This is a genomic window from Clostridia bacterium (assembly GCA_034926675.1).
Classification (GTDB): Bacteria; Bacillota; DTU025; order DTU025; family DTU025; genus JAYFQW01.
Genome location: JAYFQW010000016.1, coordinates 1 through 57671, shown reverse-complemented (window position 1 = coordinate 57671; position 57671 = coordinate 1). Strand labels below are relative to the sequence as shown.

The window sequence follows — 57671 nt, the reverse complement described above, 5'->3', positions numbered from 1 at the left end:
ACCAGATCAGGCATGTAGTCAGCAAGTATCATCGCAAGGTCACTGACAATCCGCGAGGCGCAGTATTCCGCATTCAGTGTGAATGTGGACGGATAGGGATTTGAACCTCGGCCTGTGCATTTAGATGTATACGGCTCGCTCGGCAACCAGCGCCAGTTCTCGATGATGTCGGCCAGTCCGCCGTCGGGGTAGCCCAGGAACACCAGATTCTCTTCGTCCACGCCCAGCGTAGCCAATGCAGCGACAGCTTCGTTACGGCGGTGGCGCCCAAGGGCCAGGAAATCATCGGGCGACGGGTGAGCTGTGCCAAACAGCCTGCCAGCAGCAGCAGGATATCCGTCTCCCATGGTCATGAACACTACCTTTACCCGTGCGCCTTGCTGAGAAGCCGAGTATATCAACCCTCCTGCCCCCAGTGTCTCATCATCGGGATGCGGGGCTATCACTAGCAGGCGCGATGGGGATGCGAGCGAGGCAATCGCGTGAACTGGCGGAGCGAATAGAGCAAGTACGACGAGTATAGCCGCTAACCGGGCCATTGCTGTCGAAACTGGGCCAAGATGCCGGGCGAATGGGATGGTTCTGCGGATTTCCATACCGAACCCTCTTCCGTTTGCGCTTCCAGGGGCGAGCATTGACATTGCCATACCACACCAATTACTCTATTGGACGTTCGACTGCCGATTCCTCTTCATCCATGGCTAGGCGATTCGACCGTCCCTTCTTGCAGTCCTCTCAGAATGATGTATAATGCGTTAGTGATGACAGTAAACCGGGAGTTTAACAGCGGTAAATTTCCCGACTGAAAGTTTACTATCGCTAAACTTCAGACACGATTGAGGGGCAATACTGATGAACATCGGTCGAAAGATCAAAAACCTCCGGCTGAAGAAGGGGCTTACCCAAGAAGAGCTGGGCGAACGTACGGATCTTACTAAGGGCCATATCTCCCAAATAGAGCGTGACCTTAGCTCCCCATCAATTGAAACCTTCTTCAATATCCTTGAAGTCCTGGGTTGTGCACCGAGAGAGTTCTTTGACGAGGAAAAGCGCGAACAGAAGGTCGTGTATACCGAGAACGATCGGACCGAATTCGTGGATGAAGAACGAGGCTACACTATTCAATGGCTTGTCCCGGAATCGAACGAAAACGAGATGGAACCGATTCTGCTCACTATTGACCCGGGCGGAAGGTTCAAGCAGTTTGAGCCCTCTCTTGCCGACACTTTTGCCTACGTGCTGAGCGGAAGCGTCAGGGTCCACCTTGGAACCGGTGTTTACTGCGCCAAGGCAGGGGAGACCATTTACTACCAGGCATCAGAAGAGCATCAGATCTCGAACGATAGCGATGGCCCATCCCAACTGCTCCTAGTCGCCACTGATTCCTACCTGTGAGGTAGACAGCAGGGCGTTTCTCGCATTGCCATTTTGTGAGGAGGAGACGAGGATAGCTGCAGATGTAGTTGTTCGTTTTGAGCACATCACCAAGCAATATGATGACGACCCTGCTGTGCTGGATGATGTTAGCTTCGAACTGGAAAGGGGCAGATTCTACACCCTGCTCGGCCCTTCTGGCTGCGGAAAGACTACGATTATCCGTTTGATTGCAGGATTTATCCAACCCACAGCAGGCCACATCTACCTTGATGGGCAAGAGATCAGCAGGATTTCGCCGAGCAAGCGCAAGGTGAACACTGTGTTCCAAGACTACGCGTTGTTTCCCCATTTGAACGTATTCGAGAATGTGGCCTTCGGCTTACTGGTCAAGAGGATGAAGAAGCCCGCAGTTGAAGCTAACGTACGGGAAGCCCTACGCTTTGTCGATCTAGAAGGCCTGGAGAACAGGGGGATCGCGGGGCTATCCGGCGGTCAGCAACAGCGCGTAGCTATCGCCCGGGCAATCGTGAATGAACCAGAGGTGCTTCTCTTGGATGAGCCGTTGTCGGCCCTTGACTCCAAACTTCGCACAGAAATGCAGTATGAACTCAGGGAGTTGCAGCGCCGTCTTGGAATCACATTCGTCTTTGTCACTCATGACCAGGAAGAGGCGCTTGCACTGTCTGATGAGGTTTTCGTCCTTAACAATGGTGCGATTGAGCAAAGTGGGACTCCGAAGGACATTTATGACGAACCGGTGAACCGCTTTGTGGCCGACTTTATTGGGGAATCCAACATCGTTACTGGAACCATGATCAGGGATTGTCTGGTGGAGTTTGTTGGTTATCAGTTTGAGTGCGTAGACAGGGGTTTTCGCCCTAACGAACCAGCTGAGATCGTCATTCGCCCTGAAGATTTGGAGATCACAGCGAAAGGCCAGGGCAAGCTGCAAGTTCGCGTAGATTCCCAGTTGTTCCGAGGCGTCCACTACGAAATCTGCTGCTATGATGAGGACGGGAACGAATGGCTTGTCCATTCAACTAAGACGGCCATGGTAGGCGATGAGATCGGGCTAGACTTTAGACCCGATGACATACATGTTATGCGGCTGGGCGAGACCGAAGGCGAATTCGACAGGCGTTTGGAAGCATATGAAGAGGCGCGCGATGCACAATAGGACGCGCAACATCTATCTCATTCCCTATGGATTGTGGATCGTTTCGTTTGTCATCGCTCCGATCCTGCTCATTGCGTATTACTCCTTGTTCAACATTGATGGGGCGTTGAGCCTGGAGAACTACAGGAGGTTCTTCACAGGGGTTTACCTGGGTATGACGCTCAGGTCATTTTGGTATGCCTTCCTGATTACGGCATTCTCTCTGCTCATTGCCTATCCGACGGCGTACCTGCTCACCAAGACAAAGCATAAACAGCTCTGGCTTCTGTTGATCATCATGCCGTCCTGGATGAACCTGCTTCTCAAGACATATGCCTTCATTGGCATGTTTGGGGCCTATGGCCCCGTCAATTCCCTGCTCAACACTGTGGGAATTGGAGCGAGGCAGATTCTGTTCACCGACTTCAGCTTCATTTTCGTGGCTGTATACATTTTCATCCCGTTCATGATTCTACCCATATTCAACGCACTTGACGAACTGAACCCATCGTTGGCTGCAGCAGCCCGAGATCTTGGGGCGTCGCCATGGGTCACGTTCCGCCGAGTGGTCTTCCCCTTAACGATTAACGGGGTCAAATCGGGATGTCGGGCCGTGTTTATCCCGGCACTGTCGCTGTTCATGATCACTCGCCTCATTGCCGGAAACCGCGTGATTACCCTTGGAACCGCTATTGAACAGCACTTCCTTGTTACGCAGGACTGGGGCATGGGTTCGACCATTGCTGTCTTCTTGATCATTGCCATGGGGTTGATCATGGCGCTGACAGAGAGTAGGAGGGCGGGTAAGTAGCATGAGAAGAACAGGGAGAGCCTCCACAGCCTACCTTGTCGTCGTCTTTTTCATCTTGTACGCCCCGATCCTCTACCTAGCGTACTACTCCTTCAATAGCGGAGGTTCCATGCGCAGTTTCGAGGGGTTTACCCTTGAATGGTATCGCGAGGTGTTTCGGGACACACGTCTCGTCATTATTCTCCTGGACACGCTGGCCATTGCCCTCCTGTCTGCTGCCATATCCACGATCATTGGAGTTGCAGGCGCGCTTGCCATCGTGCATGTCAGAGAGAGACGGTTTCGAAGTGCCCTGTTGACCCTGAACAACGTGCTGATCGTGAGCCCTGACGTCATTATCGGGGCGTCTTTTCTGATTCTGTTTGCCGCGATAGGAATCAAACTCGGGTTCGTCTCGGTTTTGGTGTCTCATATCGCCTTCAGCGTGCCCATTGTCGTGCTGATGGTTCTGCCCAAACTGCAGGAGATGAGTCCGACACTGATTGACGCTGCTCGAGATCTGGGAGCGAGCAGGCTGGATGTGCTGACCAGAGTGGTGATTCCATACATTGCTCCAGGGATTCTCGCCGGCTTTTTCATGGCCCTGACCTATTCGCTCGATGATTTCGCCGTGACGTTCTTCGTCACTGGAAATGGCTTTTCCACGCTATCTGTGGAAATCTACTCGCGAGCAAGGCAAGGAATCTCCTTGACCATCAATGCGCTGTCGACGCTGGTCTTCCTGGTCACTTTGGCCTTGGCCATCGGTTACTACATTATGAACATGCAGAGGACTAAGCCGAGCAGAGCGGAGGCCGGGGAATGAGGAAAGTTGCGCGCATGTTCGCCACGGCGTTCATCGTGGCGTTTGCCTTGGTCTGTCTCACGTCGTATCTGAACTCGTCCAACGGCTATTCGGGTGGGAATACCCTCACCATCTATAACTGGGGAGATTACATCGACCCCGACCTAGTCGAGAAGTTCCAGCAACAGACAGGAATCAAGGTAATCTATCAGACCTTTGATTCCAACGAAGCGATGCTGACGAAGATTGCCCACGGGGGGACTACATTCGACGTGGTGATCCCATCTGACTATGCGATCAACAAGATGAAGCAGGAAGGGCTGCTAGTTCCCCTTGATCACTCCAAGATTCCAAACTTGAAACGCATCGACCAGCGTTTTCTGGATCTACCCTTTGACGAGGGTAATGAGTACTCTGTCCCCTACTTCTGGGGGACGTTCGGGATCATCTATAACCCCGAAATGGTTGAAGGGAGAGAGTTCACAGGCTGGGATGATCTGTGGGATGAAGGACTGAGGGGCGAGATCCTGCTTATGGACAGTGCCCGTGAAGTGATGGGCATGGGCCTGAACAGCCTCCACTATTCCCTGAATGACACGGATATCAACCATCTTCAGGAAGCACAGCGGAAACTGAGTGAGCTTACCCCGAACGTGAAGGCGATTGTCGGGGACGAGGTCAAAATGCTGCTTGCAAATGAAGAAGCTGCAATCGGAGTCGTCTGGTCGGGTGATGCTGCGATAATCATGAGCGAAAACGATAAACTCGATTATGTAATACCCAGGGAAGGGTCGCTCTTGTGGTTCGACAACATGGTAATTCCAACAACGGCCAGGAACGTGGAGGGGGCGCACCTATTCATCAACTTCATGCTTGATCCGGAGAATGCTGCCCAAAACACTGAATACGTCGGGTATTCCACACCCAATGAAAGAGCTCTCGAGTATCTGCCAGAGGAGATTACGAGCGACAGACGATTCTACCCTGGCCCCGATATCACCGAGAAGCTGGAGGTGTGCGTGAACCTCGGAAGACGGATGCTTAGCTACTACAATGAGCTTTTCCTTGAGTTCAAGATGCATAGGAAGTCATCATGAAAAGGGAGACGGCGTTCGGGAAAGAGCCTACGAGAGAGAGCCTACGGGAGGCCCGAGCAGACGTCGGTCCGCGTGACGGCCCGGGAGATGGCGCGGGAGACGGCCCGGGTGAGTGGTCGCGGGCGGTGGTGCCGGGATTCTCATTTTTGAGCGAAACGGCGGGTGGAGATTCTCATCCGTGAGGATTTTCCGGCGGTTCGTGCTCATAAATGGGAAACTCCGCCTGGACCCCAAGGCGCGCGCCGTCGGGGCGCGACTGAATGCCGTCAGTGGATCACCAGTGCAGGGATGCCCATGGCGGGCACAACGCGCGTATCTGGGCGTAAAGGAAAGGCGGCGCGACGGTGCCGCCTACCTCACATGCTCTTGTGCTTGTTCGCGTGAGTGATCGCGGGCGGCGATGCCGAGATTCTCATTTTTGAGTGAAGCGGCGGGTGGAGATTCTCATCCGTGAGGATTTTCCGGCGGTTCGTGCTCAAAAATGGGAAACTCCGCTCGGCCCCCAAGGCGCGCGCCGTCGGGGCGCGACCGAGAACAATCCCCTGAGCAGACGGCCTCGGAAGGCGCCAATGAAAGCAGCCGGCCCGGAGGCTTCATCCGCTTCGAAGCACACCGGGCCAGCTCATCCCCTGAGACTGCGCGTGTGGACTGCGCGTGTGGACTGCGTTAGGACTCGCGCGCGAAATCGTGCCGCAGTCTCGGTACGCGCAGTCTCGGCGCATGCAGTCTCAGTGCATACTGGCTTAGTACATACCGGACTTGGTCTCGGCCATGCTGATGAAGATGTTCTTCTTCTGCGTATAGTACGCCAGCATCATCTTGTGCGTCTCCCTGCCTATGCCGGACTTCTTATACCCGCCGAACGGGGCGTGGGCAGGCAGGTTGTTGTAATCGTTGATCCACATCCGCCCGGTCTCGACGGCTCTGGCAACGCGAAGCGCACGGTTGATGTCCCGAGTCCACACGGCGCCGCCCAGTCCGTATTCGTTATCGTTGGCCATCTTGATGACCTCGTCTTCATCGTGGAACTTGATGAAGCACACTACAGGCCCGAATATCTCTTCCTGCGCGACTCTCATGTTGTTCGTGACGTCGGCAAGGATGGTAGGCTTCATGAAAGCCCCCTTGGCCAGTTCGCCCTGGACGAGCCTCTCGCCGCCGCAGGCCACGCGGGCCCCTTCCTTCTTGCCGACATCGATATACGACAGTATCTTCTTGAGCTGAGTCTCGTTGATCTGCGAGCCCATGATCGTGTCCTTCTCCCACGGCAGGCCCACCTTCACCTTATTGAACGCAGCTACGCACTCCGCGAGGAACTTATCGTATATGTCTTCATGGACGAAGACCCTGGAGCCTGCGCAGCACACCTGCCCCTGGTTGAACAGGATGCCGATCTGCACGCCTTCAATGGCCCTTTCCCACGGGCAGTCGGCGAAGAAGATGTTAGCCGACTTGCCGCCAAGCTCGAGGGTTGCCGGAATGAGTTTGTCGGCTGCGGCCCGCGCAATGCTGTATCCAACGTCAGTGGAGCCGGTGAACGCCAGTTTCCGGAAGCCCTGGTGGCTGAGCATGTACTCGCCGGTGGTGGAACCGTGACCGGTGATCACGTTGACGACGCCCGGTGGGACTGCTTCCTGAAGCAACTTGGCGAATTCGAGCGTTGAGAGCGGGGTCGCTGAAGATGGCTTGATCACCACGGCGCATCCCGCTGCGAGCGCCGGCGCGATCTTCCAGGCCGCCATGAGGAATGGGAAGTTCCACGGGACTATCTGGCCTATGACTCCGAGTGGCTCGCTGAGAATGATGCTCATGTGATCCTTGTCGATCATCACCGCTGTGCCTTCCTCGGCCCTGATGACGCCGGCAAAGTAACGGAAATGGTCGGACGCCAGAGGCACATCCACCGACATCGTCTCGCGTATCGGCTTGCCGTTGTCGATGGTCTCCACCATGGCCAGTTTCTCCGCGTTTGCATCGATGAGATCGGCGATTTTCAGCAGGATCGTAGACCGCTCCACGGGACTTGTGTTCTTCCAGCTTTCAAAGGCCTTCCACGCCGCCTGAACGGCGAGGTCCACGTCCTGCTTGCCCGCGTCTGCACACGTGGCAAGCAGCTCTCCGTTCGCTGGGCAATACGTGTCAAACGTCTTGCCCTCCTTACCGTCTACCCACTTCCCGTCGATGAACAGCTTGTAGTGCCTGTCCATAGGCTTCTGCATGGTTAGATCCTCCCTTTCGCATTGGTAGCCTTCGAGTCGGCTGACAGAATAGAGAATGATGCAAATAACATGCCATCGTCACGCTCTGCGCCCCAAGCTCCTTCGCCCGCGGTGTGCCGGGATTCCCGCTTGCTCATCTGTACCGTTAGCGCCACTCTGGTGTTAGCACGATGGTACACTTGTGGTACTGTTATGTTACACTGTGACTGGCGGTCAAGTTCACATCGTTGGGGCAGCAGGCCATGACGTTCAATGTGGAAAGGACGGCGGCTTTCGCATGGCTTCCGAGATCACACACCAACCACATATTGCTGAGGCGTGGCAGCGTTTTGTGAAGACAGGGGATGTTGACGAGGCGGCGCTTCGTCCTGAGGTTGCTGCCTCATGGAGGAGATCGAAGGAGGCCATGGTCGATCCCAGGGATGCACTGGGCCGCCTGTCGCTGGATCACTCAGGTGTTGACGCACTGCGCGAGAGCCACAGCGACTTGATCGAGGTGGCGCGCCACTTCATGTCCGGCCTGTACAGATTCGTCGCCGGATCAGGCTTCATCGTGATTCTGGCCGACGAGCAAGGGCGGGTAATGGAGGTGCTTGGCGATGAAGACGCCCTGCAGCGCGCTGGTCTCGTCAACCTCGTGCCCGGGTCGAGCTGGGCCGAACACCACGTTGGCACCAATGGAATCGGCACCGCCCTGGCATCGATGACCCCTTTGCAGATTTCAGGTTACGAGCACTACTGCGAGCGCTTTCACACCTGGACGTGCTCTGCGGCGCCGATCCTCGGCGAGCAGGGGCAGATAATCGGGGCGTTGCAGATGTCGGGCCCCTCTACTTGCACACACGCCCACACGCTGGGAATGATAGTGGCAGCAGCGGAAGCCGTCCGGGCGCAGGTGCGCATCAATGCCAAGATACGCCAGCTCACGTTGCTCAACGACAACCTCAATAAGATGTTCTTGATCACGTCAGACGGAATACTACTTGTAGATGACCGTGGCATTACGCAGCGCGCTAACCCGGCAGCCGAAGGAATCCTGGGGGCGCCGATGGCTTCAACCGAACCAGATGGGCCATACACAAAACCCATCTATGAACTGGTGAACAAGCCGCACTACTTCACTCAGATGCTGGGAATGGGCAAAGCTTTCGATGATATCGATATGGCGCTGAAGACCCGTGGCGGACCCGTGCATTGCTTAGTGGCTGCCAAGCCCATTCGCGACGATGAAGGCAACATCAGCGGCGGCGTCATATCGCTCAACCCGTCCAAGCGGATAACCAAGCTGATCAGCAGGTATAGTGGGTCGTACGCGACCTTCAGGTTCGAAGACATCTTAGGGCGCGACGAGAAGCTGCGCCGGGCGGTAGAACTCGCTTCCATCGCTGCCCAGAGCGACAGCAATGTACTGATATGCGGAGAGAGCGGCACTGGAAAGGAAATGATCGCTCAGGCGATACATAACCGAAGTCGCCGTGTGGACAGGCCGTTCGTTCCAGTCAACTGCGGAGCCATCCCCCGCGAACTCGTTGGAAGTGAGCTGTTCGGCTATGAAGAAGGAGCTTTCACGGGCGCCGCGCGCGGTGGGCGCCCAGGCAAGTTCGAGCTGGCCTCAGGCGGCACCCTATTTCTTGACGAAATCGGCGACATGCCCCTTGAGCAACAGGTGGCTTTGCATCGGGTCCTGCAGGACAAGCACGTCATCCGAATTGGCGGCAGCGCTGTCACCCAGACAGACGTGCGGGTGATCAGCGCCACCAACAAAGACTTGCTGCAGGCGGTAGCCAGAGGCAGTTTCAGGCAGGACCTCTACTACAGGCTCAACGTTATCCAGATACAGTTGCCCCCGCTGCGTGAACGGCCAGACGACATACCGTTGCTGTTCGACTACTTCCTGGCCAAGACAGGCAGCAGGCTCGGCACGGAAGTGAACGAGGTGGATCCGCGCGTCATAGAATGCCTGATGGGCTACGACTGGCCAGGCAACGTGCGCGAACTGCAGAATGTAGTTGAGCGCATGGTGAGCATTGCGACAGATGGAAGGATCGGGCTGCAGTACGTACCGGAAGAGATCTTGAGCCCTCACCAATTGGCGCGGGCGGTTGCTCCAGTGGTTGCGCCAGCAGCTGGGCAGGTGATTGCGCCCGCGGTTGCGCCGGCAACTGGGCCGGTGGTTGCGCCAGCGGCTGGACCGGAGGCGCGGTTCGCAGACTTTGAAGACGAAAGGCGTCGTATGCGCCGGATGCTCCAGCGGCGCGAGCAGGAGCGCCTGCTGGCCCTCATGCAGGAATACGGAGGCAACATCAGCCGTGTCGCCCAGGAGCTCGGAGTTTCGCGCAATACGGTTTACCGAAGGATTCACAGGTTCTCAACGTGCGACCAGACGGGACAGGCCACTCGGTGACCGCCAGGATGAGGCACGCGCCGCGGCGCACTGATTATCTGCGAAGTGGTCTATGCCGAGTTAGCGTGCCAGTTTACAGCTGCGCACGGGCTGGATGCTTTTCTTGAGGCTACGGGAATACGGCTGGCGCCGTCTGGTCCGGAATCACTGCAGGTTGCGGGCGACGCTTGGAAAGCGCATCTCTCTCGGCGCGACGGCCGGCTCCAATGCAGATCGTGCGGTTGTCTGACTCGCGTGAACTGCCCGGAATGCGGCAGCGCTACGGTAGAACCCTTTTCCGCAAGAGCACATCTCGGGATTCGTTGAGTACGGGCATAAGATGAGACTTCAGTTTTGAGCGGATGCTCTCAATCCTCCAGCACCGAAATAGTCTCTACGAAGGCCTGTTCGCTTAGGTTGCTGCCTGTGGCTCGCTCGATCATCTCATTCCATGGCCACTTCGCTCCGGGCTCAAACACCGCCTGGATCAGCCATTGGCCAGCTGCGCGCATGTTTGTGAACGACTTGGTTCCGAAGCGCCGAGCGATGGTGGACTGAAGCTGTGTCGACAGCAGTCCGCCGAGCATGTAGTTTTGGTAGTAGGCTGGGTAGAGGGCAATGTGTATCTTTGCGGCCCAATCGGGCTCGTTGCGTCCGGCCGGCGGCTGAACCATCTGGTAGCGGCGCACCAACTCCCACCACAGGACGTTCAGGTCACGGCGCGGGTTCTCGTAAAGGGCGCGTTCGAAGCTGACCATCACCACGCACCAACGGATGAATATGAGAGACTCGAGGGCAGATACCCGCGCTGCGGCAGCCTCCAGCTCTCGGGCATGGCGCTCATCAACACCTGCGATCTCGGTGAGCCAACGTGCGTCGAATACCTGGTTCCCCATGACCATCGCCACCGCCTCTGTTGTGAGGGAGTGGGCATGCTCGCGCAGCAGGTAGGGCAGCTTGCGATCGATGTACTTGAAGTACACGCCATGGCCCAATTCGTGCAGGAGCGTGGCCATCCATTCGTGATTGTCGCGCAGGTTGCAGATTGTGCGAATGTCGCCCTCACGGTCGATGTCGTTGCAGTACGCATGCTGATACTTCCCGGGGCGCTCGTACAGATCGCTTCGAGACAGAATATCGTCCACGTCCATTCCGATGCCTGCGTAGAACCTGCGAGCGAGTTCAGGAAAGTCTAGTCCCTCAAAGACGGGATCCAGGTTCACACTGCCATCCACCGGAGCGCGCTGGAAGAATGGGTCTGAGTAGTGCCACGGGCCCACCTCGTGTGCTGAAACGCCGAATCTTTCGGCCAGTGACCTATCTAGCTTGGCCTTTTCTACCTGAAACAGGGCGTCGGTCTTTGAAGCCAGAGAGTCAACCAGGGTGAACAGGTCAGCCTCGTCCAGTTCATCCAGGGCGAGGGACATAGAATAGAAGTTAGAGTATCCCATTCTCCTGGCGGCGCGGTTGCGCGCCTCGACCAGTTCAATCACCTTAGGGCCCGATTGCCGCCCGATCTGCTTAGAGGCCTCCCAGGCCCTGCGGCGCCTGGACGTATCGCGCTCCTGGGCAAGCACCTGGTTGATGTCGTTTTCGGATGCCGTCTGCCCGTCGAGGTTGGCCCTGAAGTGCACGAAGATCTCGGTAATCTCGCTTTCAAGGTCGGCCTGCTGGGTGATCTCCTCAACAGTCATCTGGTTTCGGGCGTACATTCTGGCGAGCACCGAGATCTCCCGGGCAAGCAGTGGATCCTGCGTCCCGGCAGACTCAGCCTGCCTCAGCGTCTGGTAGTCATCGGGATCTGAAAGCAGTTGGCCCAGACGCTTTCTGCCTTCCGTGGCCGCGCGGCGCTGGTCGGCGTCGCCGGTGGTGTCGGCGCGCCAACTAGCCTCGTTGATCTTGCGAGTGAGGCTGCTGATGGACGCGACACGGTTCGAGATCAACTCGCGGATATCCATCGCCAAGAAAAGCACCTCCATAACTGAGAGTACCACTCAAGTATTCGGCACTGCTCCTGCGAACCCTGTGGGGACATTCTGTGCCTTGTGCCTCGGCTGCATTTCTTCTGTTCTATGCAGTGGCGCTGCAGCAGAGAGGGAATGGAGAAGGGGTTGAAGAATGCCATCCTACGTTGAATTGAGTAAGCGAACTGCCGCTTGGGGAGGAGGCAAGCTGCGCGATGATTCGTAGGGCCAGGGCTGTTCCTGTTGCCGCTGGTCTTGCCAGTAAAGGCCTGGGCCGTGGAGTTTTGCATTCCGGGTATAGTGGGGTCGGAAATATCCTTCAAGCCAAAGGAGGTGTTGGACAATATGTCGTTGGGAGATCCAGGCGTTGTGCCAACCGATGAGCAAGTGCTACTGCATAAGGAACTATTCGCCCTGCTATCCTATGCGCTGGAAGAATGATCTCCGCAGTCGCAGCCGGTGTTCAGAATCCTTGGTGGCATGTGGCGATGCGAGGTGTTTTTGAGTCGCGCGGAGGCCTTCAAATGGCAACGAGTCCTTCCTTGCTTTGGCTCAGATGACGTATGGTCAGAACGAAAAATGGTAGGCGGGGTTATCGGGACATGGGGTAGCTAGAACAATGGAGAACACGGCGAAATGGGATTTGGGGCAGTGTAAGCGTCGCCACGTGCCCACGTTCTTGTGATGCTCAGGAGCCTTATGGGAGGTGATGCGCCCTCTTGAGCCGATGGGTTCTGCAGACTTGGTCCGGCGCCTTGGAGTAGATCCTTGATGCCTGTCCAGAGATACGTGATATGAAGAGTCGACAACTGAATTCGTCTGGTGATTCCGGAAATACTTTGGCATATGTTCTGTTTTCGGCGCAACTGAAATGCAGATCCCGGAAACCCAGAAGCTGAGTCCCTAGGGGTTCTGAACACAGATTACCAGCAGGTACAGGAGAGATTGGGCCATGGACGGCCGATATTCCGGTCGGGGATTTCGTTGAGTGGAGGATCTCTATGAGATGATTCTGGAGCTAGCCAGGGTGAATAAGAGCTTCGCCGGCAAGCAGATTCTGCATGATGTATCCTTTGCAGTTAACAGCGGTAAGATCATGGGACTTGTCGGGCAGAACGGAGCAGGAAAGACAACGATAATGCGTATTCTGATCGGCGTCTTTGCATGCGATTCGGGGGATGTGCTTCTGGACGGAATTCCCATCAGGCGAGGTGAGCATAGGTTCGGCTATCTTCCGGAAGAACGCGGCATGTATCCGAGAACCACCGTCATTGATCAATTAGTGTATTTTGGTGAACTCAAGGGCTTAACACCCCTGGAGGCTAGGGCAACTGTCCGTGAATGGTTGAGACGTTTGAATCTTGCCAACTCTGAACGCCAGAATCTTGGCACAATGTCTCGGGGGAATCAGCAGAAGATCCACATTATCCAGGCAGTCTTGGGTGATCCGGATATTCTGGTCCTGGACGAGCCCTTTAGTGGTCTGGACCCGATTAACACCAAGACTCTGAAAGACGTAGTTCATGAGTTTTCCGAGAAGGACCGTATTGTGGTCATTTCGAGTCACGAGATGGGGTTGGTAGAGGAATTCTGCGATGCCGTAACCTTCATTCAGGACGGCAGAATCACGGTAAGTGCTGAAATTGAAGCGGTAAAAGGGAGATTCCGGGTTGAGAATAGGCTGCGCTTGATTCTTGCTCATGAATCGCGTGATGAAACCAGAGCAATACTGTCGCAGATATCTGACATTGATGTGAGCGAGGATAGGCAGTCTATCATTGTTGATCTCAAGAACGGGAAGACGCCGGAGTGTCTCCTAGATGAGCTGCTTTCGCGGAACTTACAGATTGAGCTCTTTGGTAGTTATCAGCCAAACCTGGAGGAAGTTTTCATCAGCCTAGCAGATAACCCATGAACCTGTGAACTCGCTCGACTGTCTGGCTGTCGCGCTGATCCTCGACACGACTCTTTTAGCTCTTCAAGGACCAGCTGGAAGCCACTCTATTGTACTAGGAGGGGGACGATGAAAGGGTTTAGGACGGTATTCCGTTTTGAACTGCGAAATCTGCTGAGCAAGAGGGGCATCTGGGTCGCAACGATTCTTGTTGTGACCATGGTCTTCTTCCTTGCGTGCATTCCGAGGTTCATGGACACGGCTGCTTCTTCACAGAGGAATGGTGAAGGTCAAGAGTCTACTGACACGTCCGTTATCGATAGGCTTCAGGAGAGTAGAAACCTAGACAGGAAGGGCGCAGAGGGTGCTCTTCACGACAAAACGGATGTAGGCACGGCTGTTGGCATGATTCTGATGAACATCATGCTTATTGCTATTACGGGCTATTCCGTCCTAATCATCAATGCAATGGCGGAGGAGAAGACTTTTCAGACAGTGGAGCTTCTGGTAACCAGTACGAGTCCAAAGAGCTTGATTCTCGGTAAGGTCCTGGCGTCTGCTACATTGGCCGTCATTCAACTCGCGATAGTCGTCCTGGCTGGGGTTCTTGGGGTCTGGGCAAATGGGTCGCGTTCTCCCATTTCTCTTGCAGAGGCAACAGGAATAGCTCCACAGGGATTCGCATGTTTCTTTGCCTTTGCGATTCCTGGCCTCTTGTTCTACGTTTTTATGCTTGCGGCCGAGGCATCCCTAATGACCAACGTGGACGGACGTGCAAACGCATTCGGCATTGGGTATACTACATTCATCGTTTCGTATACCATATGTGCCTGTGCCCGGGTGTTTCCGGAGAAGACCGGAAGCAAGGTGCTGCGTGTTATGTCCATCCTTCCGTGTTCGTCTCCTTTCGCCATGGTTCTGCGCTATTTCACTACGACTGTCTCCATAGGGGATCTGTCTGTGAGTCTCGTACTCCTCGTCGCCGCAACGATTCTTGTGATTAAGCTATCAATACAGATCTATCGTCTGGGAATCCTAAACTATGGCAACAAGATCAGCGTGTTCAAAGCAATTGGTCTCGCGATTCGGAAGAACTAACGCTGTCCCTGCTCACGGTAGCGGAACACTCATGGGTCGCAGAGGACACAGTCCAGGCGGCGATGGCTCAGGGCGTCCAGTCCAGTGAAGTCCTGCGCAGGTTGGCTCTGGGCTCCATCGAATTCCGTGAGGTGCGGGAGATGGGGAACACGCTCGAGGACGTGTTCCTTTCAGCCATCGAGGAGGAAGAGGAGGCGAATCACGGATGAACACCGGCCCATTTCGGACGCTTGTGCGCAAGGACATCGCGGAAGCCCTTCGCACGGGCGGACTGCACATTGCCATGAGCCTCCTGGGCGCCCTGGGATTTGCACTGATTCCCGTGATGACTCTACCTCGCACGCTTCATACGCAGGGCGCAGAGACCGCCGCCTACAGAGCTGCACTCAGCACAGCAGCCAATGCGCAGATGCCACTGCTCGTGCTATGGATCATGGTGTTCGCCGGAGCCTACATCGTGTCGAACCTCATGATTCGCGAGAAGACCCGAAAGACAATGATCCCGATCCTGTGCTCGGGAGTCACTCCTAGGGCGGTGTGGGCTGCCAAGGTGTCGGCGGTGTTCGCCGTGACATATGTGGTCGTTCTCGCGGCCCTTGGCCTGTACGTCGGCGGGATGTCGGTAATCGGGCGGGGCCTGAGCTTGCCCACACTGAAATGGACCATTGCCAGCCTAGTGGTCGCGCCTCTGGTCTCATTGGCGTCCTTCGGAGTAGTGGGCATCATTATCATGCTATACACACATGCGTGGTACGTAGCTGTCCTTTTCTCGATGTCTCCCCTCGTCTTGTCTTCAGTATGGTACAAGATACTGGGTGCCCAACACCATGCTCGTCTGTTCACTATGTCGAGTATGGTATGCCTCGCCGTCGTCGCCGCATGTTGGGCCTTGGCTGGACTGGCGCCTCGGGAGCGCGCGAGCGGAGTCCTGGAATGGGATTAGATTAGCTGAAGCGCAGCTCTGCACCGGTTGATGCGGCCTGCAGCGCTTGAGCCGCGTATCGAGAGTACGGTCAGCATATGGCGTTGAACCGGCAGCGGAGAGGGAATATGGTAGGCGTTGGCGAGTATCTTCCTGCTGAACTGACCGTTGAGACTGCTGTTGGAAGAGAAGGTGGTTGTGCGATGACCCGAAGGGCCGGCGCGGTTTTCGCTGTAACGCTGGTCCTCACGTGCGCACTGGTGTCGATTCTGTCGGACGCTGTTCGGGTTGCGTATTCTCACAAGCACGGTGCAACGAAGCCTGAGGCGCGGGCGGAGTTCGAACGGCTGCTGTACAGATATGGCGATTTCTGGGATGAGCCGCATCCTGAGACTCTGTCGTTCAACAGATGGGACTTGGGAATCGTGCCTTCACTTATTCCGAAAGATGAAGCTCGGCAGGATGTGGATTTTCTCTTCAGAGTGCTGAAGTACGGATACGGGGCGTATCAGTTCTTCGGCGGGGATGAGGCGTTCCTTGCGGCTAAGGAAAGCATCCTTGCAGAGACCGAAGATTTCCCGGGTGAGGATGTTAATCCCGGTCAGCTTGCCGAATTGCTTCAGCGACAGCTCGGTTTCATACAGGACGGTCACTTTTCCATCGGCGACAAGAAGATGTGCCTCAGGTACAGGTTCTTCGCAAGGTTCGACATGGAGTTCGATGAATGCGGCGGCAGGTTCCGCCAGCGCCATGCGCCTGACTGATGGGCGACTGCCGTGGAGGGCGAAGACCCGTCACTTTGGATGAAGCCGTCGATAGACAGCGATGGAGAGATCTTCTACTGCCTTGGCGCTGTGAGCGATTCCGATGTGGACATATGCGTCAAGCTGGAGTGGAGCGATGGCTCTTCTGAACCTGTTCAGCTCGAACTGGTTGACTCGGCCCGTGTGCGTGGACCCGTGTACGAGCTGAGGCATGTAGACGGTGTTCCGGTTGCCGTGAATCGTAGTCTGACACCGCGACCTGATACCATGTCGGAGCTTGAGAGGCTGACGCGCGATGCGAGGAAGCTAAGGAAGGCTCCTGCCGTCATCCTCGACCTGAGGTCGCATATGGGTGGAAACAGCCCGTACGCTTTGGAGTGGGCACGGGAACTCTCGGGGGCTGATGTGTGCCCGGCCAGTCTCAACGCTCTGCTGGTGACGAGCACGGCCGGGAAGCTATTCGAGAATTTCTTGTCGTACGCGGGAGCGGACCTGTTCGCCGCCGGCACTTCCTCGGGACCAATCAGTGTCCGATCATGGCAAGCTGCTGGGGCTGATCCGGACAGGCCCGGCTGGAGCCTGATATCTGTCACTGGGGGCGTAAGGGCGGAAAACGATACACTCCTGGTCGTGCTGATCGACTCTTACGCGGGCTCAGCCGGAGAGGACTTTGTCAAGTATGTCCAGCAGCTTGATAACGTGGTGGTTGTCGGAACAAACACTTGTGGGGCGATGCTCGCAGGGAATGTGGGTGTATTCATCCTCCCGAACTCTAAAATCGGGCTGTCGTGCGGCACCAAGATATCCCTATGCGAAGACCTCGTTAACCCCGATGGTCGCGGCCTCATGCCCGACCTGTGGGTTCATCCCGACGAGGCGCTGGAGAGAGCCGTCAAGTACATACAGGCTGTGCAGGCTGATGGGAGGAATCGTTGAGGCCAGGCGAAGCAATGAACCTGCTTCAGTCTTATTCCCGCAGAAGGAGTATGTCATGGATACGAACGCGCAAAGCAATCGACAGTCCGGGATGGAGAGGGAGCGGACAAAGCGGATTCTTGTGATCGATGACGATGCCTCGATCCGGAAGCTGCTGGAGACGATGCTGATGAAGGAGGGATACGAGGTATCGTCGATGGGAGCGGTCGACCGGTTTCGCGTGCAGGATTTCTTCGGGTACGACCTGATCCTCCTGGACATCATGATGCCGGGAATGGACGGGATAGTGCTTTGCAGACACATCGCGGAGCACATCGACTGTCCGGTTATCTTTCTCACGGCGAAGACTCAGGAAGAGGATCTCGTCGAAGGACTACAATCCGGCGCCGTCGACTATGTCGCCAAACCGTTTCGCCGCAAGGAGCTCATCGCGCGCGTCCAGGCGCATCTGAGGGCCCGGGATTTGCCGCATGAGCGGCTCGTCCGCACCATCTCCGGCATCACCTTCGACTTCGACGCGCGACGGGTTTTTGTCGGTAAGGAGGAGATCAACGTGTCGCGTCGAGAGTTCGACATTCTGACACTGCTTGCACTGCATCCCGGCAAGACCTATACGCGGGAGACGATCTACGAAGCGGTGTACGATCTATGCTCCGACACTATGATCAGCTCGGTGTCCGAATACGTATACCAGATTCGAAAAAAGCTGGAGCCCTACCGGTTGCAGCCGATCGATACGGTCTGGGGAGTAGGGTATCGCTGGAGGGCCGAATGAAGCATCGACACGCGCACAGGAAGCGTCCTCGAAGGAGCGGCTTCGCACAGGAGGTCTTCTGGTTACTGGTCCAGGCTGTGATCGCGGGAGTTGTCGCATTGCTAGTGACGGCGCTCATCGTGACGATACTCATCAGGACCGGCGCGGTGATTCCAGGGGATACCGAGGGGAATCTTCCGCGCTTCGCGGATCCCGAGTGGGCGAGTCGCATCAACTTCAACTCCGGCAGTATTCTGCTATTCATCTTGCTGTTCTTTCTCCTTGTACTCTTTGCGATCGTCCGCTATGTTCTCCGGATGAAGTGGGAGGTCAACCGCATCGTAATGGTCTGCCGCCTGCTGAGGAACGGTGAATCCGCCACGCATATGGAGGAATCGCAGATCTCGGAGTTTCAGGAGATCCGGGACAGCGTCATACAGATGGACCAGGAGTTAGTAGCGTCCATTGCGAGGCAGAACCAGATCGAACAAGAGCGGAAGTATCAGATTTCGATGCTGGCGCACGACATCAACACTCCGATTACGATCATCCAGGGCAACAGCGAGCTCTTGGAAATGACGCCGCTCAGCCGAGAGCAGCAGGAGTATAACGCGGAGATACAGAAGGCTGCCGACACGCTGTACCATTATTCCAGGGAGATCATCCTGTACTCGAAATCGGAGGATCCCGTGCCTTTGGCAAAGCGGGAAGTGTCCATTCACGAGATCGTCGACACTCTGACGAAGATGTGTTCGGGGGTCTTTGCTTTCAAGAACATTGAGCACTCCATTGAGTATCACGAGATCGGTCCCGATGCCACTGTGTCGGTCCACCTGATGTTCCTGGCCAGAGCGCTGCTTAACGCAGTCGGCAACGCCTGTGAGCATGTCTCCGATGGTGGGAGGGTTACAATTGCCGTTGGGGTGGAGGATCATTACGTCCGATTTCAGGTCATCGACAACGGACCCGGCTTCTCCGAACAGGAGCTTGCGCAGGGGGTGCAACTCTTCTACCGTGAGTCCGGACGGGAGGGACGCGAGCGTCACTATGGAATGGGACTGGCCTTTGCCAGCAGAGTCTGCGAGCACCATGGAGGGTGTCTTCGGATCGAGAATTCTCCTGTGGAAGGGGGAGTGGTGACTTTTCTGATAGAACCTTGAAGCATTAGTGTCATAGTCAGACCGAAGGCATGATGAACCCCATCGGAGGCGACTCTGAACTATGCTTGAGGTCAAGGGCGTCATGAAATCATATGGTGGGGTCGAGATTCTTCACGATATCGCCTTTTCCTTGCAGAAGGGCGAGGTGACCGGGCTTCTTGGTGAGAACGGCGCCGGAAAATCGACGCTGCTGCAGATCATTGCGGGGCTCGAACGAGCGGATTCCGGCGAGGTACTCCTTCAGGGGCGCCCACTGACCGCATCGGACCAGCAGCGCATCGGAGCGCTGATCGAACGGCCTCCGCTGTACGGTCATCTGTCAGCTTTTGATAACCTGAAGGTGCTCGCGCTCGTGCGCGGCATCCGCAACCTGAGGATTGAGGAAGTGCTGCAGATGGTCGGACTCGAGGATGCTGGGAAAAAGCGCGCGAAGTTCTTCTCGATCGGCATGAGGCAGCGGCTCGGGATAGGCATGGCGCTGCTGCCCGACCCCGAACTCTTGCTTCTGGATGAGCCGACAAGCGGGCTGGATCCCGTGGGCGTCGACCAATTCATTGAGCTGATCGATCGCTTGCAGGAACAGGGGACGACGGTGTTGCTGTCGAGCCACAATCTGCTGGAGATTCAGGCGCTGGCGCCCCGTGTCATAATGCTGCAGGGGGGCCGCATCATCTTCGATGGACCCAGCGGAGACCTTCGGCATCTCCAAGGTCTGTTTATCCCGTCTTCCGAAACCCGACATGAGGACCGTTCGCGATGAGGAGTGCTATCCAGTCGGAGTACCTCAAGGAGAAGCACAGCGGGATGGCTTCGCTCATGGTCCTTGTCCCGCTGACCACGTTTCTCGTGTCCGTCCTGATCTCGGGAGCATCCAATGCATCGAGAGCAATGGTGTACTGGTGGGAACTCCTCTTCATGAGTATGCTGATGTCTGCCTTTCAGTGGATACGGTGGGACTATGAGAGGAGTGCCGCTCATGGGCAGAATCGAGCGTTTTCCGGGATGCCGGAAGAGTCGCTCGTGGCGGCGGATCTGCTCCTCGTAACGATCCGTACGGCGTTGTCCTCTGCGATCTGCTGCCTGTTCGTCGCTGGAATCGCACGCCTCACGGCGGGCGCGATGGAGACGCATCCGATTCCGTTTGGTCGCTACTGCTTGGCTTTTCTGGCGATTTTGTTGGCCGAAGCGTGGATGATACCTGTGACGCAACTTGCGTCTGTGAAACCGGGAGGCGTACTCCTTGTCGCCTTGTGCTGCATAAACATGGCACTGGGGCCGCTGGCCGCGCAGGCGACATTCTGGTATCTGGCGCCGGCAAGCTACCCTTTTGTCGCGACCGGGCGACTGCTCTCCATTCATCCGTCTGGAGCGCTTGAGGAATACAATGGAGGGACCATCGCTCAGGCGATGCAGGGGAAGCCGTATGCCGCGATCTTCCTGGGGGTCCTGCTGGCCGCGGTTCTCGCCGCGCTCGTTCTCTGGAAGAGCAGAAGAACCAGGACGGTGAACAGATGATGGGGGGCTTTCTGAAGCAGACATGTCTTGTTCTGGCGTGCCGCTGCTATCGGATGAAGGGGAGTGCGCTAACGACCCTTCTGGCATCGCACACCATTGCAGGAACAGTTTTGGCATCCTTTCTCCTTATCGGAATGGACCACTACTCCATTGAGGACCGGCTGACCTTGATCTTCACGGGCTACGCTGTCGTGTTCCCGATTCTTCTCTTCCTGTGGGAGAGCCTGAGTGTCGGAGAAGAGTTCGAGGCAGGAGATGGATTTCACATTCGCAGGTCCTCGCGCCCCTCTGCGTTCGTCCTGGCAGATCTGCTCATCGCCATTGCTTTCTGCTCATTGTCCGTGCTTGCCACATCGATCCTTTCAGTCGGGGCGGCGAATGTCATCCTCGGACAGAGAACGATCCGCGTTTCGCAGGTTCTGTGTCCGCTCGAGGTTCTCCTGCTGTTCGAATCGCCGGTGCTCGCGGGCCAGGCGGCGCTGCTTCTGCGGAAGAGACGGATCGCATCGCTGCTCTGTGCTGCTATCGCCTCGATTCTCGCGATCGTCGCATCGGGAATCCCACTCAACTCCGTGACGGCGTGGATCGTTCTGATGTGGCCGTACTATGCGGCTGCCGGATTCCTCCCGGGTACTGTGTTTCCCTGGGGAAGACTCGGCATGACGGCGGCCGCGGTTTCATGCCTGCTGACGATCTGGGCGGCGCGGGCGTTCCGGAAGAGCAGGTGAGTCTCAGACTGGGAAGGTGAACCGCTTGAGACGCCTGCGAAATCGCTGTGGAGAAGAGGAAAGGAGGACAGTACAGTGTGGATCAGACATCGGGTTCTCTTGCCGCTGGCACTGGCGGCAATGGCTCTTGCAGGATGCTCTGGCGTCAGACCGACAGCTTCGAGAGTGAGCCGAGGCCCAGAGGCGTGTCGCATCCATAGGGAAGACGTTCGGTTGTTCGACTATATGGGAGATGAATACGCGATTCTTGAGGATACAGTCGAGCGGGAAGCACTGAACACCTGGGTCGGAACTATCCGGAAATGGGCGATGGTCCTGGAGGATGGGCGTCTGATCGACTTTGCTCCATTTAGCAGGGATTCTGACTCTATATCGGGAACTGTCTACTCCTTTGGGAATGTCTACTCGCTGTTCGAGTCGGGAGAACTGGCCGTCGATGTCGATGGACGCTTTCACCGGGCAGTAAAGTCGGTCGGCGTCTCGAGGGAAGACCAGTTCTTGCATCTCAAACGCAGGACTACGGGGGCGGAAGGCACGTATTGCCTCGATACCAGGGATCCGACCATGATCAAGGCCGGCGGCAACACCTATCGGATCACCCAGGAGGTCTTGCCGGAGGCGGAACGGGGCGATTATCTTGGAGCAGTCGCCGACTCGGTGACCTTTGAGTCGGAATCCAGGCGTGTTCTTCCGAGAGAGGATCTGGCTGCTGTCGATTGGCGTGGATCAGGCTGTTCCTGTGCTGACCGGACCCACTGGACGCTTGGTAAGGTCTATGAGGTTGCTGACTCGAGTGTGGAAAGCGCCATCGCGGTTGAGATCAACCACGTGTACTATCGTGCTGTCAATGTCGATGATGTACCCCCGAGGAGTTGAACGTAGCTTGGAATCAGTTGTACAGGGGCCATGAACGGTTGCCTCGCGTGACGCGGTCAAGCTGAAGGAAGCATCGGCGGCTTTCCTCGATGCGAGGTCACATACGGTCGGAGACCGGACGTGGGCCAGGGGGGTGGAAGAGGGGATCTGCAGGGGCCGATTTGCGTCCGGCCCGCATACTTGGATCCCTCCGCAGACTCGACAATGTGGTGTTTGTGGGCACGGACAATACGGAGCGATGGTCGCGGGGAACTACTGAGTTCCGGGGGTCTCCGACTCTACTTGTACCCGGTGACGGTGATCACCCACTTCCACACCTCTTCAGCGTGCGCCAGAGCCTGTTTGTACTCGTCTTCGCCCACGGGTTCCCAGTCCCCGGGATACCGGGTGGTTACGGCGTAGTCCGATAACTGCGCGGCCTGCTCCACCTGCGGCGGCACGGGCATGCCGCCAGTCTCCTTGATAAGTGATAGAAGGTAGCCGATGGAATGGGTTCTTGGCACATCCAGACCTGAGTGCACCAAGAGGCCCTTCAGGGCCTTCTCCGCAGCCTGCTGCGCATCGAAGCAGATATCCTCGTACGGGATGTCCTCCGACTGGCGACCAAGCCTGGCGCGGGCGAGGTTGCTTTCTGCTCTTCCGATCCGTGCTCGCCATGCCTCACCACTCATAGACCACGCGTCCCTTGAGGGCTTCACTGTAGATGAAACCGGGAGTATTTCGGTACTTCTCGATTCTGTCGGGGTCTTCCACAATCACGTCAACTGGGGCCGGAATGTCGGCCAGTTCGAGGTAGATCGCCTGCGCGAGGCGTCTGCGATGAGTCACGCCGTGCTTGAGAACCAACACATCGTAGTCGCTATCCGCGGCGCCCTTGCCCTGGCCTCTGGATCCGAATAGCACTATGCGGTCTGGCTCGGCAGTTTCGACTATCCTGTCTATGATTGCCTGAAGCAAGTCCGGCATACGGCTCACCTCCGGGTTGCGAACGTCTCCATTCTTCTGCCTGATGCTAGCATCCCGAGATACGGGCGACAGTACTCCGATACATGTCCAGAAGGATATCTTCAGACCGCAGACTCTTCAAGCCATCGGTCGCGCCTTCTAGTGCCGCACCTTCCTCGAATGGAATCCGAAAACGCACGGAAGCCATCCAGATTCTCCGAGACTATGTGATATGGCTCTTCCACTGTCGCCTGATGGTACAGATGAACCAGATGGTTGCGGTAACCTGCCATCCTGTTCAGGACGAGGATTTTGCAGACCTCGCCTACCGATCGCACTTCGTGAAAACGCCCGATGGATACGGGTTGAGGGTTCCTCAGCGCCATGCCGACCACCCTCGCGTCTGCATCGGGGCTATGTTCGACATGAGCGCTGCCAGCACCTTCTCAGAGAATCTGACTACAGTATCTGACTACAGCACGAAAACTCAGCCTCTTCTGCTGCGGAAAATGAGCTTAGGAACCACCGATACTGCGATATCTTGTGCACTGATGCCCTGTATGCTAGAGAGGCACAGGCTAACTACCGGTAGAACAAGGGCTACGTCCTGCGCCTGGGCATCACGACGATCACGTTTATGAGCAAGGTGGTAGCGTAGCCAAGGAAACCCGCGGGATTTGCAGGGTTATCCGCGAACACATCATCGAAGAAAGAAGTGCAGAGTAACCTGTCACGAGGTTGAGCACAATGCACTTCGAATACACGCCTTTTTCGATTCCGTACATAGTGAGCGGCATCACAGCTCTTGTGATGGCTGTAGTCGCCTGGAGGCATCGGGGCAGGCCCGGGGCAACGGCTCTGTGCTGCCTCATGCTGGCTACGGCTCAGTGGTCGCTCTGCAACGCCATGGAGCTCTGCAGTGCGGAGCTAGAAGCCAAACTCCTTTGGTCGAGAATCGAGTATGCCGGGATAACCCCTGTGCCTGTGGCGTGGTTCGCTACGGCGCTCGGTCTGTCAGGTAAGGGGGAGCGGCTGACTCGGCGCAATATCTTGCTCCTTCTGATCATGCCTGCAATCACCCAGGTGATGGTATGGATCAGCGGACATCACGAGCTGATGCGCTACAACATCAGGCTCGACACAAGCGGACCGGTTGCACTCATCGCCAAGGCATACGGCCCTTGGTTCTGGATCTGGACAGCCTACTCATACACACTGCTTGCGATCGCGACTGTCAGAGTCATAAGGGTGACAATTGGGTTGCCTGGTCCACCGTGGTCGGGGACATGGACGACGGCATAATCGTGACCAATTTCGAGGACCGGATCGTGGCCATCAACCCTGCCGCCCAGGCCCTTACCGGCTGGCCGGCTGACCGGCTAGGCGGCGACTTGACGCTGCGATCCGCGCCCGGCGAGGGCACGGAGGTTAGGGTATGCATTCCACTCAAGTCAAGATTCGACGAAGGGGACCAGACCGATGAGGATCCTGATCGTTGACGACCATCCGCTGTTCGCCTGCGGCCTAGCCGACCTGATGGCGGGGCGCGGGGTCGAGGCAACGGGGACGGCCAAGGACGGGCTGGAGGCGCTTGCGATGGCGCGCGAGATGCGTCCGGACGTGATACTGATGGACATATCCATGCCGCGATGCGATGGGCTAGCTGCCACGCGTCTGATCAAGGCGGAGCTTCCGGAAATGAGTATCGTGATCCTTACGGCGATCGACTCCGACAGCAGCGTGTTCGAGGCAGTAAAGAGCGGGGCCTCCGGCTATGTTTTGAAGGACGTTGACGCCGATGAGCTAATGGAGATGCTGTCGGCCCTGGAAAAGAGCGAAGTAGCCTTTTCCCCAGGCCTTACGGCGAGAATCCTGGAGGAGTTCACGCGTCTTGGCACTCTACTTGAGGCCCGAGATAGCCAGCGCTCTCGTGACCCGGCGCCTCACGGCGATCGCGCGGGGGCCGAGCGCCGGGCGGACGACGACCGCCGCATAGAAACCGAATCGATACTGATGCCGCGCCAGATGCAGGTCCTCAGGCTTGTCGCGTCCGGAATGTCATACAAGGAAGTAGGCAGCGCCCTCTTCATCAGCGAGCGGACCGTAAAGCACCACATGAGACAGATTCTTGACCAACTCCATCTTCAGAACAGAGCGCAGGTTCTTGTCTGCGCCGCGCGAATGCGTCTCGGCGATTCGACAGACCCTTTCCTCTCTTGACCCGCCCCTTTATCACCATATCGTCAGCCAGTGTGATATTCTGACACCAATACTCCAGAAAAGTGGCACCATCGCCCGAGCGGATTGTGCTTTCCTTCACAAGCGGGCTGTGCTACAATGACATTGTGCGCAGCCGCCAACGGGACTACTGCGTTGCGACTGCGGCGCCTATCAGGTGAATACTGAGGATACCTGCGGGTAGGGTTTGGGCCTGAACCTAGGGTTGACGCTTTCCTGAGGGCTTTCTCGCCTCAGGAGTATCAACCCGTCCGCACGACGGGTTTTTTGATTGGGTAAAACCGCGTCATGATCGGGTTCGCGATACCGGCGAGCGTGGGGAGCTAATAGAAGGAGGGGACAGAGAAAATGGCATCGTCAGGCGAGAAGGCGAAGGCAGGCAGTCCGGGAGTCAACAAGCGCGTGGGCGTGGCGGCGATTGTGGTGCAGGACAGGCTGAACGCTGCGCCTGCTGTAAACCGCATTCTGAGCGACTATGCGGACATCATCGTCGGTCGCATGGGGGTTCCATACAAGGACCGGGGCGTTTCGGTGATCGCGCTCATCCTGGACGGCGACACGGACACAATCGGCGCCATGACAGGCAAATTGGGGTCGATCGGAGGCGTCAAGTCCCGCGTCACCCTGGTCAATTTGGATGGCAAAGATGGCGAGTAGCTGTGTTGCCACGGGCGACCGCGCCTTGTTCGGCGGACTTGGCGCCGACGAACAGGGCAGCCTTACGGCTGCACATATCGCAGCGGCTCTTGACCCGCCTGGTCCGGCTCGTGAGACGGCTCTGTGGGCAGACGCCCACCGGGCGCGGGTGGCGGCCGTCGGCTCATGTGTGCACCTCAGGGCCATAATCGAGTTCTCCAACTACTGCCGGCAGGATTGCCTCTACTGCGGGCTCCGTCGCAGCAACGGCAGGGTCGCTCGATACCGGATGGACCCGGATGAGATCATCCGCGCCGCCCTGGCTGCATGCCGAGTTCACAAGTTCGGCGCCTTCGTCCTGCAGTCGGGTGAGGACCCTGGCTACCCGCCGGACGGCCTCGCGAGAGCGGTAAGCGGAATCAAGGCGTCAACTGGGGCAGCCGTGACCCTGAGCGTGGGTGAGGCGCCTGACCGGCACTATCGGCTATGGAGAGAGGCGGGGGCGGACAGGTTTCTGCTCAAGTTCGAGACGGGCGACCCCGGGCTGTTCGCGAGGCTCAAACCCACGACCACACTTGCGGCGCGTCTTGGGAGGTTGAAAGCCCTGAGGGATATGGGCTATCAAGTTGGCTCCGGGATAATCCTGGGCCTGCCTGGCCAAGACCGGGCGTCGGTGGCCCGCGACCTCCTCCTGTGCAGGGAAGAGGACTACGAAATGGTGAGCATCGGGCCGTTCATCCCGCATCCCGATACCCCGCTGCGCGCTGGCGCAACGGGCGGCGACTCGAGCGCGGCTGGCGGCGGCACGGCGCACGAACGGGGCCACGCGCGGTGGCCAGCCCGGACGCCCGATGTTCGCGCCACACTTAACACCGTTGCAGTCGCGCGTCTGCTGGTTCCGATGGCGCACATGCCAGCCACTACCGCTCTTGGCGTAGTCGGCAGACAGGACAACGCCTGGAGGGGCCTTGCTGCCGCGTATCTAGCGACGATGGGCGAGTTATCTGGCAGCTACGGCCAGGGCGCCTGCAGCGCGCCGCCTCACGGCCCCGGGCGTGAAGACACAGATTGCTTCGGCGATGCTCGTTTCCTCGCTCTCCTCGCCGGGGCGAATGTTCTCATGCTGGATGTGACTCCATGGCAGTACAGAAGCCTTTACGAGATTTACCCCGGCAAGCCCGGGGCCGATGGAGATGAAATCGCCGAGGCAGTAGATGCGGCCAGGCGTGAGATCAACCGGCTGGGCATGTCGATCTGTCCCGGGCGGGGAGACAGCCCCAAGGCTCGATGGGGACAGGGCATACGGAAAGAGGACATACGGAAAGGGGAATGCTCAGATGTCGCGAGACAGAGTTGAGTGCACTTTCATAGACGACGAGGAGATCGGCAGGGCCCTCGAACAGGGCAAGCGCTACAGCTCGGCTGCCGTCAGAGGTGTTCTCGCCAAATCGCTCGAACTGCGCGGGCTCGACCTCGAGGAGTTGGCGGCCCTGCTGTGGGTTGACGACCCCGAGCTGCTGAGTGAGGTTTATGCGGCCGCGCGGAAGATCAAGGAGACCATATATGGAAAGCGGTTGGTCTTCTTCGCCCCGCTGTATGTGAGCGACTACTGCGTGAACAACTGCAACTACTGCGCCTACAAGAGGGACAACAACTATCCCCGGCGTAAGCTCACCATGGACGAGGTGCGCGAGGAGGTCCGGGCCATCGAAAGGATGGGCCACAAGCGTATCGCGCTGGAGGCCGGCGAGGACCCGGCAAACTGCCCCATCGACTACATCACCCAGGTGATGCAGACGATATACGATACCCACTGCGACAACGGCAGCATACGTCGGATCAACGTGAACATCGCGGCCACCACCGTGGACGATTACCGCAGGCTTAAGGACGCTGGCATCGGAACCTACGTGCTCTTCCAGGAGACCTACCATCGCGAGACCTATCGCCGCGTGCACAATGGGCCCAAGGCGGACTACGACTGGCACACCACTGCCATGGACAGGGCGCTTGCCGGCGGCATCGATGACGTCGGAATCGGGGTGCTATTCGGTCTGTACGACTGGCGTTTCGAAACTGTCGCGCTCCTTCGGCATGCGCACCACCTGGATGGCGCCCATGGAGTCGGACCGCACACCATCTCGTTCCCGCGACTGCGGCCCGCCGCCGGAATGTCGCTCGATGAATTTCCGCACCTGGTGTCAGATGACGACTTCAAGCGGATAGTCGCCTGTTTGCGCCTGGCGGTGCCGTACACAGGGATGATCCTGTCAACGCGGGAGGCTGCCGAGTTCCGCCAGGAGGTGATAGCCCTAGGGATATCGCAGATAAGCGCGGGTTCGTGCACTGGAGTTGGGGAGTACAGCAGGAATGAGGCCTACGACACTCCGCAGTTCGAGGTGAGCGACCACCGCGATCTTGACCAGATCATCCGCGACCTCCTCCCCTCGGGTTATGTCCCCAGTTTCTGCACTGCATGCTACAGGTCTGGCAGGACAGGCGAGGCTTTCATGTCTCTCGCCAAGACCAGCCACATCCACGAATTCTGCCAACCCAACGCGTTGCTGACCTTCCAGGAATACCTGTGCGATTACGCGTCCCCGGATACCGTCAGGCTTGCCGAGCCGGCGATCAGGTGCGCGTTCGCCGAAGTCGACCCGAGGCTGCGTCAGGAGTGCGAGCGCAGAATTGAGCAAATCAAGAGCGGCGAGAGGGATCTCTACTTCTAGCGGGCCGTCTGTATTAGGCGGACGCTTTCAAACACTGAGGAGGCGCGAAATGAGCCCAGCGAGCTTTGATGCGACCCCGATGTCGAATCGTATCCATATCGCCGTTCTAGGAAGGATGAACTCGGGCAAGTCCAGCCTGATAAACGCCATATGCGGGCAGGACGTGTCGGTGGTGTCGCCCGTCGCCGGCACCACAACCGACATCGTCTACAAGGCAATGGAGATTCACGGGCTCGGGCCTGTGGTGTTCATCGATACGCCCGGAATCGACGATGAGAGCGTCCTTGCAGACGCGCGCGTGGCCCGGACTCGGAGAGCAATCAACAAGGCAGACATGGCTCTGGTTGTGATAGATGCGACCCAGGGTGCAGGCGGACCCGAGAGCACGCTCTTCTCTCAACTTGACCAGAGACATGTCCCGTATGCAATAGTGGTCAACAAGACCGATATGGTTCAAGTCTCGTCCGATGGCCGCGAGTTTCACGCGGATGCCCATGACTTGCCGGGCGCCCCGCGCGTACCTGTCAGCGCGATGACTCGAGAAGGGTTGGGGCAACTCATCGAAGCCATCCGGGCCGTGGCTTCGCGGACGCAGGGGACGCAGGAGCTGGACGGACCGCCCATCGTGGGCGATCTTCTGACCCCAGGTGACACGGTTGTGCTTGTGATCCCGGAAGATGTGCAGGCGCCCAGGGGACGGTTGATACTGCCCCAGGTCCAGACCATACGCGACATCCTCGATCACAATGCCGTCGCGATGGCGACGCGAGTGGCCCAGCTCGAGAAGGTGTTTGCTGCCCCCGCCTTCCGGCCCCGACTGGTCATCACCGACTCCCAGGCGTTTCGCGAAGTCGATGCCCTCGTGCCTGGTTCGGTTGACCTCACGTCGTTTTCGATCCTCTTCGCCCGGCACAAGGGCGACCTCGGGCTGCTTGCCAGGGGCGCGCATGCCATCGAGTCTCTCGAGCCGGGAGACAATGTCCTCATTGTTGAAGCGTGTACACATCACCCGGTTGACGACGATATAGGCGCCGTGAAGATCCCACGACTGCTCAAACGGAAAGCCGGCGGAGAGCTTTCGTTCGAGTGGCGCCGCGGGGTGGACTTTCCCGCTGATCTGGCCCGGTTCAAGCTGGCCGTGCACTGCGGCGGGTGCATGCTGAACAGGCGCGAGATGGTGTCGCGCCTCGACGGGCTGGAGGATGCGGGAGTGCCCGTTACGAACTACGGGATGACTATCGCAGCCTGCCTGGGCATCCTGCCCAGGGCGCTTGCGCCGCTGGGCCTTAGCGCGGAGTCGGCGGACTGGTGAGTTCCCTGCCCGGCGGGCGTCAACCACCGCCTGGGGCAGTTGCGTAGGAGGTGCAGATGCTCAAATGGGGCAGTAACAGAGCCGCTCTGTGGGAGCTGGATTTTCGGCTAGAGCGAGTCGATCGGGCATGCTTCATCAGGCTCGACGTTCGTAGTGGCAACGATCCTCGGGATTACGCTTGGCCTCAGTTTCTGCATCACCAACTGAACCTTTGTACTGGCTGCATCGTAGTAGATACGGGCACGGCTGCGAGAAGGGGGAGGTGGGCTCTTGAACGAGGTCTCGCTCTCTGATGAGCGGCTGGCGCTGCAGTGCCAGCATGGAAACGAGGCTGCGTTCGAGGTGCTCGTTCACAGATACCACGGCCCGCTGCTTGGTTACCTGTACAGAATGTGCCGTGACGTCGATCTGGCTGAAGAGGCTGCTCAGGAGTGTTTCGCTCGGTTCTGCGCGACAATCGACAGGTACAGATACCCGGGGCCGGTGAGGCCGTATCTTTTCACGATAGCCTGCAATTGCCTCAAGGACTACCTAAAATCGGCGTATGCCCGGCGTGTCAGGTTGTATGGCGATGTTGGCGAATCGGAGGCGAGGCCGAGTGGGCCAAGTGACAACGACGCGCACGATGAAGCCGTGAGTCGCCTGGAGCGGCGGGAGGTTGTCGAGGCTCTGGCTCAACTGCCTTTCATCTATCGTGAGGCACTGGTGCTCAGGTTCTATCAGGACCTTTCGATTCCGGAGGTCGCGAAGGCTCTGGGTGTTCCGGAGGGCACAGTGAAGAGCCGGCTTCATGGTGCGGTGAACAAGCTCAAACGGATCATGGAGGACAAGGGGGCTGGAGAATGCGCGGGCGATGCACTGACGACAAGAAGATAGATGTGATCCTTGCTGAACTGGACTTGGGCGACGATGATGGGGCTCGTGCGGTTCTGCATGCCATTGCGTCGTATCCTGCTCCTGTGCCCACTGTGGAGCAGTCGAAGGCGTTGGCCCAAGCGGCGCGGGGGGCCAAGGAGGCCAGAGCGGCCACAGCAGCGCAGACGGCCCAGTCGGTCGTTGCAGTCGCGCCGGCGCGGAGAGTGTCAATGGGCATCATCATGGGCCAGTTGCACATAATCGGGCCCAGAGGCCTGGTGTTGGGAGTGGCGCTGTTTGCGGCGGCTTTCCTAGCTGCGTGTGTGGCCAGTGGAGGTCTGCTGGCAGCTTCGGCGGCAGTTCCCATTTGTGCAGGCCTTTTCCTGGTGTATGCGCTGAGGGCGGGATACTACGGGGTGAGCGAGATAGAGGGTGTGTGCCCGGTGGGGCCTGCTCAGCTGGCTCTTGCGAGGGTGCTGATCGCTAGTGCGGTGGATACAGGTGTGGGCCTTGTAGCTGCAGCTGCAGTGTCGATCATTGGAGGCCAGCCATTCGGGTTGGTGCTGTTGTCGTGGCTGGGTCCGGCAGTGCTGCTTACAGGGGTCGCGCTCTACGCGTCGCTGGAATGGGGGCCAGCAACTGCTGTGGCAGTGATGTCGGCCATTGGCGCCCTTGGCCTGCTTCCCACGGGGCTGCACGGAGGCGTCAGCCCTTTTGCGCCTGTTGGAGCCCAGGAATGGCTTGAGTGGAAACTGACGTACGTAGCCTGCGGATTGGTGCTGATAGGGATAACCCTGCTTCGGTTGAAGCGCCTGGAGGAAGGGGGTTGGCCTGGTGCAGCAGGTTCTTGAGGTCTCAGGCCTGTGGTCGCGGGCAGATGCATGGGCGAGCCGCGGTCGTTGGGTGCTTCAGAACGTGGATGCCAGGTTATCGAGGGGCATAACAGCAATTGTGGGCCCGAATGGCTCGGGAAAAACCGCCCTCATCAGGCGCCTCGCAACGTCGCAGTCGCCAGCCCGGGGATGTGTGGTATTTGAGGGCCGCCGAGTTGATCGAGGTGGAGCAAGCCCTGTGGATCTCAGATGGTACCGATCGATGCTGGGATACATGCCTCAGAGTTTTGGCGTGTACCCTAATCTCAGTTCGACGCAGTTTGTGCAGTACATCGGAGAACTGAAGTGCATGGCGGGGAACGAACTCAACGAGGCTGCCCGGACCTCCCTCATCGACTGTGGGCTGGACCCTGACACTACCGCGCCGTTGTGGCGCAGATCAGAGGGTGAGAGGCGCCGAACAGTGCTTGCGGCGGCTGTGTTGGGCAAGCCTCGGGTTTTGTTGCTGGACGAGCCCATGACATCGTGTGACCCTGTTGAACGCGCTCGCATCAGGAACATGCTGCGCAACAGGCAGTTGAATGCCACATGCGTGATATCAGCGTCAGCCATTTCCGATGTGGACAGTCTGTGTGACAGCCTGCTGGTGTTGGATAGCGGCAGGGTCACGTTCGCCGGACGCCCTGAGGACCTGGTGGATCTGGCTCGAGGTTCAGTTTACACAAAAGAGTTGTGTGACAGCGCCCTGCATGCACTTAACCGGGCTGAGCTGGTGGTGACTAGCTCTGCGAGGCAGTATGGAGGGGGTGCGATCGTTCGCGCTCTTGCTGCCGATGCACAGAACCTTCCTGGCGGCTGTGATGGGTGGCGCGGTGTGGAACCTAGCCTTGAGGAAGCGTACCTCTGGCTTCGAACGTTCGATGCCGGATGATCGTATAGGTGTTGAGCGATTCGGTAGGGGGTGCGATCAGTGCACATAGAGGTCTCGAAACTCACGAAGGTGTATAGGCCGAATGTGACGGCGCTGTCGGACGTGGACCTGACAATCGGCGCTGGCATGTTCGGCCTTCTCGGTCCTAATGGGGCCGGCAAGACCACTCTGATGAGAATCCTCGCCGCGCTGCATGATCCCACATCAGGGTCGGTGACTGTGGATGGCGTGCAACTTGCCCGGAACAAGGAGGCGGTCAGGCGTAAGCTGGGTTACCTGCCACAGAACTTCGGGCTGTATCCGAGGCTTACGGCGTGGGAGACTCTCGGCTACATAGGCTCTTTGAAGGGCCTCTTCAATGGGGCAGACCGGCGCAGGCGCATACAGCAGGTGTTGGAGATAGTGAATTTGTGGGGGGACCGCAGGCGGCGTGTGCGGGAGTTCTCTGGTGGAATGCTGCAGAGGCTCGGAATAGCCCAGGCCCTGCTGGGGGATCCCAGCCTGCTGATTGTTGATGAACCTACAGCAGGGCTAGACCCTGAGGAACGGATTAGGTTCCGCAACTTGTTGTCAATGATGAGCGGCGACAGAGTGGTCTTACTATCCACTCACATCGTCGCCGACGTGGAATCCACATGCTCCAATATGGCAGTGATACGGAAGGGAAGGATAGTGTTCCGCGGCTCCCCTGCGCAGCTTATCACGGAAGCAAGGGGAAAGGTGTGGGAGGTGCGGTGCCGCCGCGATGCGTTCGAGCGATTGTCGGCGGGATCAAATATCACGGTAGTGGGCGCGCGGAATTCAGGCGACATGGTGGAAGCGCGGGTGGTTTCGGCTGCCGCGCCTGTCCTCGGGGATGGGGCGTCGACCTCGCCGGCCGCTGAGCCAACCCTTGAAGATGCCTACATTGCGCTGATGGAGGCGATGTGATGTGAGGAGCATCAGGAGCATCGCCCGGTATCAGCTGGTTCTGATCGCTCGTTCTCCGCTGTTCGTTGTTGCAGTGCTGGCGCTACTGGTGATCCTGACCGTTGGCGCAGTAAACCGCGCCGATGGATTTCCGGCTGCGCCGGTGGAAACCACGGTGGCATCGGCGGCCTCAATGAATGAGATGGCTCTGCTCGTGTTCACTTTGCTGGCAGCGTGGGCTGGTACGATGGCCAGGTCGGGGCGTGCGTCTGAGATGACCGACACCTACTGGCACACCAACACTGAGATCGCAATAGGCCAAGCACTTGGGCTTTTCCTGGCCTTCGCTGCAGTTCAGGCTGTGTCAGTAGTGTGGGGAACGGGGCTGGTTTGGGCTGCTTACGGCAGAATGCCGGTGAACATTGCGGCGGCTGTAAGTTTCTGGTTTGTTCAGTTGCTGCCTGGTGCGGTCATGACTGCAGGGTTGGGCTACGCGGTGGGGTACTTAATAGGTTCGCCAGTGGTGGCTTACCCAGTGGCTGCAGGGTTGTGGTTTGCCGTGGTCATGGGCAGCAGGCAGGCTTCCTGGAGGCCGACAACCAGGTGGCTTGCGGTGCTCGACATGGGGTCTGCGCACGACTTTGACCGTGGACTGACAGCCGTGGCCATGGTGGCATTGGGCCTGCTCGGGGCGGGCGCCGCGGCGGGCTTGGTCAAGAGGGGCCGCGAGGCGGCGGCGGGGCGTCGCCTGATGTCGGCGGCGGCAGTGGCAGTGACGGTGGCTGCCTTCGGGCTAGCTCTGGGGGCTAGCTGGGTTCGCTGGTCACCGCGCCTCGAAGCGTCGCGCAATTCCGTGAGCATGGCGCCAGAGGAAACCAGGGCACTGGCAGGGCTTTCAGCGCTTGAGCTGGGACTTCGCCCGGCGACAGATGTGCGCTCCTACGACATGGAGGTGCGCCTGCACCCGTCTCAGGGTGTGTTTCAGAATACCGTGGTCATGGACGTGATCAACTCGGGTGTTGCGCCGTTGAGTACGCTTTCGTTCACATTGAGGGGCGAATTCGCAGTTGAAGGCTGCCAGGTCAGGCAGGGGAGTTGGAACGCCGCTCGCTGCGACCGACGCGCCAGCCTGCTGAGTGTGCAGTTGGACACTCCGCTTGCGCCCGGACAGAGCTGCGCTGTTCGCATATCCTACCGCGGTCCTGTGCAGGACTGGACTCTTGGCAAGTTCCTGTGGCTCAACACTGAACTCAACGGCATCGTCAGGCCGGATAGGGCATGGCTCCCTGCAGGACTGGCCTGGTACCCCGTTGCTGGAGCCCGACATACACGATACGTCGCCGTAGCCAACGGAGAGATGGGGGTGACTGACCTGCGAACCGAGGGCGCTGCCCTCAAGGCGGCATGGGTTGAGAACTCTCATCCCTCGGCCTGCATGCATGTGAGGGTGCATACAGGCATGCCCCCTGGAACCCGGGTGGACATGGGCATACCAGGCACGTTGATATCAGGCGAGGGTGAGAACCCTGTGTACGAGTTCAGATCGGACTGGGCTAGGGATCTTTACCTGACTGTTGGCGCCGCACGCCAGGGCGGGGTTGAGCTCCCCGACATTGCCCGCACGTATCTAGATCGTAGGTGGGATTTCTACGAGGCATTGGCGCAATCAGGCAGTGAGATAGTTCCGGCCAATCCACCCACGCCCAGGCTGGGAAGTCTCCCCTCGAGCCCACTCTTGGCCCCTTCCGGGGCAATGGTAGTGAATGCCAGGGTGGTGCAGCGCCTGGCGCGAGGCGATTCAGGACATCAAGGCGCGAATGAAATGCTGCCCTACGATAGGAATGTGGTGGAAAACGCTGTGTTGGGCGCGTGGTGGCCAGAAGGCGGAACACGGTGGGACACCATCGTGCACCCTGCGTCGGAAGGTGAGATGAACGTTATCAACGGGGTGCTTCGCTATGCTCTGGTGCTCTTCATGGAGCACAATGGGGAGCACGATGCTGCTCAGCGCATGTTGGAGAAAGCGGAGCAGGAATACTGGCCCGGCGTTATGCATAGTGGCTCCTTGTGGGCTCACGCAGAGTTGATGCTGGAACAGGCGAGGAAGGATTACGGGCTGGAAACCGTGAGACGGGTGTACTCATTGCTCAGGGCGGGGCAAGCTGGTCGCGACGGCATTGTGACTGTGGCTGATCTTGAGGCGACCATTGCCAGGGCGGCACAGGAGGCAGCAGCGAAGTGATCAGGGTGATGGTGGAGCTCAAATACGGTGGCAAGCTCATGGCCTCGTGGGTGCATCTGCTGGCGCCAATTGTGCTGGCGCTTGCCCTGGCAGAGGCGGTTCCAGGCGGCGGCCCGACCGACGCGAGCATGGACATGGGCGCTGATGCGGGCAGGTGGGTGCTGCTGTGCATGAGAATGGCGGAGGTATACTTGCCCGTGCTGGCGCCTGTGTTTGCGGCCTCGGTGTTGGCTCCGGAGCAGTTGCATGGGTGGGGCGAATTGGCGGCGACCTGGCCCGGGTCGCTGCGACGCACTGTGGCGGGCAGGCTTGTCGCCATTATTGTGGCACTGGCAGTGCCGACTGCCGCCACGATTGCCTGGGCGGTCAGGACGACAGGCGGCGAGCTGACTGCATGGGAGTTGGTCAAGGCCGTAGCGCCCACCATGTGGGCGTTGATTGGCGCTACGGTCCTGGGAGCCGTGATTGGCGGTGTGGCAGCGGGATTCGGCGCGGGGTTCGGCTGGTGGGCGCTTGATCGACTGACAGGAGGGACGGTAACCCGACAACTCTATCTCTTCGGCGCCACGTGGTGCTGAAGGCTGCCAACAGGGCCCGTGTGGCTCACTCCCGGCGTGCAGAAGCTGTTCCTGTTCGTGGTTGGCAGCCTCATGCTCTGGCTCGCCTGGATAGCAGCAGGGAGGCCAGGAGCATGGCAGGGCAGAAATGGGTGGTGACCGACGACGGAATGGAGCGTCGGCGGTTATCGTGTATGGTTCTCTTGCGGAAGGTTGTTTTCATGATAGATCGGATATCGACATTCTAGTAGAGGGATTCCAGGGGCCATACTGGGACATGTATATCAGGGCGGATGATATAGCAGCGCCGTGCGCGCTCAGTGTCGTGTGTTCTCAGCACGCCTCCGCCAGGTGCGGCAATGAGGTTGGGCCTCAGCCTCGCTCCGTGCCCGGTGCGATCTCAAGGCGCTTCATGCGCCAGATGGTAAGCAACACCATTGCCGCAACCTCGATCACCAGTGCTGCAGGAAGAACCCATCCGTTGACCTCAGTTCCTTCTCCAACGATCGCTGTTGCCCCAGAACTTGGCACAGTGCCTGCCCCAGGCGTCATTTTAGCCGAAGTCCCGGTCCCCAGTGCTTGGCTCGCCACATTGATCAGGCTATATGCCACGAGCGACTTGCTGCGCTGAAACGATGCTGCGATGGGCTCGAGATAGCTTACGACAAGGGTGGTTAACCCGACCGCGAGCGGCTTTGTGAACACAGCGCCTGCAAAAGTGACAAGTACAACTCTGGTCGCGAAATAGGCGGCGAGCAGACTCGCACACCTTGCGGCTGAGGCGATGCTGGGATTGCCTTCCGGGAAAAGCACGACTGAGTAGTAGTAGTTCAGCATTGTGATAACGAAGACGATTCCCGACACCGTCGCTATGTAGTGCGCAAGCTTCGCCGCCACTACACCCGCTAGGCCCGCGTTTGCCCCTCGTGGCCCCCTGCATAAGTGCAGGGGGCTTTGCTGTATGAAGGTATCAATTGCATGCTCATGCTGGGCAACTTCCAATACGTTTGGGGCGTTGGCAAGGAGTCCGGCTGCAACGCGACTTGCCCTGCACGTGTGCGTGATGGTGTGTCACTACTCATGGCGAGAGGTAGAACGACGGCTCATGGGTTGATCTGTGGTATCATGTGCTCAAACGGTTGGCCCTGAGAAGGAAAGCGCCAGATTACGCGGCGTTATGCTCCGGATACCCTCGTAGGCAGGCAGGTAATTGCAGTTGTGAACATGCCGCCTCGTCGGATCGCGGGGTTCGCATCAGAGGTGCTGGTAATGGGCGGACTACTCGGGCAGGGCGATGTGGTGCTACTGTCCGTCGATGAACCTGTAGCCGATGGCACTCAGATAGGATAGCTAAGGAGCGTGCAAGTTGAACCAGATCGGCGTGCTAATCGATATGGATGGAGTCATCTACCGGGCCTCTGAACCCATACCAGGAGCTGTGCGCTTCATCAACTTCCTCGAGCAGCAGTGTGTGCCCTTCCTTTTTGTGACGAATAATTCCGCCAGGTCCGCCCATGAATACAGTCACAAGCTGCATGACATGGAGATAAAGGCGCCGCCGGCATCGATACTCACCGCCGGTCAGGTGGCTGTGGATTTCCTCACCAAGCATTATGACGGCGGCAGGATTCTGTGTATTGGAGAACCTTCGATGGAACAGGGTCTGTTGAACGCCGGTTTCCAGCTCGTCACTGATGAACGCCCCGATTGCGTGCTCATGGCTGAGATGCGGAGCCTATCATATGACCTATTGTGCGTTGCTGCCAGGCATGTGAGCGAGGGGGCTAGATTCGTGGCCACTAATCCGGATCTGATTATCCCGTGTGAGCATGGTTTCATACTCGGGTGCGGAGCTATGACTCGTGTGCTTGAGTGTTCCACTGGCAGATCTGCACGTTTCCTCGGCAAGCCGCATCCTGAGATACTAGAGTGTGCAACCGGAATCCTTGGCCTGCACCATGATGAGCTTGTCATGATCGGCGATAGCCTGAATACCGACATAGAATTGGCGGTCAGGAATGGATTGAGATCGGTTCTTGTGATGTCGGGCGCCACCGATAGGCAGGGCCTTGAGTCGTCCTGCATCCGCCCTACACGGGTTGTGGGAAGCGTTGAGGATCTTGCAGATATCAGTCCATTTGACTGGTTCTCGTCGTAGATGGATTGAGGGGACTGGCGACTTCCTGCTGCGGCTACCTTTTCTGGCCGAGCAGAGCGCTTAGGAGAACAGGGCCCGGTTGTTCAGCTTGAGCGGCTTCGCTTCTAGCGCGGCAAACAACGCAGTGGGCACTCTAGCCGCAGGCCACCTGCCCGGCATGGAGCCGCTGAGAAGGATGGATCGTTATCTCTAATACAGGTACACTCTTTTCGCCGCTGCGTTCATGTCGATTGCCGCCGCCCTGCCCATCTGGCTCATGCGACCGGCTTCAGAGCAATCTAGGGGTGGAAACCATTACTGCGCTGAGAGTTGGCATCGCGTTTCCCAGCATCGTAATGGCCGTGACCGGCAACGCGCTTGTGGCCGGTATGTCAGATTGGCTGGTTAGGGCGGTGTTTGCAGCCGAGTCATCGCTATCATTCGCGCATGCCATGAGAACTCCCACGCCGGAGGCAAGGGCTTCAACAGCGGCGGTGCTGCATGTATCACAGGTGATTGGGAACTCCATCGCCGCGTCGCTCGGCGGTGCGTTCCTGGCCAGGGTGACTACGCCTCGCCTTTCTGGGCTGGCGCAGGGGCAATGTGGTCTGCGCTTTCCTGACAGCTTTCCTGTTTGGAAGGCATCCCGATCGACTCCGTCACAGAATCCAATAAGAGATTATTCCGCGGGCCACGAATTGCGGAAGGAATTCTGCCACACATGTTGAATGTGTAGGGCGAAATCACGCTATTGTGTCAAACGAGGTGTAGTGGAGTGTCGCACTACTGTTTGCCGCTTATCAGTGGGAAACTGCCCTCACTGCGACCATCGGAGCAGAAGGTCGCCGAGTTCATCATGGGCAACCCCCACGATGTAGTAGACATGTCGTCTATGCAGCTTGGAACGGCTGCGGGTGTGAGCGAATCTACTGTGGTTAAGTGCAGCCAGAGGCTTGGGTTTGATGGATTTGTCCAGCTAAAACTGGCATTAGCGCGGGATCTAGTCGCTGCTCCGCCCACTGCCTTTGGTGAGGTTGAACCCGAGGATGAGGCTGACGTAGTCATGAATAAGGTGTTCCATGCAAACTCAATGGCGCTTTCGGATACAGCGAAAGTACTCGATCCCGAGCAGCTGGAGAGGGCTGCGGCTTTGGTAGCAGGGGCTACATCAACCACGTTCTTTGGCATGGGCGCCTCGGGAATAGTTGCACTGGATGCGAAGCAGAAGTTCATGAGAATCGGCGTTGCGGCTGAATGCGAGCTTGACCCGCACATGCAGTTGACCCGGGTTTCTTTGCTGGGGCCGAAGGACGTTGTAGTGATAGTGTCGCATTCTGGAGAGACTGCGGATGCTCTGGAAGTGCTGCGCCTGGCCCAGGATGTGGGTGCATCAACGATATGTATCACCAATCATCCGCATTCGTCCGTGGCTGAGCATGCAGGAATCGTCCTTCTAACCTCTGCGGCAGAGGGCAGCATGAGGGGCGGAGCTCTGGCCTCCAGGATAGCCCAGCTATCTGTGGTCGACTGCCTGTTTGTGTTGGTGGCAATGAGCCGGTACGAGGATGCCATGACGTGCCTGATCAAGACCAAGCAGGCGGTGTCGAGCAAAAAGGGAGGTCGTGGCCGTGGTTGAGTCGCTGCTGAACTCCATGACGCTCGAAGAGAAGATTGGGCAGATGGTCATGGTTGGCTTTGACGGTCAATCCCTCACCCCAGAGCTGGAGAATCACCTGAGCCAGAACTCAGTGGGCAATGTGATCTTCTTCAGCCGAAACATCGTAGATAATGCGCAGGTGTGGGCGTTCACCCGCGACCTACAACAAGTGGCTGCCCGCAGGCGCGTTCCAATCGGGTTCATCACTGCCATAGACCAAGAAGGCGGCGTAGTGGCGCGGTTACTCGATGGCGTGAGTGTGTTCCCAGGCAACATGGCGCTAGGCGCCATCGGCTCTCCCAACTACGCACGAAGGGCCGCTGAGGTCATGGCGCAGGAGATGCTCGGTCTTGGTCTGAACATGAACCTGGCTCCTGTGCTAGATGTGAACAACAACCCCGACAACCCCGGGATAGGGGCCCGGTCGTATGGCGAGGATGCCGAGCTCGTAGCCAAACTAGGAACAGCTGCAATTGAAGGCAGCCAGTCGGTGGGCGTGATAGCCACGGCGAAACACTTCCCTGGCAAGGGCGACGTAACAATCGACTCCCACATCGACCTTCCCCATGTTCCACACGGTCGCGAAAGGCTGAACAGCGTAGAACTCGTTCCTTTCAAGGCTGCCATCGCAGCAGGCGTAGGGGCCATCATGACTGCCCATGTCACTTTCCCCTCCATCGAACCTGAACCTCTGCTTCCTGCAACCATGTCACGTAACGTGCTCACAGGGCTTCTCAGGAACGAACTCCACTTCGATGGCATTACTATCACTGATGACCTCTTCATGGGCGCCATATCTAGGGAATATGGGCTAGCTGAAGCAGCCATCAGGGCCATAGTCGCAGGAGCCGATATTGCTCTGATGTGCCATAAGCCTGATGAGCAGGCATTTGCGATCAGAGCCGCTGTAGAAGCTGCTCGCTCGGGCCGGATTCCGCGAGAGAGAATCGATTCTTCAGTCAGGCGTGTACTTGCCGCGAAGGCGCGTTTTGGCATACTCGAACCCCGAGTCAGCGACGTCGGGCGCAGTGGGGTGGGGTCGCCCGCTAATCGTGCACTCGCTCTTGAGATAGCCCGCAGGGCAGTGACTGTTGTTCAGAACAACTACGGGATCATCCCATACGATGCTGAGCGCGGTCGAAACGTGCTGGTTGTAACTCCTGATGTCAAGAACCTCACTATGGTTGAGGACACGGGGTCACACGGCTCTGGGTTGGCGAAAGCGGTAAGAGCGGTAATCCCCGAGGCCAGCGACATTTGCGTATCCCAGTCTCCCTCGGCTGAAGAAATCGGGAAGGTGGCTGCAGGCGCAGCCGGGCGCGACCTTGTGATAGTCGGAACCTACAATAGCCACCTGTATCCTCAGCAGGCCGCGTTGGTGCGTCGGCTGGCCGAGGTAGGAGTGCCTGTAGTTGTTGTGGGGATGCGCAATCCCTACGATGTGAAGGACTTCGCGGATGTGGGCACTTACATAGCTGCGTACGGTTTCAGAGACTGCAGCATGCAAGCGGCTATTGAGGTTGTATTCGGATCCCTCACGCCATCGGGCGTACTCCCGGTCACTGTTCCGGGTTTGCACTAGCTTACAGGGCATGAGATGAAAGGAGGGACGTGTTGCGGGCGGGAATCTGGGTCACGGAATCTGTGGGATGCACTGATACTGATTACCAGGAGATCAAGATTGGGAGGTACTGACTTTGAGTAAGTTGCAGCGCTTGTCCGTTCTAGCTCTACTGGTGGTGCTGATGGCAGCCACTCTGACCGTACCTGTTCTGGCTAAGAAGGACGTCATTCGTTTGTGGACTTATCCCGTCCACAAGCAGTATGACCAGGAACTAGCAGGAATTTTGGCCAAATTCCATGCACAGAACCCCGGCGTAGAAGTGCAGGTAGAGATGCTTTCCTGGGCCGAGGGCCCGCAGAAGTTCGAGGTCGCGCTGAATGCCGGCGATCCGCCAGATGTTTACTGGTGGAAACTTGATGCGAAGTATCCCAAGACCGGCCTAATGGTGCCCCTGGACGGGTATCTCTCCGCCGCAGAGCGCGCCGACTTGCTGGATATCGGCCTGAATGGCTACACCCTCGATGGCAAGCTCTGGGGCATTCCACTCTACGTGTTCATCTACACTCTGGGAGGCAACCGTGAGCTGCTCGAGCAGTCCAAGATCGATTGGCGCAAGATCCAGTGCGATGGCTGGACCTGGGATGAGTTCCTTGATGTCGCCAAGAAGCTTACCCGCAAGCTGCCTGACGGCCGCACTCAGTACGCATTCGTGATGCCAGGCTACAACAGTGAATTCCTTGAGATGCTCATGCTGAATAACGGAGCCACTGATTTGGTTCTAGCCAACGGCAAGCTCGCCTGGAGCCAGGCGAACATAGCCGAAGCCTTCAAGCTCATCCGCAAGCTTATGGACGATGGCCTGATGCCCAAGGAGTGTTCGGGCATGAGCGCCGGCAGGAGATGGGAGCTGTTCAACACCTGGGATACCGCGATATTCGGCCGTGGAATCCCGTATTTCGAGGTCATGTCGATTCAGAGGCGGAAGGACATCGCTGTTGGCGCCGTCTCGGGCAAGCCCATCGACTACGTGTCGCTGCCCTTCCCGTACAGAGCTGGTCAGTCGCCGCGCACCTACGGCGGTTCTGAGGGATACTGCCTGTTCAAGCAGAAGAAGCATCAGGGCGAAGAGCATACCGCTAACGCCGCCAAGCTGCTCAAGTTCCTGACGGGCCCTGAGGCTGGCGCGGGCGCCTGCGAGCTTGCATATCCGCCTGTTTCGTCTAAGGGTAGGGAGATGTTCAAGGCCAACTTGGCGTCTTTGAACCCTGATAACGTGTCATTCACCGATAGCCAGACGAGGCTGATCAACTGGCGCAAGCCACTGCCTCTGGATCTTGCGGCCAAGGAGTCGCGCATAATCAGCGAGGCAGTACTACCCATCTTTCAGGCAGTCATGGCGTATGAGATGAGTCCAGAAGACGCAGCAGCTGCTCTGATTCAGCGCGCTGAGCGCGTGTTGTCAAGGTAGCTCACATCACGAGCTACCCTAATCGAAGGGGCCGCCCCAGCGGCGGCCCCTTCAGCGCCAGCAAAAGGCGCTAGCCAGGGGCATCTGCATGCGAGGAGGGCCGTTATACCGTGAAACCCGTCACTTTGAAGAGATTCTTGGATGAGTTCAAGTGGTGTTACTTCTTCATTGCCGCGCCAGTGCTGCTGTTCCTAGCCTTCACGTTGTACCCAATAGTCAGCGCGTTCATCATGAGCTTCCAGGACTACAGCCCTCTTGCCTCCACATGGGTAGGAGTCTCGAACTACAGGTTCGCCCTCACAGATCCCGTGTTCTGGCGGTCCATGAAGGTTACGCTGATCTACACTCTGGGCACGGTGCCTGTGGATCTTGCTATCAGCCTGATACTGGCTTACCTTGTGTTTCAGCTGCGAACCAAATCGCAAACTTTCTTCAAGGCCGCGCTGTACCTGCCGGCGGTGACGTCAGGGGTTACTCTTTCGCTGGTGTGGTTATGGATCCTGGATCCCACTCCTGCCGGTTTGCTGAACCGGTTCCTGAAGATCTTCGGGGCAGAGAACGTGGTGTGGCTTGGTTCTAGCAAGACGGCCCTGTTTTCCCTCATGCTCATGAACTACCTGGGAAGCCATGGCCCTTCACTGATCCTGTATCTATCGGCCATGGGAGGCATTCCGAAGTCCCTTTATGAGGCGGCTGATGTTGATGCTGCAAGCAACTGGTCTAAGCTGCGCAACATCACCTGGCCACTGTTGAAACCCACAACACTATACTTGTTGGTTACTGGAGTTATCAACTCATTTCAGGTCTTTATGAACGTCTACTTGATGACGCAAGGAGGGCCCAACTTTGCCACGACAACCATAGCCTACCTGATCTATCAGAACGCATTCAGATACTTCGATTTCGGGCTTGCTTCGGCCATGTCGTTCCTGCTGGCCGTAGTTATCGTTGTGGTATCAGCCCTGCAGTTCAAGTATCTCTCCACAGATGTGGAGTACTAGGGACGAAGGAGGTATGGGGTCGTGAAAGCGCAAAACAACCGCCGAGAAACAATCAGGCTGGCAATTATGTATTCAGTGTTGATCTTGTGGGTCGCGTTTACCATCATCCCGCTGTACTGGATGCTGGTGACGTCGGTAACCAATGCGCAGGATTCGGCTTCGATGAACCCTTCATGGATACCGCTGAAGCCTTCGCTTGCCCCTTACGCCAGGTTCCTGGGCAAGAGCCAAGCTCCGAGGTGGCTTCTGAACAGCGCCATAGTGGCGGGGTTGGTCACACTGGCTAACGTGGTGTTCTCGTCTATGGCAGGGTACGCCTTTGCAAAGCTGCGCTTTCCGGGCAGGGATACGATTTTCTGGATGCTGCTTTCCACAATGATGTTGCCATACCACGTTACTCTGATTCCAACCTACATTCTCGTCATCAACAAGCTAGGAATGGGCAACACCTACACAGCCCTTGTAGTGCCGTTCTTCTGTACGGTAAGCAACACGTTCCTCATGAAGCAGTACATGTCCACTCTTCCTAGCACACTAATTGAGGCCGCCAGAATTGACGCCTGTTCTGAGTTCGGCATCTACAGAAAGATCATACTCCCCATGGCCAAACCGGGCCTTGCAGTCGTGGCCATCTTCACCTTCGTAGCTTTCTGGAACCAGTTCTTCTGGCCATTTCTGGTGACCACATCCGAGTCCATGAGAACGGTGCAGGTGGGTCTGGCGAGTTTCAGGTTCGCCGAGTCTACCGACTTCGGTGCAATGATGGCAGGTGCGGTCATTGCGTCGCTGCCTGTGGTAGTTCTCTTCTTCGCCCTGCAAAAGTATTTCCTGCAGGGTATCACTGTAGGAGCACTCAAGGGTTAGGATCAGTGAATACGCCTTACGGGAAGGTAGGTTTACAATGGGCGAGATAGTATTTGGGAACGTATCAAAAGAGTTTCGCGACGAGAAGCGCGGTTTCGTGCTTGCGGTGAACGACGCGAGTTTCACCATACGTGACAAGGAGTTTGTGGCCATTGTTGGGCCATCAGGGTGCGGCAAGACCACATCGCTTAGGATGATCGCTGGGCTTGAGCGGCAGACCAGCGGCAACATATATATTGATGGGCGCCTGGTGAACGATCTCCACCCCAAGGATAGAGATATCGCCATGGTGTTTCAGGACTACGCATTGTACCCGCACATGACAGTGTACGAGAACATGTCATTTGGACTGAAGAATCTGAGATTTCCCAAGGCCGAGATTGATCAGAAGGTACAAGAGGCAGCCAGGATGATGGGGATTGAGGAGCTACTAGATCGAAAGCCCAGGGAGTTAAGCGGCGGGCAGCGGCAGAGGGTTGCGGTGGGGCGCTCCATCGTTCGCCAGCCCAAGGTGTTCCTGTTTGATGAACCCCTCTCCAACCTCGATGCGAAGCTTAGGATCCAGATGAGAGTGGAACTGGCTGAGCTGCACAAACGGCTTCAGACCACTATCGTGTATGTTACACACGATCAGGTGGAAGCGATGACTCTGGGCCAGCGTATCATCGTTATGGACCAGGGCGTGATTCAGCAGATTGCTCCACCGGATGAGCTGTATCAGCACCCTCGCAACCTGTTTGTTGCAGGTTTCATAGGCGCTCCCACGATAAACACCACCACCGTGGCGTACGACGGCGAGAAGATAGTCAGCCCCGATCTTACTGCCGAGGTTCCAGAGGCCATTCGCGCAAGGCTTGGCGGTTTCGTAGGCTGTGATGTGATACTTGGCGTTCGCTCAGAAGACATTCACGACGCTCAGATCAGCCTTGTGCAGGGGTGTGAGGCGAGGCTTGCTGCGAGAGTCAAGGTGGTGGAGTATCTTGGCGCCCAGAAACTCGCCTACTTCCAGCTGAACGGCAAAACGTTCACGGCGCAGTTGCCTGCCGCCAGCAAAGTGGAATCCAGTGCCCCCTGGACGTTCGTAGTCGATCTCGGCAAGGCTCAGCTGTTCAACCCTGAAGACGGCAGGGCGCTGTTGCACGACTGACGCGCATTGAGAATTGGAGGGCTCATCTTGGCATCGAAGCAGAAGGTATTCGCGCAGGTCAGGGAGGATCTGGAGCCTGCAGTCGGGTTGCGCCACTTCCCGGTCCAGCGTGTTGAGGATGATCACTACAGAATAAGCGTCAGTCGCAGCCTAGGCCAGGAGGCCATCGATACCGACGCCGATAGCGCCATAGATGACCAGGGCGGATTGTGCGTGGCGTGGACGCGCACCGTTGAAGCCCAATCAAGCATCATAGCAGCGCGCGTGGCAGGCGATTCGGTATCTGAGCCAGTCGTTGTGAGCAGTAGGGCAGGGGCTGAGGGTTCTCCCAGAATCGCGCACATCAGTTCAGCCGGCTACGGCGTCGCCTATGTGGTCTGGGCGGCGCGAAGGGACGCTTCATGGCTGCTGTTGGGATGCGAAATAGCGTTGCAGGACGGCCGCCTGGTTGTGGGAACAGAGGAGGTGCTGGATCACTCGTGTGAGGGGGTTCGGGCTCCCGCCATCGCGCTTGTGCCGACGGCGACACGCTGCGGCCACGCACTGGTTGTTGCCTGGGAGCGGGTGGAGGCGGGGCGAAGGCGCGTAGCGTGGCGGGCACGGCTCAGCACTGGTTGGACTGCCTGTGACCAGCTAGACGCAGTTGATCAGGCACAGTGCTTCAGGCCTGCCGTATCTTCGGGTGCAGCGGGCGAGGTGCAGATTGCGTACGATGTTGCTCTAGGCGGCGCTTACAACGTGACCATTGTGCGACTACCCCTTGATCAGAAGGATGTGGGCGATGAAACTGCGACTCGCGGCAAGTCCATAGAGGCAAATGCCACCCGTGCCAATTCCATGCACCCTGCGATTCTCCGCGATGGCACAGGCAGCACGTGGCTGGCCTACACTAGCAACCGCAGGCCCGATCGAGATGGTGATCTGGTCAAATGGATCCGGCTGTACCGCGTCACAGATTCTGGCCAGGTGGAAGTGCCCTATGCTCCTCAAACCGATGTGAGCATGGATTCCACCGGGGAGGATCAGGGATGGGAGTTTCCATCTATCATAGATGATGCCCAGGGTCGCATATGGGTGTTCGGCCGTTCGGCACATTCATTCCACTGCCAGTACTGGGATGGCTGCAGCTGGAGCCATCGGGTAGATTTCACTCTGAATGCCTGGGGCAAGAGGGGAAAACACATCTCGGTGAACCGTGCGCCGGACGGCCTGATATGGCTGGTGTACGAGGGCCCTCGCTACCTCGAAATCGCCAAGCTAGCCACCTGGGCGAAGGGCGACATCACACGAACTGAGCCTGGAACCAGGCCTGTGGCGGAAGCTGACTATGCAGGTGCTAGCACCTGGGTGGAGCGTGCTGAACGTGAAAGCCCTGGCGATTACGGTGCGCGCGGTTACAAGTTGTACTTCGGCGACATTCATTCACACAGCTATCATTCTGATGGCACAGGCGATGCCGATGAGTTCTTCATGCGATGCCGTGATCTCTTGGGGATGGACTTCTGCGCACTCACCGATCATGAGTACTTCTGCCAGAAGTCGATAGCGGGCTACACATGGGCTGAGATATGTCAGGCAGCGGCTTCACTCAACTCGCCCGGCGAGTTTGTGGTGTTTCCCGGCTATGAATGGACTGGAAATGCGCATCCCGGGCCAGGGCACAAGCACGTGGTCTACCCGTACGACTATCCGCCTCTGTTCACCAAGGCGGATTCTGCCTACGATGATGATCACTCCCACGATTTCGCTATCCAGGTCAGAAAATCGGGAGGGCTCTCAATACCTCACCATACTGCCTGGTCAGGCGTTGACAGGCAGTACCATGATGCAGATATTGAACCCATCATGGAGATCTGCTCAGCACATGGCGCCAACGAGTTCCTCCAGATACGGCCGATCCCGCCTAGGGACGATAGATACTTCGAGGGCTACTTCACACAGGATCTTTACAGGCAAGGGCTCAAGTTCGGGCTCGTCGGGGGCACTGATAACCACGGGCTGCTGTGGCACCACGGCACATCCTGGACCAGCAATACCTCCATCAGCGGGCTCACAGCAGTGTACGCAAGGGATCTGACGCGTGAGGCCATATGGGAGGCGCTGCTTTCCAGGCGGACCTATGCTACGAGCGGCGCCCAGGTTGTGCTGGGATTCAGCATCAATGGTCACCTAATGGGCTCTGAGGTCAAGTTGGGCAATGACGATTCAGTGAGCCTCAGCATACAAGTGAGGGGTACTTCGCCGTTGTGCAAGGTGACAGTGGTGAAAGACTGCTCTGACTATCGGGAATACCGCCCAGAAGACTGCCGTTTTGACGCGGAGTTTGATGACGCAGCGCCTGAGGATGGCGAGACAGTGTACTACATCCGAGTGGTGCAGAATGACGGACACATGGCGTGGAGCAGCCCAATATGGGTTGTGACATCGCCTAAAAGGACGTGAGCGGTTGTGACCATTACGGAGAGTCGAAATCCAAATGCCCGTGAACTTGACTCTCTTTCCGTCAGGGACATCCTGCAGATCATGAATGATGAAGACAAGCTCGTGGCAGATGCAGTTGAGCTTGTGTTGGATGACGTGGCCCGAGCCATCGAACTGGTGGTTGGCTCGCTCAAGTCGGGAGGACGACTGATCTATGCAGGCGCCGGAACCAGTGGTCGCCTTGCGCTGCTAGATGCGGCCGAGTGCCCGCCAACTTTCGGCACTCCGCCCGATCTAGTGCAGGTGCTGATGGCTGGAGGAGTTTCAGCCGTGGAACGCGCGCAGGAAGGAACTGAAGACGATTACGAGCTGGGTATGGAAGACGCCAGGGCGCGCGGCATCAACGCGAATGACGCTGTTGTAGGCATATCGGCCAGTGGAAGCGCCAGATACGTGATGGGTGTTCTGGGCTATGCGAAGTCGGTTGGGGCGTCAATCATTGGATTGACCTGCAATCCATCGTCAAGCATTCGCGACATGGTAGACGTTTCAATAGCACCCATTGTGGGGCCAGAGGTGATCATGGGATCCAGCAGGCTGAAAGCGGGAACGGCTCAGAAAATGGTGCTCAACATGATAAGCACCGCCTCCATGGTCAGACTTGGGCGGATTTATCAGGATCTCATGATAGAGCTTCGTCCGGTCAATGCCAAGCTGACCAGGCGCGTGAAGAAAATCGCATCGATCGCGGCTGATATCGATGAGGACGCGGCCACGCGCTACATTGAACAGGCCAATGGCGACCTCAAACTCGCCGTGATAATGGCCAAAACCGGCCTGGATCTTGAGGAGGCAAGGGTGCGCCTGGCGAGGGCCGGGAGTAGCGTTCGTGCTGCGCTTGAGAAGGAGTTCACCAAGAGCGGGGGTGAATGCTGAGTTGCGTGAGCCTGTGCGAGTTGTGGGTCTCATGTCGGGCACGTCGGCCGATGGGATTGATGCGGCCCTTGTCCAGATAGAGGAGCGCTCGGAAGCAGAAGGGTTGGCAATCACTACCCTGGCTTACGTAGCCACACCCTACGAAGCGCAGCTCCGAGACGAAGTCTTTGAGCTGTTTTCTTCGTCGACTTCGACAGTAGACAAGATATGCCGTATGAACGTAGTGTTAGGGGAGGAGTTCGCTAGGGCCACGCTCGGGGTGATCGGCGCCGCAGGCCTCAGCCCTGAGCAGGTTCATCTTGTAGGGTGCCATGGTCAGACCATTCATCACCTTCCGGCGAGCCATGCCACTTTGCAGATTGGCGAAGCCGCAGTAATAGCCCAGCGCACCGGGATCACCACTGTATCCAATTTCCGTGCCCGCGACATGGCCGCGGGCGGCGAAGGCGCGCCGCTAGTTCCGTATTTCGATTGGCTTATGTTCAGGCATCCCGAGCGCACGCGTGTTCTGCAGAACATTGGTGGAATCGCCAACATGACGGTGCTTCCGAAGGGATGCTGCCTGCAGGATGTTTACGCGTTCGATAACGGCCCGGGCAACATGATAATCGATTACATTGTCAGCTCCATAACCGATGGAAAGATGCGCTACGATGAAGATGGAGCTATGGCTAAGAGAGGCCGGATCCACCGGGAACTCCTCAATGAGCTCATGTCGAACGAGTTCGTGCTGCGGAAACCGCCCAAGACCAGTGGACGAGAGGAATTCGGAGCAGAGTTCACGCAGGATCTCATGGGCAGGTGGAAAGGGCGGGGCGTGCCAGATGAAGACATGGTGGCAACTGCCACCGCCTTCACTGCACAGGCCATTGTGTGGCACCTCAAGGAGTTCGTCATGTCCCGAAGCGGGCTGGATGAGGTGATTGTGAGCGGCGGCGGCGCCCTGAACTCTGTCCTGATGAGGATGATAGGCGATGGAATCGCTCCGGTCAGAGTGGTTCGAGCGGAGGACTATGGAATGTCAAGCGATGGCAAGGAAGCTATAGCCTTCGCTGTTCTGGCGTATGAAACGGTACGGGGCCGCGCGGCAAATGTGCCTGGGGCCACCGGAGCCTCTCAGCCAGTGCTTCTTGGCTGTATAACCCCGGGCCGATTGGGATGCGATCTCATGGGAGCCTTGCGATCAGAGGTGGAAGCATGTCGTCGAAGCAACCGGTAGTCAGTGTAAGCATGGTTCTCAAACGAGCTGCACGGGCCATATATGAGAACCTGCTCATGTGCGTGGCCGTGAGTGCAGTATGGGGCCTTCCAATTATGCCTGGTGTGTTCCAGATCAAGATGCCGTTTGCAGGTGCGTACGTTACGTTCGTCTCACTCATGTGTATTGTGCCTGCCGCCAGGTACACTCATCTAGCTATTCGCTGCAAGCGCACCCTACATGCGGAGTTTTGGCCTACACTGCCCAAAGCGGTTGGCCAGGGCGCCTTGCTCGGGCTAATGGGGTGCATAGTGTACACCATCCTCTACAGCAGCTGGTGGTATTACAGGTCTGACCCCGGCACGCTAAGGTTCATCCTTGCCATGGTTCAAACCTACATGCTGGCTGTTTTCTCAATGTCGCTGGTATATGTGCCTTCGGTGCTCGCCATTACACGGTGTAGATTCCGCGAAGCAGTGCTAACCTCTTTTCGACTCTTCTTCACATCCACAGCCTACTCCCTGCTCCTGTGGCTTCAAATAACAGCTCTCGCTGCATTTCTGCTGGCCACGACCATTGGTTTCCTGATACTGTTTGCAGGCATAGCAGCTCTGATCGTGAATGTTGCCTGTGAAGAGCTGCTGCGAGATCCTCCCGACAACGCTCCCGACCATGGCAAGCAGGGAAAGGAGCCCAATGCAGTTGAGTAGGGCTGACCGAGTGGGGTTGATCGTGGGAGTAGGCGGCGGTCAGACGTCCACACGTTGTGCCGTATGTTCCACTGGAGGGGCATGCATTTCATACGTGGAGGCGCCCGACTGCGGCAGGATTGTGGACGAGATCGAGGGCCCCGGAGCCCCCAACAAGATGCTGGCCCTGGTGGAACAGGCCCTGCAGATGGCGGGGGCCGCGCCTGATGATGTGAGCTGCCTGTGGCTGGGCATGACGGGGGTTCCGGGCCCGGATTCGCGCCCATGGCATGCCTGATGGCGGTTTCATGCAAACACTGCGGCATACACTAACGGAACAATGCAATGAACGGAGCAGATGTGTGGAATGAGGCTGTTTGTGCTTATCAAGCAGGTTCCGGGCACGGCTAATGTGAAGATGGACGAGCAGACCGGAACCATGATTCGAACTGAGAACGAGAACGTGATCAATCCGCTGGACGAGAACGCTCTTGAAGCGGCCCTGAGCCTGCGTCGGCAGGTCCCTGGAACTAGGGTTGTAGCGCTCAGCATGGGGCCTCGCCCTGCCATGGCCGCCCTGCGCGAGGCTGTGGCCATGGGCGCCGATGAGGCGGTGTTGCTCAGCGATAGGTCGTTTGCAGGATCCGACACCATGGCCACCGCAGCAACTCTTGCCGCTGGGATCAGGCATCTGGCAGGCGGCGAGATGAACCCCGACGATCTAGTTCTTTGCGGTGAGAGGGCTACCGATGGAGAAACCGGGCAGGTTGGCTCGATGGTTGCCTCCCTGCTCAATACGCCTGTGTGCACGTACGTCCGACGCATTGAACTCGGCGACGGAACTGTGAAAGTCGAACGCATTGTGGAGGACGGATTCGAGAGGGTAAGGCTAACCCTTCCGGCTGTGCTCACCGTGGTCAAAGACGTGAACCAGCCTGGTTTCCCAACGCTTACAGGCAAGCTGGCGGCCAGGAACGCCCAGATACCAGTGCTCGGTCCTGATGAGCTGGGCCTTTCGAGAGACCGTCTTGGCCTTGGCGGTTCGCCCACCAGAGTAGTGAGCGTGTTCAGGCCCAAGTTCTCCAGAGCTACAGTGCTTCATCAGCAGGATAACTCGGGAAAAGCAGCAGACGCCTTAGTTGAGTTCCTCAACCAACGTGGCCTGGATCTGGGTAGGTGATGAGAATGAGTGTATTGGTGCTCGCAGAACAACGCAGCGGATTTGTGCATCCTACAACGTATGAACTACTGGCACGTGCGCGTCGCCTCGCCGACAAGCTCGGGTGTGATGTGGGTTGCGTCGTGATAGGGTGTGACCCTGGCGACGCAGCGCAGGAGGTTATCTTCCGCGGCGCTGATGTGGTTTATGTTGTTAATGAACCAGGTGTGACCTGGTCGCTGCCGGGCCCTCAATCCAGGGCGCTGCAGCGAGTGATTGAGCACGTCAGGCCGGAAGTGGTCGTGGCGGCTGCCACCACTACGGGCCGCACGGTCATGCCGCTAGTGGCAGCCAGGCTCTGGACGGGCCTTACGGCCGACTGTACAGAGCTTGACATCGACGACGAGGAGAAGCTGCTGTTACAGACGCGTCCGGCGATCGGCGGCAACATCATGGCGACTATCAAGACCCCTGTATGCAGGCCGCAGATGGCTACGGTTCGCCCCAAGTCGGCGAGGCCCCTGCCGCGCGACGCCTCGCGCCGCGGCAATGTGGTGAGCTTGAGCATACCCGCGTGTGACGTAGACCGCGGCGACGAGAAGCTGATCGAACTGGTCAAAGACACGACTCAGGAAGTGAACGTACAGGATGCAGAGATCGTCGTGGCCGGCGGCAAAGGTGTGAAGAACCGAGATGGATTCCGGCTGATTGAGGAGCTCGCGGAATTGCTGGGCGCTGGTGTTGGAGCCACCAGAGACGTCGTGGATCTGGGCTGGGCCAGCTACCCGCATCAGATAGGGCTGTCGGGCAAGACAGTGTCGCCCCGGATTTACATTGCGGTAGGCATATCCGGTGCAGTGCAGCATTTGGCGGGTATGCAAACTGCCGAGACCATCGTAGCCATCAACAAGGACAAGGATGCTCAGATATTCAAGGTGGCTGATTTCGGAATAGTGGGCGACTTGCTTGAGGTGGTTCCTGATATAATGTCGCGGCTTAGAACCGGGAGGTAACGCCTGTGTCATGCTACAGCAAGGTAGATCAAAGAATAGTTGACGAGCTCATTTCCATCGTGGGAAGCGTAGGCGTTACTACTGAAGCCGACAAGATGGCTGCTTACGCCCACGATGAAACATCAGAGGCGGAATACTGCCGCATGCCCGAAGCCGTGGTCAAACCGGAGAACACCGAGCAGGTCGCTCAGATACTTCGGCTGGCCAATCGAGAGATGATCCCTGTCACCCCCAGAGGTTCGGGAACAGGGCTCTCTGCCGGATGCGTGCCCACGCATGGCGGCATAGTCATGTCTATGGAACGCATGAATCGAATTATCGAGATCGATACGCAGAACCTGTTCATAGTCGTAGAGCCTGGCGTGACCACAGGCGAGGTGCAGCGCAGGGCGAAAGAGGCGGGCCTGCTCTACGCTGGTGACCCCTGCTCCGCCGAAAGCTCGCAGATAGGCGGAAATGTGGCTGAAAACGCAGGGGGCAACAAGGCGGTTCGCTACGGCGTTACCAGCAGATACGTGTATGGGCTGGAGGTTGTGCTTCCGGGCGGTGACGTAATGACAGTTGGCGGCAAGTGTGTCAAGGACGTTACAGGATATGACCTTGTGAAGCTGTTCGTGGGTTCCGAGGGCACGCTGGGCGTTGTCACCAGAATATGGCTCAAGCTACTGCCCCTATCCAAGTTCAAGGTGGACTTGCTAGCGCCTTTCGATGACATGCAAACAGCCATCGACGTAGTTCCACGCATAATGACTGCCAGCGGCGTTGTGCCAACATCCGTCGAATTCATGGACAGCCTTTCGATCAAGGCGGCGGCTGAGTATCTCAATGCTTCGTTGCCCCACGCCGATGCAGGCGCCTACATCATTATCGAGCTCGAGGCCAACTCGCAACAGCAGGTAGAGGCTGATTACGAGACCGTAGGCAAGCTTCTGATGGAGCATGGGGCGCTGGAGGTGTATGTGGCCGATAACCTCTCCACATCTCAACGGATCTGGCAGGCACGCAAGTGTGTGGCTGAAGCACTCAGAATGGTCAGCCCCGTATACTGCATGGAAGACATCACCGTACCGACATCTGAGATACCTGGGCTCATAGCCGACATAGCTCAAATCGCGGGCAGGTACGGTGTGACCATACCCTGCTTCGGCCACGCAGGCGACGGCAACATCCATGCTACTCTTCTCAAACAGGGCATGGACGATTCCCGTTGGAACGAGTGCAAGCGACATATCCTGCAGGAGATGTACGAGGCCACTTACCGGCGTGGAGGCAACCTCTCAGGCGAACACGGCATAGGAGCAAAGCGCCTTCAGCATTACGAGAAGTTCGGCGATCCTGTTGCCCTGGGTGTCATCAGGTCGATAAAGGCTGCCTTGGATCCCAACCTCATACTCAATCCCGGCAAGATCGTGGCAGAAGGCGTTTGACATGGCTTGGGCGAGGATAGTCTGAGCAGTTGCGTGCGATCAATGCTGGATTCCACATTGAGCACCCTTGCACGCTCAACCCCTGAGTTTTCAGAGGTTGAGCGTTTCTCGTGGGATTCTGATGCAAACCGACGGTGATACTCCTATGGCTTGGAACATCCTGTAAGTGAACACCCTTGATTCGGATAGCACTTGGCTGCCGTCAGAGCATGCGAGAACGTAATACCAGCTAGACAACTTGTGCTCCCACGCACAAGAAGGTCTGCCGGGCACCATTCTGCGCCCGGGCGACAGCCCGCACAACAGCGTCCACGGAATGGGTATGGATGGCGCCACAACCTACATCGGATGTAGGCGAAGAAGTTGAATGCCTATGCCGAATGCACAATGGCGGCGCTAGGCCCCGCGTTCGGGCAACTCCGTGCCCAACTATGTGCCCCACAAGGACTACTTGATCATGCTTGAAGAGGGCCTAACTACAGGCTCTGGATCTGTATTGTCATACACACACGTGCGCCTACACGTGCATCCATCACAGGCGTTGAACGTGCTGAGCCGGGCCGGCGGCTTTCGCGCAATGGGGAACAGTGATGATATGGACTTCACAGGGGCCATGACCATGGATTCGGACAGGGCGACCCCGATTACGTCAGGGCCATTACTTCTTTGAGAAAATCCCCGTCAGGCTCCCACATGATCGTCTGCCCACACACTGCCGAACCCAGGAGTATCCCGTCGGCTGCCAGCGGCGCCGCCCAGCATACCAGTGCAGCATGGCACTGGAATACGTGCATGTCGCCGATGGCCATGGCCTGTTTGCCCGCCTCGGGGGGCGTAGTGGGGCGTGCTTCCTACAGCCAGTCTTATGCATGCCGGTACGATGTCGGTACGGAATTCGTACTGGGTTGTCATGTGACCAGTACGAAATGCGTACGCCCCTAGGCCTCATTCGCCGAAAATCGGGTCTGGCGGACCGAAATCGAACCACAAAACGGGAATCATGGTCCAAAATCCGGCCTGCAGTGCTCTTGTTGGGGGCAATTACGCGGTTTCTAGAGACCGTCCACTGGTTTTGCCTTCAGCGCAGTACGGAATCCGTGCAGGTGTCCGGTGTTGCCTGTACGAAATCCGTACTGGGTCTCTGAGAAACTAGGTGCGCTGGCCGAGGATGCATACAGGTCGCTCAATGAGGCGCCGCACATGTCTCTCGACCGGAAGGGCCCCCTATCCACGGCTCTTCAGCCGTGGCTCAGTTGAAACGCGCGGAAAGAGCGACAGCCTCATCGCACTCTCCACAGACTATCCACGGCTGAGGAGCCGGGTGACCGAATGAAATCGTAACAGGTGGCCGGATGTTATCGCAGTACGCATCCAAAGGGGAGTTCCCCGAGCATTTTCGATGTGAAGTTGTGCCTGATGAGGGACGCGCTGCGGTCATGATTCAGCCGAAGTGGCAACTCTCCCGCCTGCCATGCAGGCAAACCACAAATAAACGATGTGACGCAGAAGGAATTTCACTAGAGCTGTAGAAACATCAAAATATTAACCTATACTGAAAAGGTGACGTGATCGGAACATGACGGAAATAGGCGACAAGATCAGGACGCTGAGGAAATCGAAGGCCATGACAATAACGCAGTTGGCCAACATCACCGGGCTATCTGCAAGCCTTCTGAGCCAGATAGAAACGGGCAAGACATCTCCATCTATTGCAACGTTGCGCAAGATCGCCATGGCTCTTGAGACGTCACTGGTGCAGTTTTTCGAGGGTGATCAGAACACCGACATCGTGGTGAGGAAGGGTCGGCGGAAGTTCCTGGGGCAAGAGGGATCACAGATAAGATACCAGCTACTGTCTCCAGACCTTAACCGCATGATGGAACCGGTGCTCCTCGAACTAGAACCCGGCGAGTCAGACTTTGAGGGTCCAGCCCTAACTCACAGGGGCGAGGAGTGCATGTACGTGATGGAAGGGAGGCTCAAGTTCGAGCTTAGCGGGGTGCTGAGCGTCCTGGATGCAGGCGACTCAGTATACTTTGACGCGAGCATGGGCCACAGAATCGCCAATGGGTCTGATGAGAAGACGGTAGTTATCGGCGTGGTAACGCCGCCGTCATTCTGATGTCGGGGAATCAAACAAACGGAAGGTGCATGCGAATGAATGCCGCTGAGTTGAAGCAAAGAGTCAAACAAGGGAAACAGGCAGTAGGAACATGGGTGCAGATTAAGGTGGACCCCTTTGTCAAGACACTGTTAATGGGTTTGCTAAGCAACGCCCTCCATACTTCGTAATGGTCACTACGGTCCGCGCTATGGCCTGTCGGGCCGTCAAGCGGATCCGGGCGGGCTCCGGCTCCAACATGTC

54 protein-coding genes and 2 pseudogenes (1 of these 56 running past the window's edge) are annotated in these 57671 nt (G+C 57.6%); 48 read left to right on the top strand and 8 right to left on the bottom strand.

Going from position 1 to position 57671, the window contains the following annotated elements:
• Positions 1 to 596: the beginning of a PIG-L family deacetylase gene (locus tag VB144_05770; GenBank protein MEA4883152.1), read on the bottom strand. It extends 865 nt beyond the left edge of the window; only the first 596 of its 1461 coding nucleotides appear in the window; the start codon lies at positions 594 to 596; its stop codon lies beyond the left edge, outside the window.
• Between the two features lie 256 nt (positions 597 to 852).
• On the opposite strand from VB144_05770, the gene VB144_05765 reads away from it, so the two are divergent.
• From VB144_05765 to VB144_05745, 5 genes are read left to right on the top strand one after another with little or no spacing between them, the layout of a single operon-like run.
• Positions 853 to 1395, top strand: a complete 543-nt coding sequence (locus VB144_05765) for an XRE family transcriptional regulator (GenBank protein MEA4883151.1) — start codon at positions 853 to 855, stop codon at positions 1393 to 1395.
• Between the two features lie 52 nt (positions 1396 to 1447).
• Positions 1448 to 2554, top strand: a complete 1107-nt coding sequence (locus VB144_05760; protein MEA4883150.1) for an ABC transporter ATP-binding protein — start codon at positions 1448 to 1450, stop codon at positions 2552 to 2554.
• Complete coding sequence (locus VB144_05755; protein ID MEA4883149.1) at positions 2544 to 3344, top strand: ABC transporter permease; 801 nt, start codon at positions 2544 to 2546, stop codon at positions 3342 to 3344. Before VB144_05760 ends, VB144_05755 begins: the two co-directional genes overlap by 11 nt.
• Before the next feature lies 1 nt (position 3345).
• Complete coding sequence (locus tag VB144_05750) at positions 3346 to 4149, top strand: ABC transporter permease (GenBank protein MEA4883148.1); 804 nt, start codon at positions 3346 to 3348, stop codon at positions 4147 to 4149.
• Positions 4146 to 5225: an ABC transporter substrate-binding protein gene (locus VB144_05745; GenBank protein ID MEA4883147.1), complete on the top strand. Its 1080-nt coding sequence runs from the start codon at positions 4146 to 4148 to the stop codon at positions 5223 to 5225. Before VB144_05750 ends, VB144_05745 begins: the two co-directional genes overlap by 4 nt.
• 743 nt (positions 5226 to 5968) lie before the next feature.
• Here VB144_05745 and VB144_05740 read toward each other — a convergent pair.
• Positions 5969 to 7444 (bottom strand): aldehyde dehydrogenase family protein, encoded by a 1476-nt coding sequence (locus VB144_05740; GenBank protein MEA4883146.1) that lies wholly within the window; start codon positions 7442 to 7444, stop codon positions 5969 to 5971.
• Positions 7445 to 7721: 277 nt separating this feature from the next.
• On the opposite strand from VB144_05740, the gene VB144_05735 reads away from it, so the two are divergent.
• Positions 7722 to 9848 carry a sigma-54-dependent Fis family transcriptional regulator gene (locus VB144_05735; GenBank protein ID MEA4883145.1) on the top strand — a complete coding sequence of 709 codons (2127 nt, stop codon included), beginning with the start codon at positions 7722 to 7724 and terminating at the stop codon, positions 9846 to 9848.
• Between the two features lie 347 nt (positions 9849 to 10195).
• Here VB144_05735 and VB144_05730 read toward each other — a convergent pair whose 3' ends face one another.
• Positions 10196 to 11785, bottom strand: coding sequence for a M2 family metallopeptidase (locus VB144_05730; protein MEA4883144.1), 1590 nt, complete (start codon positions 11783 to 11785; stop codon positions 10196 to 10198).
• A 1012-nt stretch (positions 11786 to 12797) separates the two neighbouring features.
• Between VB144_05730 and VB144_05725 the strand changes: the two genes are divergently transcribed.
• From VB144_05725 to VB144_05670, 12 genes are all read left to right on the top strand, one after another.
• The gene (locus tag VB144_05725; protein MEA4883143.1) at positions 12798 to 13706 is read left to right on the top strand and encodes an ATP-binding cassette domain-containing protein; all 909 of its coding nucleotides are present in this window, start codon (positions 12798 to 12800) and stop codon (positions 13704 to 13706) included.
• A gap of 108 nt (positions 13707 to 13814) precedes the next feature.
• A complete protein-coding gene (locus tag VB144_05720; GenBank protein MEA4883142.1) occupies positions 13815 to 14783 on the top strand; it encodes an ABC transporter permease in 969 nt (322 codons plus the stop codon).
• 62 nt (positions 14784 to 14845) lie between these two features.
• Complete coding sequence (locus VB144_05715) at positions 14846 to 14992, top strand: hypothetical protein (GenBank protein ID MEA4883141.1); 147 nt, start codon at positions 14846 to 14848, stop codon at positions 14990 to 14992.
• Positions 14989 to 15726, top strand: coding sequence for an ABC transporter permease (locus VB144_05710; GenBank protein MEA4883140.1), 738 nt, complete (start codon positions 14989 to 14991; stop codon positions 15724 to 15726). Before VB144_05715 ends, VB144_05710 begins: the two co-directional genes overlap by 4 nt.
• Before the next feature lie 182 nt (positions 15727 to 15908).
• Entirely contained in the window at positions 15909 to 16469 is a 561-nt protein-coding gene (locus VB144_05705; protein ID MEA4883139.1) for a hypothetical protein, read from the top strand.
• A gap of 39 nt (positions 16470 to 16508) precedes the next feature.
• The gene (locus tag VB144_05700) at positions 16509 to 17405 is read left to right on the top strand and encodes a S41 family peptidase (GenBank protein MEA4883138.1); all 897 of its coding nucleotides are present in this window, start codon (positions 16509 to 16511) and stop codon (positions 17403 to 17405) included.
• Between the two features lie 55 nt (positions 17406 to 17460).
• Positions 17461 to 18180, top strand: a complete 720-nt coding sequence (locus VB144_05695; protein ID MEA4883137.1) for a response regulator transcription factor — start codon at positions 17461 to 17463, stop codon at positions 18178 to 18180.
• Positions 18177 to 19319: a HAMP domain-containing sensor histidine kinase gene (locus VB144_05690; protein ID MEA4883136.1), complete on the top strand. Its 1143-nt coding sequence runs from the start codon at positions 18177 to 18179 to the stop codon at positions 19317 to 19319. The genes VB144_05695 and VB144_05690 overlap by 4 nt, the downstream gene beginning before the upstream one ends.
• A 61-nt stretch (positions 19320 to 19380) precedes the next feature.
• A complete protein-coding gene (locus tag VB144_05685) occupies positions 19381 to 20079 on the top strand; it encodes an ATP-binding cassette domain-containing protein (protein ID MEA4883135.1) in 699 nt (232 codons plus the stop codon).
• Positions 20076 to 20834, top strand: a complete 759-nt coding sequence (locus VB144_05680) for a hypothetical protein (protein MEA4883134.1) — start codon at positions 20076 to 20078, stop codon at positions 20832 to 20834. Before VB144_05685 ends, VB144_05680 begins: the two co-directional genes overlap by 4 nt.
• Before the next feature lie 110 nt (positions 20835 to 20944).
• The gene (locus VB144_05675) at positions 20945 to 21562 is read left to right on the top strand and encodes a hypothetical protein (protein ID MEA4883133.1); all 618 of its coding nucleotides are present in this window, start codon (positions 20945 to 20947) and stop codon (positions 21560 to 21562) included.
• A 75-nt stretch (positions 21563 to 21637) separates the two neighbouring features.
• Positions 21638 to 22438, top strand: coding sequence for a NisI/SpaI family lantibiotic immunity lipoprotein (locus VB144_05670; GenBank protein ID MEA4883132.1), 801 nt, complete (start codon positions 21638 to 21640; stop codon positions 22436 to 22438).
• Between the two features lie 278 nt (positions 22439 to 22716).
• On the opposite strand, the gene VB144_05665 is transcribed toward VB144_05670, so the two are convergent.
• From VB144_05665 to VB144_05655, 3 genes are all read right to left on the bottom strand, one after another.
• Entirely contained in the window at positions 22717 to 23109 is a 393-nt protein-coding gene (locus tag VB144_05665) for a HEPN domain-containing protein (protein MEA4883131.1), read from the bottom strand.
• Positions 23099 to 23404 (bottom strand): nucleotidyltransferase domain-containing protein, encoded by a 306-nt coding sequence (locus VB144_05660; protein MEA4883130.1) that lies wholly within the window; start codon positions 23402 to 23404, stop codon positions 23099 to 23101. The genes VB144_05665 and VB144_05660 overlap by 11 nt, the downstream gene beginning before the upstream one ends.
• A 101-nt stretch (positions 23405 to 23505) precedes the next feature.
• Positions 23506 to 23769 (bottom strand): HepT-like ribonuclease domain-containing protein, encoded by a 264-nt coding sequence (locus tag VB144_05655; protein MEA4883129.1) that lies wholly within the window; start codon positions 23767 to 23769, stop codon positions 23506 to 23508.
• A gap of 361 nt (positions 23770 to 24130) precedes the next feature.
• On the opposite strand from VB144_05655, the gene VB144_05650 reads away from it, so the two are divergent.
• From VB144_05650 to VB144_05590, 13 genes are all read left to right on the top strand, one after another.
• The gene (locus tag VB144_05650; GenBank protein ID MEA4883128.1) at positions 24131 to 24685 is read left to right on the top strand and encodes a histidine kinase N-terminal 7TM domain-containing protein; all 555 of its coding nucleotides are present in this window, start codon (positions 24131 to 24133) and stop codon (positions 24683 to 24685) included.
• On the top strand, positions 24670 to 24882 hold the full coding sequence (locus VB144_05645; GenBank protein ID MEA4883127.1) for a PAS domain-containing protein: 213 nt from the start codon (positions 24670 to 24672) through the stop codon (positions 24880 to 24882). Before VB144_05650 ends, VB144_05645 begins: the two co-directional genes overlap by 16 nt.
• Entirely contained in the window at positions 24863 to 25603 is a 741-nt protein-coding gene (locus VB144_05640; protein ID MEA4883126.1) for a response regulator transcription factor, read from the top strand. Before VB144_05645 ends, VB144_05640 begins: the two co-directional genes overlap by 20 nt.
• A 366-nt stretch (positions 25604 to 25969) precedes the next feature.
• Positions 25970 to 26278, top strand: coding sequence for a TM1266 family iron-only hydrogenase system putative regulator (locus tag VB144_05635; protein ID MEA4883125.1), 309 nt, complete (start codon positions 25970 to 25972; stop codon positions 26276 to 26278).
• Entirely contained in the window at positions 26268 to 27614 is a 1347-nt protein-coding gene (locus VB144_05630) for a radical SAM protein (protein ID MEA4883124.1), read from the top strand. Before VB144_05635 ends, VB144_05630 begins: the two co-directional genes overlap by 11 nt.
• On the top strand, positions 27595 to 28986 hold the full coding sequence (gene hydG / locus VB144_05625; GenBank protein MEA4883123.1) for a [FeFe] hydrogenase H-cluster radical SAM maturase HydG: 1392 nt from the start codon (positions 27595 to 27597) through the stop codon (positions 28984 to 28986). Before VB144_05630 ends, hydG begins: the two co-directional genes overlap by 20 nt.
• Before the next feature lie 49 nt (positions 28987 to 29035).
• Positions 29036 to 30298, top strand: a complete 1263-nt coding sequence (gene hydF / locus VB144_05620) for a [FeFe] hydrogenase H-cluster maturation GTPase HydF (protein MEA4883122.1) — start codon at positions 29036 to 29038, stop codon at positions 30296 to 30298.
• A gap of 270 nt (positions 30299 to 30568) precedes the next feature.
• Complete coding sequence (locus VB144_05615; protein ID MEA4883121.1) at positions 30569 to 31174, top strand: RNA polymerase sigma factor; 606 nt, start codon at positions 30569 to 30571, stop codon at positions 31172 to 31174.
• A complete protein-coding gene (locus VB144_05610; protein ID MEA4883120.1) occupies positions 31141 to 32004 on the top strand; it encodes a hypothetical protein in 864 nt (287 codons plus the stop codon). The genes VB144_05615 and VB144_05610 overlap by 34 nt, the downstream gene beginning before the upstream one ends.
• Positions 31988 to 32917, top strand: a complete 930-nt coding sequence (locus VB144_05605; GenBank protein ID MEA4883119.1) for an ATP-binding cassette domain-containing protein — start codon at positions 31988 to 31990, stop codon at positions 32915 to 32917. The genes VB144_05610 and VB144_05605 overlap by 17 nt, the downstream gene beginning before the upstream one ends.
• A gap of 39 nt (positions 32918 to 32956) precedes the next feature.
• Positions 32957 to 33847: an ABC transporter ATP-binding protein gene (locus VB144_05600; protein ID MEA4883118.1), complete on the top strand. Its 891-nt coding sequence runs from the start codon at positions 32957 to 32959 to the stop codon at positions 33845 to 33847.
• A 1-nt stretch (position 33848) separates the two neighbouring features.
• On the top strand, positions 33849 to 36068 hold the full coding sequence (locus VB144_05595; GenBank protein MEA4883117.1) for a hypothetical protein: 2220 nt from the start codon (positions 33849 to 33851) through the stop codon (positions 36066 to 36068).
• Positions 36065 to 36646 carry a hypothetical protein gene (locus VB144_05590; GenBank protein MEA4883116.1) on the top strand — a complete coding sequence of 194 codons (582 nt, stop codon included), beginning with the start codon at positions 36065 to 36067 and terminating at the stop codon, positions 36644 to 36646. The genes VB144_05595 and VB144_05590 overlap by 4 nt, the downstream gene beginning before the upstream one ends.
• A 351-nt stretch (positions 36647 to 36997) precedes the next feature.
• Here the strand turns inward: VB144_05590 and VB144_05585 are convergent, their stop codons facing one another.
• The gene (locus tag VB144_05585) at positions 36998 to 37522 is read right to left on the bottom strand and encodes a hypothetical protein (protein ID MEA4883115.1); all 525 of its coding nucleotides are present in this window, start codon (positions 37520 to 37522) and stop codon (positions 36998 to 37000) included.
• A gap of 264 nt (positions 37523 to 37786) precedes the next feature.
• Between VB144_05585 and VB144_05580 the strand changes: the two are divergent.
• The 16 genes and pseudogenes from VB144_05580 (at position 37787) to VB144_05505 (ending at position 55306) form a co-directional block, all read left to right on the top strand.
• Positions 37787 to 37975 (top strand): annotated as a pseudogene (locus VB144_05580) (tRNA-binding protein).
• Between the two features lie 16 nt (positions 37976 to 37991).
• Positions 37992 to 38783, top strand: a complete 792-nt coding sequence (locus VB144_05575) for an HAD-IIA family hydrolase (GenBank protein ID MEA4883114.1) — start codon at positions 37992 to 37994, stop codon at positions 38781 to 38783.
• Between the two features lie 754 nt (positions 38784 to 39537).
• On the top strand, positions 39538 to 40398 hold the full coding sequence (locus VB144_05570) for a MurR/RpiR family transcriptional regulator (protein MEA4883113.1): 861 nt from the start codon (positions 39538 to 39540) through the stop codon (positions 40396 to 40398).
• Entirely contained in the window at positions 40391 to 42001 is a 1611-nt protein-coding gene (nagZ, locus tag VB144_05565) for a beta-N-acetylhexosaminidase (GenBank protein ID MEA4883112.1), read from the top strand. The genes VB144_05570 and nagZ overlap by 8 nt, the downstream gene beginning before the upstream one ends.
• Positions 42002 to 42116: 115 nt before the next feature.
• Positions 42117 to 43451 carry an extracellular solute-binding protein gene (locus tag VB144_05560; protein ID MEA4883111.1) on the top strand — a complete coding sequence of 445 codons (1335 nt, stop codon included), beginning with the start codon at positions 42117 to 42119 and terminating at the stop codon, positions 43449 to 43451.
• Between the two features lie 110 nt (positions 43452 to 43561).
• Positions 43562 to 44452 carry a sugar ABC transporter permease gene (locus VB144_05555; protein ID MEA4883110.1) on the top strand — a complete coding sequence of 297 codons (891 nt, stop codon included), beginning with the start codon at positions 43562 to 43564 and terminating at the stop codon, positions 44450 to 44452.
• A 66-nt stretch (positions 44453 to 44518) separates the two neighbouring features.
• Positions 44519 to 45316, top strand: a complete 798-nt coding sequence (locus tag VB144_05550) for a carbohydrate ABC transporter permease (protein MEA4883109.1) — start codon at positions 44519 to 44521, stop codon at positions 45314 to 45316.
• 37 nt (positions 45317 to 45353) lie between these two features.
• Positions 45354 to 46463, top strand: coding sequence for a sn-glycerol-3-phosphate ABC transporter ATP-binding protein UgpC (ugpC, locus tag VB144_05545; protein MEA4883108.1), 1110 nt, complete (start codon positions 45354 to 45356; stop codon positions 46461 to 46463).
• Between the two features lie 27 nt (positions 46464 to 46490).
• A complete protein-coding gene (locus tag VB144_05540; protein MEA4883107.1) occupies positions 46491 to 48905 on the top strand; it encodes a CehA/McbA family metallohydrolase in 2415 nt (804 codons plus the stop codon).
• A gap of 6 nt (positions 48906 to 48911) precedes the next feature.
• Complete coding sequence (gene murQ / locus VB144_05535; protein MEA4883106.1) at positions 48912 to 49820, top strand: N-acetylmuramic acid 6-phosphate etherase; 909 nt, start codon at positions 48912 to 48914, stop codon at positions 49818 to 49820.
• Complete coding sequence (locus VB144_05530) at positions 49774 to 51039, top strand: anhydro-N-acetylmuramic acid kinase (GenBank protein ID MEA4883105.1); 1266 nt, start codon at positions 49774 to 49776, stop codon at positions 51037 to 51039. The genes murQ and VB144_05530 overlap by 47 nt, the downstream gene beginning before the upstream one ends.
• Positions 51018 to 51728 (top strand): hypothetical protein, encoded by a 711-nt coding sequence (locus VB144_05525; GenBank protein MEA4883104.1) that lies wholly within the window; start codon positions 51018 to 51020, stop codon positions 51726 to 51728. The genes VB144_05530 and VB144_05525 overlap by 22 nt, the downstream gene beginning before the upstream one ends.
• On the top strand, positions 51721 to 52005 hold the full coding sequence (locus VB144_05520; protein ID MEA4883103.1) for a hypothetical protein: 285 nt from the start codon (positions 51721 to 51723) through the stop codon (positions 52003 to 52005). The genes VB144_05525 and VB144_05520 overlap by 8 nt, the downstream gene beginning before the upstream one ends.
• A gap of 69 nt (positions 52006 to 52074) precedes the next feature.
• On the top strand, positions 52075 to 52887 hold the full coding sequence (locus VB144_05515) for an electron transfer flavoprotein subunit beta/FixA family protein (protein MEA4883102.1): 813 nt from the start codon (positions 52075 to 52077) through the stop codon (positions 52885 to 52887).
• Positions 52887 to 53879: an electron transfer flavoprotein subunit alpha/FixB family protein gene (locus VB144_05510; protein ID MEA4883101.1), complete on the top strand. Its 993-nt coding sequence runs from the start codon at positions 52887 to 52889 to the stop codon at positions 53877 to 53879. Before VB144_05515 ends, VB144_05510 begins: the two co-directional genes overlap by 1 nt.
• A 5-nt stretch (positions 53880 to 53884) precedes the next feature.
• Positions 53885 to 55306 (top strand): FAD-linked oxidase C-terminal domain-containing protein, encoded by a 1422-nt coding sequence (locus tag VB144_05505; GenBank protein MEA4883100.1) that lies wholly within the window; start codon positions 53885 to 53887, stop codon positions 55304 to 55306.
• A 644-nt stretch (positions 55307 to 55950) separates the two neighbouring features.
• Here the strand turns inward: VB144_05505 and VB144_05500 are convergent.
• Positions 55951 to 56118: pseudogene (locus VB144_05500) on the bottom strand (PocR ligand-binding domain-containing protein).
• 764 nt (positions 56119 to 56882) lie between these two features.
• Between VB144_05500 and VB144_05495 the strand changes: the two are divergent.
• Positions 56883 to 57428, top strand: coding sequence for an XRE family transcriptional regulator (locus VB144_05495; protein ID MEA4883099.1), 546 nt, complete (start codon positions 56883 to 56885; stop codon positions 57426 to 57428).
• The last annotated feature ends 243 nt before the right edge of the window (positions 57429 to 57671 follow it).

What these genes read in the sequence shown, in the direction of transcription:
- VB144_05765 (MEA4883151.1), top strand. Translation starts at nt 853, where the DNA reads ATGAACATCGGTCGAAAGATCAAAAACCTCCGGCTGAAGAAGGGGCTT.
- VB144_05755 (MEA4883149.1), top strand. Translation starts at nt 2,544, where the DNA reads ATGCACAATAGGACGCGCAACATCTATCTCATTCCCTATGGATTGTGG.
- VB144_05750 (MEA4883148.1), top strand. Translation starts at nt 3,346, where the DNA reads ATGAGAAGAACAGGGAGAGCCTCCACAGCCTACCTTGTCGTCGTCTTT.
- VB144_05745 (MEA4883147.1), top strand. Translation starts at nt 4,146, where the DNA reads ATGAGGAAAGTTGCGCGCATGTTCGCCACGGCGTTCATCGTGGCGTTT.
- VB144_05740 (MEA4883146.1), bottom strand. Translation starts at nt 7,444, where the DNA reads ATGCAGAAGCCTATGGACAGGCACTACAAGCTGTTCATCGACGGGAAG.
- VB144_05735 (MEA4883145.1), top strand. Translation starts at nt 7,722, where the DNA reads ATGGCTTCCGAGATCACACACCAACCACATATTGCTGAGGCGTGGCAG.
- VB144_05730 (MEA4883144.1), bottom strand. Translation starts at nt 11,785, where the DNA reads ATGGATATCCGCGAGTTGATCTCGAACCGTGTCGCGTCCATCAGCAGC.
- VB144_05725 (MEA4883143.1), top strand. Translation starts at nt 12,798, where the DNA reads ATGATTCTGGAGCTAGCCAGGGTGAATAAGAGCTTCGCCGGCAAGCAG.
- VB144_05720 (MEA4883142.1), top strand. Translation starts at nt 13,815, where the DNA reads ATGAAAGGGTTTAGGACGGTATTCCGTTTTGAACTGCGAAATCTGCTG.
- VB144_05715 (MEA4883141.1), top strand. Translation starts at nt 14,846, where the DNA reads ATGGCTCAGGGCGTCCAGTCCAGTGAAGTCCTGCGCAGGTTGGCTCTG.
- VB144_05710 (MEA4883140.1), top strand. Translation starts at nt 14,989, where the DNA reads ATGAACACCGGCCCATTTCGGACGCTTGTGCGCAAGGACATCGCGGAA.
- VB144_05705 (MEA4883139.1), top strand. Translation starts at nt 15,909, where the DNA reads ATGACCCGAAGGGCCGGCGCGGTTTTCGCTGTAACGCTGGTCCTCACG.
- VB144_05700 (MEA4883138.1), top strand. Translation starts at nt 16,509, where the DNA reads ATGAAGCCGTCGATAGACAGCGATGGAGAGATCTTCTACTGCCTTGGC.
- VB144_05695 (MEA4883137.1), top strand. Translation starts at nt 17,461, where the DNA reads ATGGATACGAACGCGCAAAGCAATCGACAGTCCGGGATGGAGAGGGAG.
- VB144_05690 (MEA4883136.1), top strand. Translation starts at nt 18,177, where the DNA reads ATGAAGCATCGACACGCGCACAGGAAGCGTCCTCGAAGGAGCGGCTTC.
- VB144_05685 (MEA4883135.1), top strand. Translation starts at nt 19,381, where the DNA reads ATGCTTGAGGTCAAGGGCGTCATGAAATCATATGGTGGGGTCGAGATT.
- VB144_05680 (MEA4883134.1), top strand. Translation starts at nt 20,076, where the DNA reads ATGAGGAGTGCTATCCAGTCGGAGTACCTCAAGGAGAAGCACAGCGGG.
- VB144_05665 (MEA4883131.1), bottom strand. Translation starts at nt 23,109, where the DNA reads ATGAGTGGTGAGGCATGGCGAGCACGGATCGGAAGAGCAGAAAGCAAC.
- VB144_05660 (MEA4883130.1), bottom strand. Translation starts at nt 23,404, where the DNA reads ATGCCGGACTTGCTTCAGGCAATCATAGACAGGATAGTCGAAACTGCC.
- VB144_05655 (MEA4883129.1), bottom strand. Translation starts at nt 23,769, where the DNA reads ATGGCGCTGAGGAACCCTCAACCCGTATCCATCGGGCGTTTTCACGAA.
- VB144_05650 (MEA4883128.1), top strand. Translation starts at nt 24,131, where the DNA reads ATGCACTTCGAATACACGCCTTTTTCGATTCCGTACATAGTGAGCGGC.
- VB144_05645 (MEA4883127.1), top strand. Translation starts at nt 24,670, where the DNA reads ATGGACGACGGCATAATCGTGACCAATTTCGAGGACCGGATCGTGGCC.
- VB144_05640 (MEA4883126.1), top strand. Translation starts at nt 24,863, where the DNA reads ATGAGGATCCTGATCGTTGACGACCATCCGCTGTTCGCCTGCGGCCTA.
- VB144_05635 (MEA4883125.1), top strand. Translation starts at nt 25,970, where the DNA reads ATGGCATCGTCAGGCGAGAAGGCGAAGGCAGGCAGTCCGGGAGTCAAC.
- VB144_05630 (MEA4883124.1), top strand. Translation starts at nt 26,268, where the DNA reads ATGGCGAGTAGCTGTGTTGCCACGGGCGACCGCGCCTTGTTCGGCGGA.
- hydG (MEA4883123.1), top strand. Translation starts at nt 27,595, where the DNA reads ATGTCGCGAGACAGAGTTGAGTGCACTTTCATAGACGACGAGGAGATC.
- hydF (MEA4883122.1), top strand. Translation starts at nt 29,036, where the DNA reads ATGAGCCCAGCGAGCTTTGATGCGACCCCGATGTCGAATCGTATCCAT.
- VB144_05610 (MEA4883120.1), top strand. Translation starts at nt 31,141, where the DNA reads ATGCGCGGGCGATGCACTGACGACAAGAAGATAGATGTGATCCTTGCT.
- VB144_05550 (MEA4883109.1), top strand. Translation starts at nt 44,519, where the DNA reads ATGTATTCAGTGTTGATCTTGTGGGTCGCGTTTACCATCATCCCGCTG.
- ugpC (MEA4883108.1), top strand. Translation starts at nt 45,354, where the DNA reads ATGGGCGAGATAGTATTTGGGAACGTATCAAAAGAGTTTCGCGACGAG.
- VB144_05525 (MEA4883104.1), top strand. Translation starts at nt 51,018, where the DNA reads ATGTCGTCGAAGCAACCGGTAGTCAGTGTAAGCATGGTTCTCAAACGA.
- VB144_05515 (MEA4883102.1), top strand. Translation starts at nt 52,075, where the DNA reads ATGAGGCTGTTTGTGCTTATCAAGCAGGTTCCGGGCACGGCTAATGTG.
- VB144_05510 (MEA4883101.1), top strand. Translation starts at nt 52,887, where the DNA reads ATGAGAATGAGTGTATTGGTGCTCGCAGAACAACGCAGCGGATTTGTG.
- VB144_05495 (MEA4883099.1), top strand. Translation starts at nt 56,883, where the DNA reads ATGACGGAAATAGGCGACAAGATCAGGACGCTGAGGAAATCGAAGGCC.